General features: G+C 35.2%; 51 protein-coding genes. 16 read left to right on the forward strand and 35 right to left on the reverse strand.

Translation table 11 applies throughout. The features are described 5' to 3' along the window. The first annotated feature begins 475 nt into the window (after positions 1 to 475). A complete protein-coding gene (locus tag C1638_RS15810) occupies positions 476 to 3,343 on the forward strand; it encodes a M16 family metallopeptidase (protein WP_109623240.1) in 2,868 nt (955 codons plus the stop codon). Positions 3,344 to 3,575: 232 nt separating this feature from the next. On the opposite strand, the gene C1638_RS15815 is transcribed toward C1638_RS15810, so the two are convergent. Then, entirely contained in the window at positions 3,576 to 5,714 is a 2,139-nt protein-coding gene (locus C1638_RS15815) for a S46 family peptidase (RefSeq protein WP_109622551.1), read from the reverse strand. Positions 5,715 to 6,056: 342 nt separating this feature from the next. Between C1638_RS15815 and C1638_RS15820 the strand changes: the two genes are divergently transcribed. Further along, a complete protein-coding gene (locus C1638_RS15820) occupies positions 6,057 to 6,545 on the forward strand; it encodes a copper resistance protein NlpE (protein WP_228428185.1) in 489 nt (162 codons plus the stop codon). A 36-nt stretch (positions 6,546 to 6,581) separates the two neighbouring features. On the opposite strand, the gene C1638_RS15825 is transcribed toward C1638_RS15820, so the two are convergent. After that, entirely contained in the window at positions 6,582 to 7,229 is a 648-nt protein-coding gene (locus C1638_RS15825; RefSeq protein ID WP_109622556.1) for an MgtC/SapB family protein, read from the reverse strand. Positions 7,230 to 7,430: 201 nt separating this feature from the next. Between C1638_RS15825 and C1638_RS15830 the strand changes: the two genes are divergently transcribed. Together C1638_RS15830 and C1638_RS15835 are read left to right on the forward strand one after the other, a co-directional pair. Then, positions 7,431 to 7,829 (forward strand): immunity 22 family protein, encoded by a 399-nt coding sequence (locus C1638_RS15830; RefSeq protein ID WP_109622558.1) that lies wholly within the window; start codon positions 7,431 to 7,433, stop codon positions 7,827 to 7,829. A gap of 186 nt (positions 7,830 to 8,015) precedes the next feature. Continuing rightward, complete coding sequence (locus C1638_RS15835) at positions 8,016 to 8,612, forward strand: zinc-ribbon domain-containing protein (RefSeq protein WP_109622560.1); 597 nt, start codon at positions 8,016 to 8,018, stop codon at positions 8,610 to 8,612. Between the two features lie 151 nt (positions 8,613 to 8,763). Here the strand turns inward: C1638_RS15835 and polA are convergent, their stop codons facing one another. The 23 genes from polA to tssO form a co-directional block, all read right to left on the reverse strand. Continuing rightward, complete coding sequence (gene polA / locus C1638_RS15840; protein ID WP_109622561.1) at positions 8,764 to 11,598, reverse strand: DNA polymerase I; 2,835 nt, start codon at positions 11,596 to 11,598, stop codon at positions 8,764 to 8,766. Positions 11,599 to 11,736: 138 nt separating this feature from the next. Then, entirely contained in the window at positions 11,737 to 12,168 is a 432-nt protein-coding gene (locus C1638_RS15845; RefSeq protein WP_109622563.1) for a hypothetical protein, read from the reverse strand. 93 nt (positions 12,169 to 12,261) lie between these two features. Next, on the reverse strand, positions 12,262 to 12,675 hold the full coding sequence (gene tssD / locus C1638_RS15850) for a type VI secretion system tube protein TssD (RefSeq protein WP_109622565.1): 414 nt from the start codon (positions 12,673 to 12,675) through the stop codon (positions 12,262 to 12,264). A gap of 396 nt (positions 12,676 to 13,071) precedes the next feature. Beyond that, positions 13,072 to 13,662, reverse strand: coding sequence for a DUF8188 family protein (locus C1638_RS15855; RefSeq protein ID WP_109622567.1), 591 nt, complete (start codon positions 13,660 to 13,662; stop codon positions 13,072 to 13,074). Beyond that, entirely contained in the window at positions 13,663 to 14,253 is a 591-nt protein-coding gene (locus C1638_RS15860; RefSeq protein ID WP_109622569.1) for a DUF8188 family protein, read from the reverse strand. A gap of 3 nt (positions 14,254 to 14,256) precedes the next feature. Further along, entirely contained in the window at positions 14,257 to 15,351 is a 1,095-nt protein-coding gene (locus C1638_RS15865; RefSeq protein ID WP_109622571.1) for a PAAR-like protein, read from the reverse strand. 1 nt (position 15,352) lies between these two features. Continuing rightward, on the reverse strand, positions 15,353 to 16,399 hold the full coding sequence (locus C1638_RS15870; protein WP_109622573.1) for a LysM peptidoglycan-binding domain-containing protein: 1,047 nt from the start codon (positions 16,397 to 16,399) through the stop codon (positions 15,353 to 15,355). Between the two features lie 6 nt (positions 16,400 to 16,405). Next, positions 16,406 to 18,565 carry a type VI secretion system Vgr family protein gene (locus tag C1638_RS15875; protein WP_109622575.1) on the reverse strand — a complete coding sequence of 720 codons (2,160 nt, stop codon included), beginning with the start codon at positions 18,563 to 18,565 and terminating at the stop codon, positions 16,406 to 16,408. A 196-nt stretch (positions 18,566 to 18,761) separates the two neighbouring features. Next, complete coding sequence (gene tssD / locus C1638_RS15880) at positions 18,762 to 19,175, reverse strand: type VI secretion system tube protein TssD (protein WP_106917148.1); 414 nt, start codon at positions 19,173 to 19,175, stop codon at positions 18,762 to 18,764. Positions 19,176 to 19,528: 353 nt separating this feature from the next. Beyond that, a complete protein-coding gene (locus C1638_RS15885) occupies positions 19,529 to 20,395 on the reverse strand; it encodes a lytic transglycosylase domain-containing protein (RefSeq protein WP_109622577.1) in 867 nt (288 codons plus the stop codon). Positions 20,396 to 20,468: 73 nt separating this feature from the next. Next, complete coding sequence (locus C1638_RS15890; protein WP_109622578.1) at positions 20,469 to 22,964, reverse strand: ATP-dependent Clp protease ATP-binding subunit; 2,496 nt, start codon at positions 22,962 to 22,964, stop codon at positions 20,469 to 20,471. A 270-nt stretch (positions 22,965 to 23,234) separates the two neighbouring features. Then, positions 23,235 to 23,906, reverse strand: a complete 672-nt coding sequence (locus tag C1638_RS15895) for a hypothetical protein (protein WP_109622580.1) — start codon at positions 23,904 to 23,906, stop codon at positions 23,235 to 23,237. A 34-nt stretch (positions 23,907 to 23,940) separates the two neighbouring features. Continuing rightward, the gene (locus C1638_RS15900) at positions 23,941 to 24,513 is read right to left on the reverse strand and encodes a hypothetical protein (protein ID WP_123838387.1); all 573 of its coding nucleotides are present in this window, start codon (positions 24,511 to 24,513) and stop codon (positions 23,941 to 23,943) included. A gap of 85 nt (positions 24,514 to 24,598) precedes the next feature. Next, a complete protein-coding gene (locus tag C1638_RS15905; protein WP_123838388.1) occupies positions 24,599 to 24,931 on the reverse strand; it encodes a hypothetical protein in 333 nt (110 codons plus the stop codon). A 7-nt stretch (positions 24,932 to 24,938) separates the two neighbouring features. Further along, entirely contained in the window at positions 24,939 to 26,633 is a 1,695-nt protein-coding gene (locus C1638_RS15910) for a lipase family protein (protein WP_109622587.1), read from the reverse strand. 107 nt (positions 26,634 to 26,740) lie between these two features. After that, positions 26,741 to 27,424 carry a hypothetical protein gene (locus C1638_RS15915; RefSeq protein ID WP_123838389.1) on the reverse strand — a complete coding sequence of 228 codons (684 nt, stop codon included), beginning with the start codon at positions 27,422 to 27,424 and terminating at the stop codon, positions 26,741 to 26,743. 2 nt (positions 27,425 to 27,426) lie between these two features. Continuing rightward, positions 27,427 to 28,767, reverse strand: a complete 1,341-nt coding sequence (locus tag C1638_RS15920; protein ID WP_109622591.1) for a zinc metalloprotease — start codon at positions 28,765 to 28,767, stop codon at positions 27,427 to 27,429. Positions 28,768 to 28,770: 3 nt separating this feature from the next. After that, positions 28,771 to 30,702 carry a type VI secretion system Vgr family protein gene (locus C1638_RS15925; protein WP_109622593.1) on the reverse strand — a complete coding sequence of 644 codons (1,932 nt, stop codon included), beginning with the start codon at positions 30,700 to 30,702 and terminating at the stop codon, positions 28,771 to 28,773. A gap of 171 nt (positions 30,703 to 30,873) precedes the next feature. After that, positions 30,874 to 31,281 (reverse strand): type VI secretion system tube protein TssD, encoded by a 408-nt coding sequence (tssD, locus tag C1638_RS15930; protein WP_076356671.1) that lies wholly within the window; start codon positions 31,279 to 31,281, stop codon positions 30,874 to 30,876. Positions 31,282 to 31,661: 380 nt separating this feature from the next. Then, entirely contained in the window at positions 31,662 to 34,067 is a 2,406-nt protein-coding gene (tssR, locus tag C1638_RS15935) for a type VI secretion system protein TssR domain-containing protein (protein ID WP_109622595.1), read from the reverse strand. Positions 34,068 to 34,113: 46 nt separating this feature from the next. After that, a complete protein-coding gene (locus C1638_RS15940) occupies positions 34,114 to 35,025 on the reverse strand; it encodes a PKD domain-containing protein (RefSeq protein ID WP_109622597.1) in 912 nt (303 codons plus the stop codon). 51 nt (positions 35,026 to 35,076) lie between these two features. Next, positions 35,077 to 35,601 (reverse strand): type VI secretion system transmembrane protein TssO, encoded by a 525-nt coding sequence (locus tag C1638_RS15945; protein ID WP_109622599.1) that lies wholly within the window; start codon positions 35,599 to 35,601, stop codon positions 35,077 to 35,079. Positions 35,602 to 35,612: 11 nt separating this feature from the next. Next, positions 35,613 to 36,146, reverse strand: a complete 534-nt coding sequence (gene tssO, locus C1638_RS15950) for a type VI secretion system TssO (RefSeq protein ID WP_109622601.1) — start codon at positions 36,144 to 36,146, stop codon at positions 35,613 to 35,615. A 180-nt stretch (positions 36,147 to 36,326) separates the two neighbouring features. Between tssO and C1638_RS15955 the strand changes: the two genes are divergently transcribed. The 6 genes from C1638_RS15955 to C1638_RS15980 all read left to right on the forward strand — a co-directional run bounded on the left by C1638_RS15955 (position 36,327) and on the right by C1638_RS15980 (position 42,426). After that, positions 36,327 to 36,998: a response regulator transcription factor gene (locus tag C1638_RS15955; protein WP_106917161.1), complete on the forward strand. Its 672-nt coding sequence runs from the start codon at positions 36,327 to 36,329 to the stop codon at positions 36,996 to 36,998. Between the two features lie 280 nt (positions 36,999 to 37,278). Continuing rightward, positions 37,279 to 37,569: an HU family DNA-binding protein gene (locus C1638_RS15960; protein ID WP_002984212.1), complete on the forward strand. Its 291-nt coding sequence runs from the start codon at positions 37,279 to 37,281 to the stop codon at positions 37,567 to 37,569. Between the two features lie 367 nt (positions 37,570 to 37,936). Then, the gene (locus C1638_RS15965) at positions 37,937 to 39,496 is read left to right on the forward strand and encodes an Rne/Rng family ribonuclease (RefSeq protein WP_109622603.1); all 1,560 of its coding nucleotides are present in this window, start codon (positions 37,937 to 37,939) and stop codon (positions 39,494 to 39,496) included. A gap of 119 nt (positions 39,497 to 39,615) precedes the next feature. After that, on the forward strand, positions 39,616 to 41,007 hold the full coding sequence (locus C1638_RS15970) for a T9SS type A sorting domain-containing protein (protein WP_109622605.1): 1,392 nt from the start codon (positions 39,616 to 39,618) through the stop codon (positions 41,005 to 41,007). 71 nt (positions 41,008 to 41,078) lie between these two features. Continuing rightward, positions 41,079 to 41,549, forward strand: a complete 471-nt coding sequence (locus C1638_RS15975; protein ID WP_109622607.1) for an OsmC family protein — start codon at positions 41,079 to 41,081, stop codon at positions 41,547 to 41,549. A gap of 229 nt (positions 41,550 to 41,778) precedes the next feature. Next, positions 41,779 to 42,426: a response regulator transcription factor gene (locus C1638_RS15980; RefSeq protein ID WP_109623242.1), complete on the forward strand. Its 648-nt coding sequence runs from the start codon at positions 41,779 to 41,781 to the stop codon at positions 42,424 to 42,426. A gap of 278 nt (positions 42,427 to 42,704) precedes the next feature. Here the strand turns inward: C1638_RS15980 and C1638_RS15985 are convergent, their stop codons facing one another. The 6 genes from C1638_RS15985 to C1638_RS16010 form a co-directional block, all read right to left on the reverse strand. Then, on the reverse strand, positions 42,705 to 44,216 hold the full coding sequence (locus C1638_RS15985; RefSeq protein ID WP_109622610.1) for a carboxypeptidase-like regulatory domain-containing protein: 1,512 nt from the start codon (positions 44,214 to 44,216) through the stop codon (positions 42,705 to 42,707). 11 nt (positions 44,217 to 44,227) lie between these two features. Beyond that, the gene (locus C1638_RS15990; RefSeq protein ID WP_109622612.1) at positions 44,228 to 45,589 is read right to left on the reverse strand and encodes a CsgG/HfaB family protein; all 1,362 of its coding nucleotides are present in this window, start codon (positions 45,587 to 45,589) and stop codon (positions 44,228 to 44,230) included. Positions 45,590 to 45,616: 27 nt separating this feature from the next. Continuing rightward, the gene (locus C1638_RS15995; protein WP_109622614.1) at positions 45,617 to 46,027 is read right to left on the reverse strand and encodes a curli production assembly/transport component CsgF; all 411 of its coding nucleotides are present in this window, start codon (positions 46,025 to 46,027) and stop codon (positions 45,617 to 45,619) included. A gap of 11 nt (positions 46,028 to 46,038) precedes the next feature. After that, positions 46,039 to 46,770 (reverse strand): CsgE family curli-type amyloid fiber assembly protein, encoded by a 732-nt coding sequence (locus C1638_RS16000; protein ID WP_109622616.1) that lies wholly within the window; start codon positions 46,768 to 46,770, stop codon positions 46,039 to 46,041. A 10-nt stretch (positions 46,771 to 46,780) separates the two neighbouring features. Continuing rightward, entirely contained in the window at positions 46,781 to 47,179 is a 399-nt protein-coding gene (locus C1638_RS16005; RefSeq protein ID WP_109622618.1) for a hypothetical protein, read from the reverse strand. A 170-nt stretch (positions 47,180 to 47,349) separates the two neighbouring features. Next, complete coding sequence (locus tag C1638_RS16010) at positions 47,350 to 48,168, reverse strand: hypothetical protein (RefSeq protein WP_109622620.1); 819 nt, start codon at positions 48,166 to 48,168, stop codon at positions 47,350 to 47,352. A gap of 424 nt (positions 48,169 to 48,592) precedes the next feature. Between C1638_RS16010 and C1638_RS16015 the strand changes: the two genes are divergently transcribed. Genes C1638_RS16015 through C1638_RS16030 form a run of 4 tightly spaced genes read left to right on the forward strand, consistent with a single transcriptional unit; the run spans position 48,593 to position 51,842 of the window. After that, a complete protein-coding gene (locus C1638_RS16015; RefSeq protein WP_076356641.1) occupies positions 48,593 to 49,222 on the forward strand; it encodes an NUDIX hydrolase in 630 nt (209 codons plus the stop codon). Between the two features lie 27 nt (positions 49,223 to 49,249). Then, positions 49,250 to 50,056 carry a lysophospholipid acyltransferase family protein gene (locus C1638_RS16020; protein ID WP_109622622.1) on the forward strand — a complete coding sequence of 269 codons (807 nt, stop codon included), beginning with the start codon at positions 49,250 to 49,252 and terminating at the stop codon, positions 50,054 to 50,056. 4 nt (positions 50,057 to 50,060) lie between these two features. Then, complete coding sequence (locus C1638_RS16025) at positions 50,061 to 50,498, forward strand: hypothetical protein (RefSeq protein WP_076356639.1); 438 nt, start codon at positions 50,061 to 50,063, stop codon at positions 50,496 to 50,498. Between the two features lie 6 nt (positions 50,499 to 50,504). Further along, positions 50,505 to 51,842, forward strand: a complete 1,338-nt coding sequence (locus C1638_RS16030) for a UDP-N-acetylmuramate--L-alanine ligase (protein WP_109622624.1) — start codon at positions 50,505 to 50,507, stop codon at positions 51,840 to 51,842. A 131-nt stretch (positions 51,843 to 51,973) separates the two neighbouring features. Here the strand turns inward: C1638_RS16030 and C1638_RS16035 are convergent, their stop codons facing one another. Together C1638_RS16035 and C1638_RS16045 are read right to left on the reverse strand one after the other, a co-directional pair. Next, positions 51,974 to 53,050 carry an NAD(P)H-dependent flavin oxidoreductase gene (locus C1638_RS16035; protein ID WP_109622626.1) on the reverse strand — a complete coding sequence of 359 codons (1,077 nt, stop codon included), beginning with the start codon at positions 53,048 to 53,050 and terminating at the stop codon, positions 51,974 to 51,976. Positions 53,051 to 53,367: 317 nt separating this feature from the next. After that, a complete protein-coding gene (locus tag C1638_RS16045; protein ID WP_109622630.1) occupies positions 53,368 to 54,243 on the reverse strand; it encodes an aldo/keto reductase in 876 nt (291 codons plus the stop codon). 378 nt (positions 54,244 to 54,621) lie between these two features. Between C1638_RS16045 and C1638_RS16050 the strand changes: the two genes are divergently transcribed. After that, the gene (locus C1638_RS16050) at positions 54,622 to 55,056 is read left to right on the forward strand and encodes a GNAT family N-acetyltransferase (protein ID WP_109622632.1); all 435 of its coding nucleotides are present in this window, start codon (positions 54,622 to 54,624) and stop codon (positions 55,054 to 55,056) included. Then, entirely contained in the window at positions 55,057 to 55,524 is a 468-nt protein-coding gene (locus C1638_RS16055; RefSeq protein WP_109622634.1) for a GNAT family N-acetyltransferase, read from the forward strand. Here C1638_RS16055 and C1638_RS16060 read toward each other — a convergent pair. Together C1638_RS16060 and C1638_RS16065 are read right to left on the reverse strand one after the other, a co-directional pair. After that, positions 55,498 to 56,397: a LysR family transcriptional regulator gene (locus C1638_RS16060; RefSeq protein WP_109622636.1), complete on the reverse strand. Its 900-nt coding sequence runs from the start codon at positions 56,395 to 56,397 to the stop codon at positions 55,498 to 55,500. The genes C1638_RS16055 and C1638_RS16060 overlap by 27 nt on opposite strands. A gap of 234 nt (positions 56,398 to 56,631) precedes the next feature. Then, positions 56,632 to 57,567, reverse strand: coding sequence for an alpha/beta fold hydrolase (locus C1638_RS16065; RefSeq protein WP_109622638.1), 936 nt, complete (start codon positions 57,565 to 57,567; stop codon positions 56,632 to 56,634). Positions 57,568 to 57,671 lie beyond the last annotated feature (104 nt).

A 57,671-nucleotide genomic window follows, 5' to 3' on the forward strand; every position in this document is an offset into this window, starting at 1 on the left:
GTTCTTTCGTAGTCTATTATGTTTACGCCTATCTAAAGGCTTTCTGCGCTACTGAATGTACTCTCGTTTTCAGTGGGGCAAAGATAGAAACTTATACCACAACTCGCAAACTTATTTAACATAAAATTCATATCCAGTTCATATTTTACCTTAAGACACTGGAACGCAGAGAGAAAAATTTTAAACAAATGTTTGGGAGAACAGAACCGTGGAGGAAGAAATGGGGATGGGGAGGATAAATGGGGATGTTTGCAGTCATTATATAAAGGATCGGGAATGGAAGATATATCTATATAGTATATAAGGAGGGCGATTATTCCCTACTTCTAATCATAAATACAGTGTTCTTGGTTTGTGATTCAGGCTTTCAACTATAATAATAGATGTAATAGTGATAAAAAACGGGGAACATTTTTTTTGATTGCTTACATTTGTATCACATTCTTATTCTACAAGGAATGAAATGAGCTTATATATGATAGACAGAAGATACAAAGAAACGATTCATACGGATAACAATCAATACGAATATACTACAGTAACTCACGATGAAAATAAGGTAAGAATCTATGCATTAAAAAATGGTCTAAAGGTTTTCCTTGCCCAAAATTTCGATGCACCAAGGATACAGACTTTTATTCCGGTGCGAACAGGAAGTAATAATGATCCTGCAGATAATACCGGACTAGCTCATTATCTTGAACACATGATGTTCAAAGGCACCTCTAAATTAGGTACTCAAAACTGGGAGAAAGAGAAAGAACTTCTTGACCAAATCTCTATTCTATTTGAAGAACATAAAGCTGAGCAAGATTCTGAAAAGAAAAAGGAAATTTATAAAAAGATTGATGAAGTTTCTCAGGAAGCCAGCCAATATGCAATTGCTAATGAGTATGACAAGGCTATTTCATCACTTGGAGCCAGTGGAACTAATGCACACACGTGGTTTGATGAAACTGTTTATAAGAATAACATCCCCAATAATGAACTGGAAAAATGGCTTAAAGTAGAGAAAGACAGATTTTCTGAGATTGTACTTCGTCTTTTCCATACTGAATTGGAGTCTGTATATGAGGAATTCAACAGAGCGCAGGATAATGATACGAGACTTGTCAACTATGAACTCATGGCAGCTCTTTTCCCAACTCATCCTAATGGGCAGCAAACTACACTGGGTAATCCGGAGCATTTGAAAAATCCGTCCATGAAAGCTATCCATAAGTATTTTGATGAATATTATGTTCCTAATAATTATGCAATGGTTTTGGTTGGGGATCTTGATTTTGAGGAAACCATCCAATTAATTGATCAATCTTTCGGTACTCTTCCTTATAAAGAATTACCAACAAAAACACCCATTATTGAAGAACCGATTACCAAGATTATTAAAAAGACAGTAAAAAGCCCGACTACCCCAAGGGTTCAATTGGCCTGGAGAACTGACAGCTATGGAACCAGGGAAGCAATGCTTGCTGATATTTTTGCCAATATTTTGAGCAACAGAGGTGAGGCAGGATTATTGGATCTTCATATCAACCAGACACAAAAAATGCTTTGGGCACAGGCTTTCTCTGTGGGATTAAAACAATATGGCTATTTTTCCATTGTTGCCGTTCCTAAGGAAACTCAAACTCTGGAAGAAGCTACTGAAATGGTTTTAGAGGAGATTGAACTTGTAAAGAAAGGTGATTTCCCAGACTGGATGCTTCCGGCTATCATTAATGACTTTAAGCTTCAAAGAATGAAAGGTCTTGAAACATCGGAAGGTCTTGCCACTACTCTTTATGACACCTATATAAAAGGAAGAAGCTGGGAACAAGAGCTGAGTGAAATGGACGAGTATGCAAGCTTCACAAAAGAAGATATTGTCAATTTTGCCAATGATTTTTTCAAGGAAAATTATGTGGTTGTTAACAAGGAGAAAGGTGTTAACGAAAGATTAATCAGAGTTGAGAACCCAGGCATTACTCCTATCAAAATTAATCGCGATACGCAATCTGAGTTTTTAAAAGAAATATTATCTGAAAAAACGGAAGATATTCAACCTGAATTCATCAACTATCAAAAAGAGATTACCACTGATGAAATCAAGGATAAGAAATTAAGCTTTGTAAGAAATAAATATAATGATCTTGCTCAGGTACATTTTATTTTTCCTTTTGGAAGTGATAATGATAGAGAACTGGGAATTTCTACACAATTGCTTCAATATTTAGGAACCCATGATCTTTCTCCTGAGGATTTAAAAAAGGAATTTTTCAAAATCGGGGTAAGCAATAATTTTAAAACAACCAGTAACCAGTTACTCATCTCTCTGAGTGGATTGGAAGAAAATATAGAAAAAGGAATTTCGCTTTTACAGAACTGGATGTATAATGTACAGCCTAACCAGGAGATCTATCAACAATTTGTAGGAACTGTTTTGGAAAACCGTCAGGCCATGAAGAAAGATAAGAACCGTATTATGACTGCACTTATCAATTACACCAAATTGGGAAGTACTTCGCGATTTACGGATGTCATTTCCAAGGAAGAGCTTGAAAGCAGTAAAGCTGAAGTATTCACAGACCGAATGAAGCAGCTTTTCAAGTATCCTTACCAAGTTTTCTTTTATGGAAAGAACTTTGAAAGATTCAAAGGGTATATTGGTCAATATATTGAGACAGCAAGTCTTCAGATGCCGGAAGCCAGAAAATACCCGGAACCTGCTACAGGTGGTAATGTTTATTTTACAGACTATGACATGGTTCAGATGGAAATGAGTAAGATTGGAAAAGGAAATCTGGTTAACCCGTCTCATTTTGGAAAGATCAATGTTTTCAATGAGTATTTTGGAAGAGGATTATCTTCAATTGTTTTTCAGGAAATCCGCGAAAGTAAGAGCCTTGCTTATTCTGCCTATGTCTCCTACTCTGCCAATGCTGAGCTAAAGCATCCTGATTACATTACAACTTATATAGGAACGCAGCCGGATAAGCTCATGATTGCTGTGGATACCATGAATGAACTGATGAATGAACTTCCTGAAGTACCCATTCAGTTTGAAAATGCAAAGAATGCAGCGCTGAAACAAATTGCATCAACCAGAGTTATCAGAAATAATATCTTCTTCAATACTTTAAATCTAAAGAAACTGGGTATTTATCATGATTTCAGAAAAGATATTTATGAAGAAATCCAAAGTCTGACATTTGAAGATATCAAGCAGTTTTATGAAACAGAAATCAAACCTGTGCATTTCAATACAGCCATTATTGGTAAAAAGGAAAACCTGAATATGGAAGCTGTTGGAAAGATGGGGACATTTACTGAACTCAAGCTAGAAGATATTTTTGGACATTAGAAAACTACACTCAATAAAAACAAAAAGATCCCAGAATAACCCGGGATTTTTTATTGGTATTTAGCCAAAGAATTTTTCACAATCTCTTTGGCATTCTTTTCTACATTTTGATAGGAATAAGAATTAACCTATATATGAAATCTTAAATCTTCCTTTAAACTTAAAACGTTACAAAGCCTCCATAAAATAAAAAACCTATTTAATTTTTGATTAAATAGGTTTTTATAATTATTTATTTGATGACTTTCATTTCATCAACAAGCCATTTTGAATCGGCGAATTTTTCAATAACGAAAAGAATGTATTTTGTGTCTACCATAATGTTTCTGCTGAAACGAGGATCGTAGTTAATATCACTCATCGTTCCCTCCCATTGTCTGTCGAAGTTCAGTCCTACCAGATTTCCATTGGCATCAAGAGCCGGACTTCCTGAGTTTCCTCCCGTAGTATGGTTTGTTGCAGTAAACCCAACAGGAACGTCACCTGTTTTATCTTTATACATTCCGAAATCCTTTTTATTGTAAAGTTCAATCAGTTTCTTAGGAACATCAAATTCATAATCTCCAGGAATATATTTTTCCATTACTCCAGCCAGGTGAGTCTGATAACCGTAAGAAACAGCATCTCTTGGAGCCGATCCTTTTACTTTACCATACGTTACACGAAGGGTTGAGTTGGCATCCGGGAAGAATTTTCTGTCTTTATCAGTTTCCATCTGCTGAGCCATGAACTTCTTCTGCATAGCATCAATTTTTGCCTGAAGTGAAGAATATTGTGGATCAGCGGTCTTCATGTACGTTTCTTTCATGGAAACATACAATTGATAAATAGGATCTTTCTTTAATGTTTTTATCAGTTTATCCTGATTAGAAAATGCCTTATCAATATCTGTAGTTAATGTCCCTCCATTTACAGCAGTTCTTCCTGTAATGATGGAGTTTTTAGACATATCTTCTACTACAGGAATATTTGCATTTTCGTCCTTATATTTGTTGAAACCTGTTGGTAAAAACTGTGGTGCAGTTTTGTTGGTATATAAAGCCAATAATTTTGCGGTTACTCTTGCATCAAGTTCTGCACTGTAATCCTTATAGAAAGACGTTAGCTTTGTTTTTAACTTGGTAAGTTCTTTCTCATCCATTCTGCCAGCTTCTACAGAAGCTACAAAATCATAATAATCTCCTGCCAGCTTTAATGTTTCTGCATTTTTTACTACTTCTGTATAGTAAGCATTATTTAATGCATAAGGAGCCTGATCATTGTAAAGTCTGTTCAATTGATCCAAAGTAGTCTTGATCTCAGGATTTTTAGAAACTAAAGAACCTTCATACATTACCTTTTTCTCAACTGCATTGGATTTTTTCAACCCTTCTACTTCACCGATCCATTTTTTCCAGTAATTGGCAACAGACGCATACTTTGAAGCGTACTTAATACGTGTTTCGTTATCTACACGCATTTTTTCATCCAAAGTCTTTAAAGCTACATCACGTACAGCAATTCTTGCAGGATCAATATCTTTCATGATCTTTTCTACCGCTACTGCAGGAAGATATTCTGTAGTTTTTCCTGGGAAACCGAATACAAATGTAAAATCGTTTTCGTTTTTATCTTTGATTGAAACCGGTAAATAATGCTTTGGAACGTAAGGTACATTGTCCTTAGAATATTCTGCAGGCTTATTGTTTTTGTCTGCATAGATTCTGAACATAGAGAAGTCTCCTGTATGTCTAGGCCAAACCCAGTTATCTGTATCACTTCCGAATTTCCCTATACTCTGAGGCGGTGCCCCTACAAGACGGATATCCTTATATGTTTCGATGGTATAAGCGTAGTACTTGTTTCCATAGTACATAGGTTTTACCATGATGGATTGATAAGATTCAATTTTCTGAGAGTTTTTATAAACCTCAATATTGTTATTGATTCTTTTGGTAAGCTCAGGCTCTGTAAGGTTATCTGTTCCTTCCAATACCTGATCTGTAACTTCTTTTATATCTACAATAAAGTCTACTTTCACTCCCGGATTAGGAAGTTCACCATTGGTGTTTTTAGCCCAGAATCCGTTTGAAAGAAGATCGTTCTGAACGGTAGAATGCGCCTGAATCTGACCATAACCACAGTGGTGATTGGTCAACAACAATCCTTTAGGAGAAATAATTTCCGCGGTACATCCACCGTTAAACTGCACTACAGCATCCTTAATGCTTGGCTTCTGAGGATTGAAAATATCTTTAGCAGAGATTTTCATTCCCAGATCCTTCATTTCCTTTTCATTCAGCTCTGTAGGAATCCACATTCCTCCATATTGTTGTGCAAATGCCATTGCAGCCGGCAAAAGAAATACGGATAAAAGTATCTTTTTTGTCATAATCAAAATTTTGCCCGAATTTACGAAGAAAAATAGGAATAGCCCCCATAAAACCACCGTAAAAGTTGATATGAGTATTTTGTATGATATAGAATGTGCAATCAATTAATTAATCCAGAAGTAAGAGATTAGAAGTTTTGAATTAGATACTGCTCTTTCAGAGTAATAATCAATACCTATTTTTCACAATGCTAATTTTAATCTTTAAATCCTATCTACAAGGGATTAAATAGCTATTCCGTATCTATATTTACTTTATACTCCACTCATTTTTCTCCTCATTTCCTTGGCTCAGTTTTTGTTTACTGCTAGTCAGTTTAATTTTCAAATCAATTATTTATTATGATGAAAAACAAAATGTTTATTTTGGGAATTGGAGCAGCTTTGTTTCTTGCTTCTTGTTCTAAAAAGGAAACAGTTGAAACCTCAGGGACTTCCACAGATTCTGCAACAGCTGTTCAGACAGTCGCTACAGACAGTATAACAAAGGCAACTCCAACAGCTGCTGGTGACACTTCTGAAAATTCTCTTGACTGGAACGGAACCTATGAAGCAGTAGTTCCTTGTGCAGATTGTCCGGGAATCAAGACTTCATTAACGTTGAATGATGATAAAACATTTAGCATTACTGAGGAATACTTAGAAAGGAATTCGAAAAATCAGGATAAAGGATCTTTCACCTGGGATGCTACGGGAAGTGTTATTACTTTAAAAGGAAAAACAGCAAACTATAAATATAAGGTTGGCGAAAACATACTTATCCAGCTGGATATGGACGGTAAGGAAATTGACGGTCCTAACAAAGATCTGTATGTATTCAAGAAAAAATAAAAATAAAGGCTTAGGCCTTTATTTTTTTGCTTTATATTAAAATTGATAAGCTATTATTTTAGGGTCTTCTATCAGGCATTTGATAACTTCTTCATGATAGCTATTTTTTCCGGTAAGTCTCCAGGTAACGGTTAAATTCCCTTGTGTATACTGTTGCTTTATCATCAAATATTTTAAATGATGCTCTTTGAAAATAGTTTCACAGTGCTTGAGACCTATTGAATCTGTTACTCCAATTCTATATTCTCTTACTTTATTATAGTTATCAATGAAGCTTTGAAGATAAGTTAGTGCACTCAGAACCATCAAAACCAAGGCTGTTCCTAAAAGTGAGAAATAGACATATCCTGAACCTACAGCCATTCCTATTGAAGCAGTTGCCCAAATGGTAGTTGCTGTCGTAATTCCTTCAATTTTATTTTCTCCTTTAAATATTACTCCTGCTCCCAAAAAGCCTATCCCTGTGATAATATTGGCTGCTAATCGATCAGGATTAGCTACTCCTATTTTTATGGAAAGTATGGTAAACAGACAGGAACCAAAACATACTAAAATAAATGTACGAAGTCCCGCTGATTTGTTGCGGTATTCCCGTTCAGCACCAATCAGCAATCCCAGAATCACGGAAATAAAAATAAGAAGCAGCTCGTTTTGGACTACATAATGGTCCTGAAGAAATTCCATTTTTAAATATTTTAACCTAAGAATAAAATTACAATAAAAAAATTTACGGAACTATTTTTGATTCTCTGACTTTATACTGTTATGAAAAAATTGATTTCAAGAAAAAACTTTTGTAATATTACATTTCAAATAAAAAAAGCAGGTATTGAACTTGCTTTTTTAACAACAAATAAAGAATTCAGAAATTAACAAAAATAAATTATGGACAAAGAAACTTCTCACTTCTGGCTGGGATATTTTAAAAATGAAGAGGACTTTTATGACTTTGTAGAAGAGGATGAAAATTATTACTTGGAAGAGGAAAATGATGATCAGTACGTTTCAAAATTTGCAAAATCCCAAGGGATCAAGTGGTTTGATGATGATTTTATAGAATATGGATTTGAAGATGAAAGATTAGGACTTTACGAAAAGTTTTCAGAATATTCTTATGCAGATCAATGGCTTCCAATCCTTGAGGAAAAACTTAATAAAATGGGATTAGATACCCCTGTAAATACAATCGTTTTTGCCAGTAGGTTTGTTATTCCTAACCCTGTTTCTGTAGACGGGGAAGAAAACAAATTGTATTATGTAGGTGAAATTGAATTTGATGTTTAATGATCTATACTTAGAAATATAAATTTGAATACCTTGCTATAATAATCCTCTTAAAGCAAGGTATTTTACTTACTATTCTTAAATTCCATTACGTTATATTTCGATAATATTTAATGTCATAGTACGGTTAACCGTAAATAATTTTCGATTGTTCAAAATATTTTTGTACATCAAAAAATTATAATTATGTCATTAATTAAATGTCCACGATGTCAAAATCAAATCAATAATACTGATGTTTTTTGTCCACAATGTGGCTATTCTATCAAAGAAAAAGATAATTCCCCAAAACAACCACCCACTCCGATCTCTTCTAATCCACATAAAAAAAATAATAATGGGTGTGGAATCATTGTATTCTTATTCTTTTGCATTTTATTTATCGTATTTCTAGTAAAAAATTGCTCTGGAACGAAAGACAGTTCTAATTTTACAACTGAGGCAACTCAGCAATTATCCAAGGAAGATAGTATTAAAAATAAGCAAAAAATTGATAGTATAATTAAGCAGGAAAAAATTGAAGAAGAAAAGTTCTTAAAATCAAAAGCAGGAAAAATTCATAAAAAGCACCCTGAATGGTCAAGAAAAGATTGCATTAGCATTTCTAAAAATCAGATCTGGATTGGAATGGAATATGAAATGCTTGTGTATATGAGAGGGAAGCCTAATAATGTAAATACTTCAAATTATGGAGATGGCCCTCACTACCAAGCTTGCTGGCATAATTATGATGCATCTTGTTTTTATTTCGATCAAAGTCAAATTATCACCTCATACAACTAAGGTAAATATGCATTAGTAACTAACTTCTATTTTTCTAATCCAGTTTCGGTATACATGAGAAATATAAATCTATTATATTCAAAAAAAACTTCCGCTCGTTAGCGGAAGTTTTCGTTTATTGTTCAAAGATAAATTTGAAAGTATATTTTCATTAATGAGCTTCCAGCCAGTTATCTCCTACCCCAATCTCTACCAACAATGGAACCTGTGTTTTTAAGGCATTTTCCATTTCAGTTTTGATCAGTTTTGAAGCAGACTCAATTTCATCAATCGGGGATTCAAATACCAATTCGTCATGTACCTGAAGCAGCATTTTTGTTTTTAATTGCTGTTCATCCAGTTCTCTATCGATTTTAATCATTGCCAGTTTTACAACATCCGCAGCACTTCCCTGAACCGGAGCGTTTACCGCATTTCTTTCTGCGTGCCCTCTTACAACAAAATTGTTGGAGTTAATATCTTTTAAGTGACGTTTTCTTCCTAAAATTGTTTCTACATATCCTATCTGACGGGCTTTATTAACCTGTTCTGCCATGTATTCTTTCAATTTCGGATAGGTTTCAAAATAAGCTTCAATCATCTGCTTGGCTTCAGTACGAGACAATCCGGTTTGTTCTGCCAATGCAAAAGCACCCTGACCGTAGATAATACCAAAGTTTACTGTTTTAGCTTGGCTTCTCTGAGTTTTAGAAACCTCTTCCAAAGGAATTTTAAATAGTTTAGCTGCCGTAGAAGCGTGAATATCTTCACCATCCTGGAAAGCCTTGATCATATTATCTTCTCCTGAAATTTCAGCGATAAGGCGAAGCTCAATCTGTGAATAATCGGCAGAAATAATCTTCTTTCCATCTCCTGAAACAAAAGCTCCACGAATCTGCTGTCCTCTCAAGGTTCTGATCGGAATATTCTGCAAATTAGGATTCACACTAGCCAAACGGCCTGTAGCAGCTGTAGTCTGTGAGAAGTTGGTGTGCACCCTGTTATCTTGCTTATCAATCTGTGACGGTAAAGCATCTACATAGGTTGATTTTAGCTTTTGGTAGGTTCTGTATTCCAGGATATGCTTGATAATCTCATGTTTTGAGGCCAATTTTTGAAGTACATCTTCTGAGGTAGCGTGCTGTCCGGTCTTTGTTTTCTTTGCCTTTGGATCAAGCTGCATCTTTTCAAACAAAATTTCACCCAATTGTTTTGGCGAATTCATGTTGAATTCTTCTTCTGAAAGTTCAAAAATCGTAGTTTCTAATTGTTTCAGATCATTTTCAAGATCAATACTTTCCTGAGCCAGCCATTTTTCATCCAGAGAAATCCCAGTCAGTTCCATTTTGGCCAGTACTTCCATCAGAGGCATTTCTATGTTGTAGAAAAGTTCTTCCAGATTTTCTTTTTTCAATTGTGGAGCAAATAACTCGTACAATTGGAATGTTACGTCTGCATCTTCCGCAGCATAATCTGTCTGGGTTCTCAGATCAGCATCTCTAAAGTTCCCTTGTTTTTTACCTTTCTTTCCGATGATGGTTTCAATGGAAACAGGTTTGTAATTCAGGTATACTTCTGATAGATAATCCATACCGTGTCTTCCGTCCGGATTCAACAGGTAGTGGGCAATCATGGTATCGAACATGGCACCTTTAACAGTGATGTTGTACTGCTTTAATATTTTATAATCGAATTTTAAGTTGTGGGCAATTTTCAGCAGGTCTTCTTTTTCAAAAAATGGCCTGAAAATTTCCAAAGTCTGCAGAACTTCATTTCTGTCTTCAGATAGTGGAATATAATATGCCAGTCCTTTTTTGTAGGAAAAGCTCATTCCCACCAGTTCTGCTTCCAGCTCATTTAACGATGTTGTTTCTGTATCAAAACAAACAGATTTCTGTTTCAATAGGTTTTCTACCAGTTTTCTCTGAGCCTTTGGATTATCTATGAACTGATAAAGATGATCATTGTGTTCAATGGAGGACTTTGTGGTAGTAGCCTGATCTAGTTCTTCAAAGTTGGCAAAAAGATCAAGCTGCATTGCCTGTCCTTTTACCTCAGCGCTTGTTGGCGTCTGCTTTACTTCTACTTCAGTTTCTACCACAGTTTCTACAGGTGCAGAAGCAAAAGCTCGGTAAAGGTTTTCATATAATCTTCTGAATTCAATTTCTTCAAAAACTTCCTTTACTTTTTCAAAATCCGGAGTTTCAAGGTCGTATTGTTCCTGATGGAATTCTACGGGAACATCACAGATGATGGTTGCTAGTTTTTTGGACAAAATTCCGCGTTCAGCAGAGGCTTCTACTTTTTCTTTAAGCTTTCCTTTCAGCGTGTCGGTATTTGCCAGTAGATTTTCAATGCTTCCGAATTCTTTCAGGAATTTCATGGCGGTCTTTTCTCCTACGCCATCCAGCCCAGGGATATTATCTACGGCATCACCCATCATGGCTAAATAATCTATAACCTGCTTAGGATCTTCAATTTCATATTTTGCCTTGACTTCTTCTACACCGAGAATTTCAATATCTCCACCTTTTAAACCAGGTTTATAAATCTTGATTTTATCTGTTACCAGCTGTGCAAAGTCTTTATCCGGAGTTACCATAAAAGTAGTGTATCCTTCTTTTTCTGCTTTGCAGGCAATGGTACCTATTACGTCATCTGCTTCATATCCTTCTACGCCCAGAATAGGAATATGCATTCCTTCCAGAATCCTGTGAATGTATGGAACAGCAATTTTAATGGCTTCAGGAGTTTCACTTCTATTGGCTTTGTAATCTGCGAAGTCATCGGTTCTTACGCTTGCTCTTCCCACATCAAAAACCACAGCCAAGTGGCTCGGCTTTTCTCTTCTGATCAATTCGATCAATGAGTTGGTAAAACCAAAAATCGCGGAAGTATCCAGTCCTTTACTGGTTAATCTCGGATTCCTGATCAATGCGTAATATCCTCTGAAAATCATCGCATAGGCATCGATGAGAAACAGCCTTTTATCTTGTGTTGCGTCCATATTATCTATAATGAACAAATATAAGAAAATAGGAGTATAATTTGCTATTTGTAAGGAGCGTTTCGAGGAAGTAAATTTCTAAATACAGGATATAGGATTAAGGGTTCCAGCTCTAGCTTCTGGCCATTAGTAATAAAATTAACAGTCATGGTTTTCATAGTTTAGTTTTTCCATTCTGTCCTGATAGCTTTCCATTTCTTTTTTACTTATGGTCACTTTTTTCAATTCTACAGGAATCTGTTTTTTACCATCTGGGCTTATCCATGTTCCATTCATCATATCTCCGTTTTTCTTTAAAATCATTAACCCTGTAAAGCTCTCTTCTACCATTGCAAACTGCTGCTTCGCTCCTTCTGTAACATTAAGCTGCAACCAATTGCTTACTTTTTCATAGCGATACATCGCATTGTAGTAAGGGTCTCCGCCACAACCATTTTCTATGGCTTCTATAAATAATGTTACCGGCATTTTTCCGTTAACTGTTCCCTTATATAGGGTAGGATTATTTTGTGCATGTAAGGAAATTGAGGATATTGTTATCGCTAGAATAAGTAGAATTTGTTTAAGCATTTTTTAGTTTTTAATATATTTTTACTGCAAAATAAAACAGTATACCCAATGAATGAGTATACTGTCTTGATTTGTTTTTTTAAGTGTTGTGGCTTATTTACCAGATGATGGCCAAAGTCCAGCGTACTGAGAAGTACCGTAGTCAATTGTTTCAGCACTGATTACGAAGCTGATCAACATACTGTTGCTATCAACTGCATCGAAATCTACTTCGTGCTGAATTACATATCCATTTTCCCAGTTCAAAGTGATTAATGTTCCTTCTTCGTGAGATTTGTTGAAAGTAACTTCTCCTTTTGTAGGCTTATATTTTCCGTTTAGTAAGCTTTCAAGGATGTCAGATTTTTCAGTAGCTTCTACTGTAACCTTGATTAATGCGTTAGAAGGATCTGATGCTACACGTCCTGATACGTCTGTAGATCTAGAAACGCTATAGTTCATCTTTAATAATTTTTGTCCTTCTCCTCCGTTGAATTTTAAAATTCCTCTTGAATTTCTTTCTGCCATGATTGTAAATTTTAGTCGTTAATAATATTTGTTATTCAATAATTGTAGAACAAAGATAAAGCCGTTGTAAATGAAAAAAAAGCTTTTGAGAGGAAATCTGAAAAATTGTAGTAGTTCTACGATTTCGTGTCGTAATTCTACGACAATAGACTTAAACACGTGTATAATTCCTTATTAATAAATATTTTAGCCATAATTAAAAAATAGCAATAAAACATTAATTATTACACCATTAAGAGATATATCCCATCATAAAATTTACTTTATAATAGTAAAATAGATCATTTAAACCTCATCTATTTATTGACTTTAAGTTTCAAAATTTGGTGTTTGGTTTAAAGCAAATAGCAGTGTTTTATAGTTAAGTTAATTATGCAACTTATTGAAAGCTTTCATTTACTTCTTAAACATTGCTTTATATTCATCTTTAGGCATAAAGCGTGATAGATACTGTTGAATAAATATAGCATTGGTTTCAGGGCTCACATGAAATGTTTTAGCTTCAAGTTCTATACTTTCATTTAATCTTCCATTAAATTCTAATAAATCTTTCCCCCAAATAGGTACAGGATTATCCTTTGTTCCGTATGCCGGATTTTTTAATTGTTCCTGATTAACATACGCTGTAAATTTTGTTGTATTATTTATTTCATATAAGAAATCAATTCTAAGCCTGCCTTGCTGATTGTCTTCTAAATAATCAAAAACATATAAATTAAAATATTTTTGATTATTGGAATCATAAAAAGTAAACCATTTTAAAAAAGCTGAATTAGCTCCCCGTTGGAATCCAACAATATACTGCTTCTTCCCTTTTTTCAACCAGCTATTTACTGTAAAAGTCTCTTGCTTGCTATTCATAAGATATTTTTCAACTTCTATATTGGTTGCTCCATTACCTGTGAAAAAGAAATAATTTATGCATAATGCAAACAACGGAACTCCTATAACTAATCCTATTATATAACCAACTGATGATCTTCTCATTTATTTTTTAAACATAACTTTATATTCATCTTTAGGCATAAAGCGTGATAAATACTGTTGGATGAATATAGCATTGGTTTCAGGGCTTATATGGAATGTTTTAGCCTCTCGTTCAATATTTTTATGGACGTTTCCATTATACTCTAATAAATCTTTCCCCCAAGCAGGAACCGGATTATCTTTTGTTCCATACACCAGACTTTTTAATTGGTCTTGATTTATAAAGGCAGTAAATGTAGTATTGCTTTTAATATGTCTTAAATCACTTACCCTTTGGCTTCCTTGCTGATTGTTTTCCAAATAACTAAACATATATAAATTAAAATACTTCCCTGTACTTTTATCATAAAATGTAAACCAATGCAATGCAGCTGAATTAGCTCCTCTTTGTAAACCAACCACATACTGCTCATATCCATCATCAATCCATTTATCTACTGTGAAGGTCTCGATTTTACTATTCTGGAGATAAACATTAACTTCAATGTCAGTTGCATTGTTTCCTTTAAAAAAGAAATGATTAACTCCGTAAGCAAAAAGAGGAATTCCTATTATTAATCCTAAAATGTACCCAAATTTCGCGCCTTTCATATATTATTTTTTTGTAGCAATAACTCCTATGTTATTTTCACTATCTTTTATATCAAATTTATCTATTTGTTCCGCAGTATCAAGTTCATAACTTCTTTCCCAAGCATTGGCTCCCTGATCTATGGCAAAGCCTACAATAGCTCCTCCAAAACCTAACCCTGCTGATTTAGCAAAGTCTTTCCAAATAGCTCCAGGAGCATTGGCTGCCATTCCCCACATATTGGCTGCTGAATCTATAGATTCTTGGGAAGCCCCGTTTAAAATTCTTGAGAACATGACGTTTTTCCAAACCCAAGCTTCCAGTTTAGACATTCCATGTTGATAGCCTCCTTTAGTAGCTCCTTCTGCAATTCCTCCTCCATACTGTATTCCTGAATTTTTTACATCATCTCCTAGGTTAGGCTGCTGATTAGATTCCCCGCTTTCAAATTTCATGTAAAAGCCTATTGTCATAACCACGCCAGGTACAGATCCTCCTCCTGTAAGACCCCCTACAACACCACCTAAAAATTGACTTCCAAACTGTATCAGAATTTCTTTGGTATTATTTGAGCTTATCAGTTTTCCTGCTTCCAAAGCTACAATATCACTTACAATCAGTTGAACTTTTCCTCCTTGTTTACAGGTCATAAAAGAACTATTCAATAAGGCTTTTTGTTTTTGAAAAAGTACTTGGCTATGGCCATCCTCCCAATCTGGAGACTCTTTTAATGCTTTACAATCTGTATGTTCTTTATAAATGCCTATTCCCACACTTACAACTGCTGCCCCGACAGCAATTGCAACTGCTGCTTCTGAAGCAACTGCTGCTGCCAGTAAAAACGGTGCAGCGGCTCCTCCTGTTGCAACAGTTAAGGCTATAGCTCCCACAATAGCAATACCAACACAAAGCATTGCCAGCCCACCCCATTTCTTTGCAGCCATTTTACACTTAAAAGATTCTTCTAAACTCTTGTCTACAACAGTTAGATAATATTGGTTTTTCCCTTTGTGTACAATATTGGGTCCAGATCTTGAGTACCCAATTTTATTAGGTCCCGGTATCTGCATATTACTGCAAATAACATTGGTTCCCTGTATGATATATGAATCTGCCATTTTATTCTATTTTTCGTACAGTATAATGTATTCTTAATTCCAGATTATTTTTGATCTGCTCCATTATGGTAACGTCCATTTCTTCAAGATAATTCTCTTTTTCATTGTATGAACTTCTTTCTCTATAGCTGGTTTCATAGGATGAAAACTGATACCCAATCATGGGTTTATATCTTAAATCATATAATTCTTTTGCTCTCTGAGTATCTTTACTTAAAGTTTCACTTACTTTTCGTACCGTTAGCAGGTCTCCATTTTGATCCAACACATCCTGTCGGATTGAAATGTCTGTCTTTTGTCCTTCAAACAGCTGTGATCTAAATACAGTTTGATATGAATCCAATTTATCAGGACTGTTGGCTAAAAATTTATTGAAGTAAATATCGAAAAACATTTTTCCTTTATAATCATCGATAAGATTTTCTTCATTTAAAATCTGATCATCAATAAGATTAATAAAATTCTTTACTTCTTTTTTTGCCTGACTATCCAACGTCACACTATTCTGTTCAAACTCTGCTCTTTTCTTTTCCCAGCCTTTAATAATCTCCGAATGATTAACAATTCTAAGAATGCTTCCATCGGTTTCGTTTACCTGTAAGATAACATCGTTGCATTTTATTACATCCAGCTGAGCGATTATATTGGCTGCCTCGGCATAAGTGCTTGGATTAACTTCTAAAATATTATCCAATAGTTTTACTTTTACGAAAAGTTTTTCTTCAAGTATTTTTAATTCAACGAGGTAATCTCTTTTGGTAGTAGCATTTGAAACCGGAACTTTATTAATATAAGTAAATACGTTCTGTTCACATCTATATTTTAACTGTCTTTCTGTAAATTTTTCTGAAACTTTTTCTTTACTTTCTTCAACTTTACTTTCCAAAAAAACAAATTCTAAATGCGCTGGAAGAACATCAATAATTTTCTGGGTAATTCCACAATGTTGATTATGAAAATCTTTAAGTTCGTTGATTGTAATTTTATATTTCTCAGCAATAGAATCTAATGTATCTTTCTTCTGAATTTTATGTTTTATCAATTCCATTCTACACTAGTTTATGTCTACAGGTTTTCCTTCAATTACAGTACTTCCGTTGAAGACCGCTTTTGCATTGCCGCTTCCGTTTATTGATGATGAATTTTTCCCTTTTATTTCAATAACATCACTTTCGATGATAATTTTATTACTTGTAATTTCAATATAACTAGTGTCTGAGACCTTTATTTTAACAGATTTTTTTCCAGATAAATCAATTACGCCATCGCTTCCCATTGTAAGAACACTTTGGTTTTCCCCTACAGTATGAGTGCTTTTGGATTTTACATTCACTGTACTATTATTTCCAATTTTCACGGTACTGTCATTCCCTATTTCCTCAGCGCTGTCATTACTCACCTCTGTCTTAATATTTCCTGTACCACTCAAGGTAACATGGTTTCCATTTCGGTCTTTAATTTCAATCCCGCATCCGTCGTGAAACTGGATAATATTTCCACTCTTACTGCTTAGACTCATTACATTATTTCCGGTACCGCCTCCGCCGCCAATACCACCATGGAACATTCCTCCCATCACAAACGGACGGTCAGGATGTTGATGTACGAAATTGATGATAACCTGGTCACCTACTTCAGGAATAGACATGAAGCCGCGGTTTTTACTTACTTTGTCACTACTTCCTGCATCGGGAGACATTACTCGGATGAATTCTGTGATATCCTGTCCGCTTTGCCAGTCAAACTGTACCTGAACTCTTCCTTGGTTTTGAGGATCTGTATTGGAAATTACTTTTGCAAATTGTGCTTCCGCTCTTGGCGTTTCGAATTCCGGACGTGGAATAAATCCTGTATCTGCTGCAATAGCTTCAAATTTTCCGTCATAATACCCTCTGGCATCTACTTCATGAGTGACTTCCATAATCATCAGTTTGGTAAAGTAGGAGGTTTCATTACTGTCTGACTTACGCATTTCAATATCTGCGGTACATCCAGGATATAGGAAAGGTACAGTGGTTGTTCCTGAGGTGATAAAAACCCCCGAAGCCTTACTTCCTGCAGTTCCTTTTTGGGATGCATCAATATCCATAAAAGAAGAAGCTTTTATTGGAGCCACTCTTAAAGAAGGAGTTGTAAAGGTTCTTTCTGATATTTCGTAAGCACGTCTTGCAATGTCTGAGGTATGGTTGATCTTAGAACTTCCCGCAGTCAGTTTTTCATGTTTGCTGCTGTTGTAACCATAGAAAGTTGGGCTTACATGTTGGGCTTTCATAGTGATCGCAATATCATTTACACTGCTTCCGTAGGTTAATTTCACAGGCTTTTCCTGAGGTGGAAGTTTTCCAAAATGAAGAACCTCTCCATCATAGTAAAACTGCTCACCATAGGCTTCAGCCATTCTTGCAAGGTAGTTATAGTGGGTTTCTTCATATTGGGAGCTGTAGGAAACGTTTCCATGCTGGGCATCCACTCTAAAGTCAAATTTATTTTGTCCCAGTCCTTCCCTTATCACATGATCTGCAATACTGTTCAGGCTGACCGGCTGGTTTCCTCCAAAACTTTGGATATGGGGCGCGGCATCCAAAAGCACAGTAGGACTGTACCCTTTAAGGACAATATTTCCAAGGCTTCCTTTTTCCTGACTGAATCCTACTTCTGTAACCACCCCTACAAAGTTACGTTCAGCACCTTTGTCAATATCTTTATATTTGAAGACAACCGTAATTCTTTTCCCCAGAAAATTCTGTGCCTCATCTAAATTATGGTTTTCTGCACTTCCCAAAGTATCATGCGCCAATGTCAGGCTAAATTCATGATGCTTGGCTGCGCTCTGTACCAATTTAAAATGTTTGAAATGCTTGATGATTTTCCCTTCGACAACCACATCTAATTTTACAACACGGTTGATACCGGCGATAAAACTTTCCGCAATAGCTTCAATATTATGTATTTTTGATGTTGGCTGCTTGGCCCACACTTTATTTTCAATGATATCAGGGTTATTGGGAACCATAGTTTGGTTCATAAACATATTAGCACCTTGTACAGCACTCATACCCTGCTGTCCTACTTTTGCTGCTTTTTTAACTTTCTCGCCCGCCTTATTCATTTTTTCTTCTGCTTTTTTGGCAACATTCTCATTGGCTGTATTTTTCAACTGCTCTTTGCCATTCTTTAGGCTTTCTACTTTAATTGTTTTGTCATCCTGAAACATAGCGTTTTGTGTTTAAGTTAAATATTAAATAAACTGCTGATAGTACAGCATATACAGAATCAAAAAATATAAGGTAATCTCATGGTCTTTCTCTAAGACAGCATTTTCTTTATTCCCTATATGAAAAAACAGAACAGCATACTCTTGCGAGTGCTGTCCTGTACCAATTTTATTTTTACTAAGATGATGAATAGGCTTATTTACCTGATGAAGGCCACAGTCCAGCGTACTGAGAAGTACCGTAGTCAATTGTTTCAGCACTGATTACGAAGCTGATCAACATACTGTTGCTATCAACTGCATCGAAATCTACTTCATGCTGAATTACATAACCGTTCTGCCAGTTCAAAGTGATTAGTGTTCCTTCTTCGTGAGACTTGTTAAATACAATTTCTCCTACTGTAGGCTTATATTTTCCGTTTAGTAAGCTTTCAAGGATATCAGATTTTTCAGTAGCTTCTACTGTAACCTTGATTAATGCGTTAGAAGGATCTGATGCTACACGTCCTGATACGTCTGTAGATCTAGCTACGCTGTAGTTCATCTTTAATAATTTCTGTCCTTCTCCGTTGTTGAATTTTAAGATTCCTCTCGAATTTCTTTCTGCCATGATTTGTAAATTTTAATCGTTAGTAATATTTTGTGATTCGGTGATTGTGTAGCAAATATATAGGGTCTTTCTTGGTAAAAAAAACTTTTAAACATAAATCTGAAAAATTGTAGTAGTTCTACTACTTTTTGTAGTAATTCTACGACATTAGATTTAATAACTCCATTAAAACACCTTAAAATAAAGGATTTACAAATAGCACAAACCCCTTAAAACAATAGACATTTTCCACACCAGTGAGAAATATTATGATCTTTTAATAGAATTTAGCATGCTTTAACAAATCCAAAATAAGCATAAAAAAAGCCGTCACTAAAAGTGCGGCAATCTTTATTTTTCATGTCTAAATAGACTTACTGCTGAAAACTATTTCCCTCTTTTATAGATCTGGTAAGAATTTTATTTTTTCTTAGAAGAAAATCAGGCATCAAATCTACGGGAAGATAAAAGGAACTTTCTCCTTTTTTCTGTAATTCTTCTGTAATTCCCGGATTCCAGGCAAGAATTTCATTCACTTCCACATCAAGTTCATCAGCAATTACCTTTAAACTAAATCCAGCATTGATTTCTGTTTCGGAAAGTGCTGCACTTGTCACCTTTCTGTTTCCCTCTTCAAAGAAAATTTTATTGATACGCGAAGAGTTGTAATTACTTAAAACACTCTGAAGTTCTCCTGTTGCATAACAGGCATTCAGATATTTTTTTACGTGATTAATTGTTTCTCCGGGAAGATATTGGGAAAATTCGTGATATTGAGTGGAACCTGCTGCCTGCATAGCTTTTGCAATATTTCCTTCACCACAATTGTAAGCTGCAACTACGGTTACCCAGTTGTTATATTTTTTGTAAAGGTTAGCCAAGGAAATAACAGCTGTTTTTGTACTTTTATAAACGTCTGTCCGATTCTGTTCTGAAAGGCCATACTGATTGGCATGGGCTGTCATAAGCTGCCAGATACCTACTGCTCCCGCTCCTGAGGTAATATTTCTGTTAAAGTGTGATTCAATCAGGGCAAGGTTTCTTAAATGCTTGGGAAGTCCTTTCTGCATGAGCAGTTGCTCAATAAACTCAACAAGATCCTTATTGGAATTAATAATTCCCTGATATTTTCTCACACTACTTTCCGAAGTATCTGAAGCAGCTAGAAACTGTCCGTTTACTAAAACAACAGTTCCTAAAAGCATGACACTTGTAAAGATATTTTTGACAATAGTTTTCATCTTAAATGTATTAATAGCAAAAAAGTAAAAAGGCTAAGAGCAAATGTGCTAGTCAGCCTTTTCATTTTATAATTTAGTCTACTTTCCAGCTTAGCTTTTCTTCTTCATTATTCCAATCTACATAAATGGTCTGTCCGGATTTCACTTCTTCTCTTACAATCATTTTAGAAATAGGTCTTGCCAATTGTGCACGAATCACTCCGGAGATTTGTCTGGCTCCATATTTACTGCTAAATCCGCCCAATGCAAGGTTTCTTACGGCATCATCAGTGATCTTTAAGGCAATTCCTAATCTTGTTAATGAAGTATGAAGTGATTTCAGCTGGATATTGAAAATTCTTTCTGCAATAGATTCTGTGATGGGTGCAAAAGGAATAATCTCTGTGATTCTGGCTAGAAATTCAGGTCTGAATTTTCCTGAATTAGACATGATCTGCATCAGCGAGGATGATTCCGGAATTTTTCCTTCTTCAAACTGTTTTACGATTTCCTCGCTTCCGATATTGGAAGTGAATAAAATCAAAGCATTGCTGAAATCTCCCTCTTTTCCAAGTTTATCATGTACTTTTCCTTCGTCCATAATTTGAAGAAATACATCAAAAACGGAATGGTGAGCTTTTTCAATTTCATCAAATAAAACAACCGTATAAGGCTGTTGTCTGATCTTATTAACCAGCATACCTCCTTCTTCATAACCTACATATCCCGGAGGCGCTCCGTATAATAATGCCGCTGAATGTTCTTCTTTAAATTCCGACATATCGAAACGAACCATTGCCTTTTCATCGTTGAATAATAATTCTGCCATTGATTTTGCAAGTTCTGTCTTTCCTGTTCCGGTAGGTCCTAAAAGGAAGAATGAGCCAATTGGCTGGCCTGGTTTATTTAATCCGCTTCGGTTTTCAACAATGGCATCAGAAAGGATTTTCAATGCATGATCCTGTCCTACTACTCTATTTAATAGTAGAGATTCCATATTCAGGAGTTTTTCTTTTTCCTGAGCCTGAATCTTTCCAATTGGAATATTGGTTTTAGCAGCCATTACAGCAGCCAGCTCCAGACGGTCTACTTTTTCTCTTTTTTGGGCAGCATGTTGTAACAGTTCAGTATAGGTATCTTCAATAATCTTCTGAATCTGATCTACAGGCATTGAGTTATCAATTGCAGGCTGCTCACTTAGTGATCCCCATAAAATAGGGCTTATTTTGTCTCTCAATAAATTGTATGTCCAGATCAGTTCGTCTGCTTTATCTTTATTATCGAGAAATTCTTCTTGTAAAATAGCATCGTAACTTTCTTTCCAACTTCCAAGTTCTTTCTCGGAAAGTTCATCCAGCATTTTGATGGCGGCCATTGTTCTGTCCAGCAAGTCAATTGCTGCATCTGGTAATTTTTTACCTTTTGCATATCTTTTTGCTAAACGTACACATTCCGGAATGGATGTTTTTTCCACTTCGATACCGTGGTGCTTTTTGTACCCATCAAGAAGCACGTCAATCATTTTCACACAGGTCTGTTCATCCGGCTCATTAACGGTTAATACCTCAAAACGACGGTTAAATGCCTGTTCCGGCTCAATAATCTTTCTGTATTCCTCCTGAGTAGTGGCTCCAATTACGGTGATTTCCCCTCTTGCCAATTCCGGCTTTAATAAATTGGCTACGTTTCCAATGCTTCCCTTTGGATCTAAAAGTGTATGAATTTCATCAATGAAAAGAATTGCTTTTTCAATTTTCTTGCATTCGTTGATTACTTTTTTCAGACGATCTTCTATTTCTCCTTTATAAGAAGTTCCTGCCAGTAGTGCTCCGGTGTCCAGTTCTAAAAGGGTACCATTTTTAAGCATTTCCGGAACATTTCCTTTTGTGATTTCAATGGCAAAGCCTTCAACCAATGCTGTTTTTCCAACGCCCGGCTCTCCAATGATGATTACGTTTGGTTTGCTTCTACGGCAAAGGATTTCAACCAGCATTCTGAGTTCTTTATCTCTACCGATAATATTTTCCAGACTTCCATTTCTTGCCTGTGCTGTTCTGTCTACACAATAGCTTTTAATGGATGGAAATGATGAATCTGTAAAGTCTGATCCATTTGAAAATAATGATGCAAAATCACCGTTTTCTGAAACTGCAAACGGGGTATCTTTTCTGTACAGATTAAAAATATCATGTTCTCTTAAAGGAAGAGACTTTAGTTGTTGCAATGAAAATACAACCTGAGGTTTTACAATGGCTGTAAGAATACAGATAGGCGTAACCTCATCCAATCCTAGTTTTAATCGGATATCATCTGCTTCTTCTATAAGAGTATCTACCGCATCATCCTGAGCTACTTCGTCGGGAAGATGATTTGTTTTAGGGTATTCTTCAATACGAACATCGGCCCATTCGTAGAAATAGCCGGGATCTTTATCTATGTTCTTTAAAAACTCATTAAGACCAATATCTTTATGCATTAAGGCCTGCAAAATATGCGGACCTCCGTAGGTGGCATTATAATTTTCCTTCGCTATCGACTGAGCAATATGAAATAGCTGTTTTACTGTTTCGTTGGTTACTAGTACTCCCATTTATAATTTTTCTTATATTAATATATTTGCGTTCTGTTTATGATCTTATTCAGGTTATTTGATGTTTTGGAACCTCTACTTTTTCATCATTGGTGATCTATGAATCAAAAGGTGTTCTCTTTGTTTTGCTAAAATTAAATATTTTATTCTAAATGTTATAAAGATAGTTAATTCTTCAATTAGAGAAGTAATAACCGTATTTTTTTATCTAAATCATCTGTTTCCAGACAAAAATAAAATCCTAATTAATACCGCTAAGGCATTATATTCTTATATATTTAAAAAGTATATTAAGACCAAACTCAGCCATTGAAGCCCAATGTAGATATAAAATATCATGGCTGAAGGTTCTGCCAGTTCATGTAGTTTTTCAATCAGGGTGGTTTTTATAATGCCATAGAAGTTGGTATTTTCATCGCCTAGATTCAGCTCATCAAACTTTACTTTTTTCAAGGCATAGCCAAGGATCCGCTTAAGTATTTTGTTTTCTGAACCATTTTTGAATTCGTTCAAAAGTTTAACCTTAGCCAGGGCATAATCTGCACTTGTACGGACTACTATTGGCTGATTTGTTTTAAATTTATCAAGAATTTTATCTATGACCGGAATTAAAATTGTCTTTGAATGATCTTGTAACAGTCTACTGATAATCCTCGACATTGCATATTTTGTAGCAAAAATGGCAGTACAAAATGGTGCGATAATCATTAATACATAGAAAAGACCTGCTGATACCGGTTTAGCCATTACTGTTGCTACCAAAAACGCAAGGGCACCGCTATGTCCTAAAGATGAGCCCAAACTGTTAGCCAAAAGATAAATTCCTAATGTAAAGGTGATGACCGTAGAGAGAATTCCTATTGCATAGATTTTTAATATGCTAAAGATAAATACAGCAGATAATTTTGAGAAATATTTTAAATGAGTCGTTATATTATTCATTGGCAATCATGGTTGTCTAGTTCAGTTAACTTGGTTATTTTTTTTCGTTTTCTTTATATAAAGCCAGGCATTTCTCCTCATAATCAAAACAGAGGGCATCGCCAAATGTTTCCAGATAAGTAACTGGAAAAGTCATTTTTGTTTTAATGGTTGGCATTTTTTGTAGTTTTCCGTGGGATACTCTATAAAAGTTTCCAATATACTCATTGGTGATAAGGTTTACCCTTGACTCTCCTTTTGCTTCGTCTCCATAATCGAAACTTAAGATATCATCAATTCTTCTCATTTGCACCAACCGCATTTTCTTTGCCTTGGTATCGTATTCAAAAACACATCTAAAACCTGACCTGTCGAAATCATTCCAAAATTCAAATCCTTTTTTTGTAGGTTCCAATGTATTTCCGAAATTCAATTTCTGAATGACACCGCTTTGTATCTTTTTAAATTTTTGGGTAGATAAGAAGCAAATAAGGGTACGGCTATCACTATCAATACGAATAGTATCTTTTATGGAGTCTCCGTCAAGATCCTTGATGATTTCCCGGGTTGTTTGCCCAAAGGCTAAAACTGATAGCCCCATTAAGAGCAAAAGACTTACTTTCTTCATTACTTTACTGTTATTTAATACCTTTTACATTCATGATTTACTATGAATATGCTTTCATTTTAATCTTTCTCAAAGTCATGAGACCTTATTGGGCAAAAGGATCATCTATTAAACCACTAATTCCTACATACCAGTAAAAAATATAGTATAAGATATACAACAAAACCAGTGCGATGATGATGATTAAGATTTTTAAAAAGGTATTTTTAGCAATTTTACTATAGAGAAAATGGCTCCCTGTTATCACTAAGGAAACAGGAATTGAAAATATAATTCCAAATCTCAATATAATATTTGAAACAGACTTTAAGTTAAATTGTACTTCTGGAATATCAATAAACAAGAAAAGAACTATTACAATATTAACGAATAAAAAAAGAATTAAAAATTCAATAAAAAATGATTTTAATAATCTCATTGTTGTACTATTTTTTTTTGTAACCTGGGTTTTTACCAGAGCTGAACGCATTCTTTAACCCCTCCTCTACCTGTGGCCAGAACTGAGTATGGCTTAAACTGTGTGAAGCCATAGCCAAATATGGAACCGTCCCCGGTCTTTTCATCATATCTGAAATTTCCCGCTCATCTTTTTCTGTCACCAAATCGGCATTGTATTGTTTCACAAGATCAATATAAACCTCCAGATTTTTTCTTAATATTTTAATCTGGGCATCTATTTGACCTGTAAAGTACATTTCTGCTCCATGTAGGGCATAAGTTACATATTTTACTTTATTCGGTTTTACAAACTGGCTTAGCAACCTCATCAATACTTCCTGAAGATTATTATTTTGAACCGCTTTTGAAGTACTTGATATAAACCTCTTGGATACCAATTTTTTATTTCTGGTATGATAAGGATCGCTGGTTGTAATATTGACATCTAAGATGGGAAGTCCTTTTGTTTGATGTACCGGTGTCCAGGAGGTAACTTCAATACTATCTGTAATACCAGCTTCAGCGGCAAAAACCTTAGCTAAAAAGTTGAGTATATAACTATCGGTAACGCCTGTTTTTATACTGAAAAGATTGTTAATAGCGCCGATTCCTGATGCAAGGTCCAGATCTGCAAAAAATTCCGGTCTTCCATAGCCTCCGGTACGGTTTCGGCTATTTCTATTAAAAGTAGCATGGCTTGTAAAGGTCCAGTGTTGGAAGATCTTCAATACATTGATAAACTGATCCATTTCCTTTGTCAGGTTGGGTTTACTTGGCTTTATATTTTCAAGGTAATTGATGAACTCTACGGTAAGTTGGTTTATACCTGCTAATCCTGTGGCTGTTTCTCTCCAAAGTTGTGGTCCCTCGGTATCATCATTGATCCATACATTCAATAAATGTTTAAACGCAGAGGTATCTACCGATTTTAGGGTATCCAATCCTGTCTGGAAGCTTTTCATTTGAAAGTTTCTCAGAAAAATTTCCAGATTTACTAAGCTGAAATCTGCAATAAGCTGCTGGGTAAGGTCATATTCATTATGTACATTAATGATCTTACATTCTTTATGCAGTTTACTATGATTAAGCTGGTGTTTTTTCTTGAAAAAAGGAGTAGATAAATAGGTAATGCTCTTTACTTTCCAAGGCTTAGGATATTTTGCATCCGTTGCTATAAGCTCTGTAAACTGATTGATAACATTTCCACCATGAGAATGTCCAATTAAATGGATATGAACTTCCTGATTTTTCCAGAATTTATATACTCTCAAAAACAAATTCAACAGCCTTTCTGCAGCAAGATTTCTTTCTTTCGTATCGTTATCTCCTGACCAGCTGAAAAAGTCTCCTTCAATATGGAGATCTAAAAACTGTGGTTTTATATCTTTTATCTTGTTCCAGAAATTATTCTGGCTGCTTCTCCAATAATTCGTATTGGCCTGATGTTTCAGACCTGCCGTATTCACAGGGTCTGTAGTTCCGGCTACAAACATTACCACATCAATGATTCTTTTTTCAGACTTGGGTGGACTTTTAGGACCGCCATATTTTATACCATTTGCTTCTCCGGTTTCGGTTACAGACTCTCCGGCGCTGGTAATGATGTTTTCCTTGGAATACATGCTGTGTCCCTCCTGAGATATTTTGGTATATGTTCCTTTTACGATTCTCGTCCTACTCATAGCTGAATGATATTTTGATTGTTCGTAACTGCTGTTTTATCTTTACATCCTATGATAAAAAAGAATACTCCTAAAATAATGTTTTTATCTGTACAATAAGTTCAAATCTAACGTGCAAGCGGATTCAATGTATATTCTGTTACACTTAGCTCAGCGCCTGTATTGCCATTAAGAATTGCTTTTTTAAATAAATAAGATTCTCCGTCACCAGCCATTTTTCCGGTATTCCAGTTGAGTTCCCAGACATAGGCATTGTATTTTTTGGATTGGGATCTTGAGATTTCTCCATTTTTAGTAAAATCTACCTTTTTATCTTTACCATATTTCAAAACCTTATTCAGATCAAATGCATAATTTTCATCTTTATCTTCGGTCTTTACAATAGCTCCATTCTGGTAATACTCCCATTTTCCGATCTCTAAATTGTTCCCGAAATAATGTTTAACAGACTGTAATGTACCTGTATTGTCAAAGGTATAGATATCTCTGATTCTATTATGGGTAATAACTTCTTCCACATAGTTTTGTACAAGACTTTTTGTATAGGTTTCTTCTACATAGCCATCCTTAATAATGTGATACTGCTTCACATAAGTATCCTTATCCTTGGCATATCCTTCATAGGAGGGGTCTTTCTTTATATTAGCTTCATACTTTGCAATATCAAATTTTGTCATTTGTAAATTGGTGTTTACTGATGGAGTTATATTTTGGTTGGAAACAGATTTCTCTTTATTGCTTTCACTACAATTAAAGAATGACAGCAAAATCCATATAAAAATTATTTTCATAATTAAATCATTTTTTTTAATATATCCCATTGCCATTTATACGTTTGCTTTGCTATAATTGCTGTAGACTGAGAATAGTAATCCATAATATTATCTGTATGGAACTTTTCGAATGTCAAAGGTCCATCATTATCAAATGTATGGTATAATCCAATAGCATGAAGCAGCTCATGCGTAGCGGTTGTTTTTACGGATTCAAAAGGAACTCCTGCCGTTGTAGCTGTGTCTTGTAAATTAAGGACAAACACTGTTTTTGAGGGAATATCTTGAGCCTGTCCCAAAAGATAGCCGCCGCTCGCCAAATGTATCACCTCGGAGATAAAGTAAACTCTGTAGAAATCATCATATCTGTTCCCTACCACACTTCCGTCTGAAAACTTAGCACCTCTTAATTTAGTATCAAGATATTGATGGATTCCGCTATTACTTCTCAGCTTTGGAATAAAGTTAGCATCACTGGAAAGGTTGATATTAATGCTCTTGACATCAACATTGATGTAAGCCTGTTTCATATAGTTCTTCAATCTTTCTGCCTCACCGGTTGTACTTCCTGTTCCGGATGATGAAATCACTTTAATAAACAATACCTTACCCTGTTTTTGATGCGCTGAATCATTGGCCAGGATCTTTATTTTACCACAAACGGTATCATCTGCCCAAACTTCAATAATCTGATCTCTACTGAATGATTTCAAACAAGTGATTTCAAGAAAATTATCCAGTGTATATTTTCCTTTTTTTATAGTGATCTGATCTTTATTAAATTTAAAGTAATCATTTTTATCATCTTTTCCTTTAAGATGTACAATGGTAAGTTTTTTAGGTTCTTCCTCAATTTCGATTTTTAATGATAACTTTTGGGTATCTCCTTTATAAATTGTCATATAAGGAACAGGATACAAATAGGGCTGCTTATTCACCTTGGGTTTCCAGAAGATGGTCATATTACTAAACTTATTTAAAAGTTTGCTATATTCTGCAGCTTCTTTCACAAAGGCTCCACCATAGTATATCTGTTGTAATGCATTGGTGGAAGAATTTCTATATTTTCCCACAATATTTCTATACCATGTATCTCCTTTTGTTCCTGTATCTCCTGCTCTTAGCCAATCAAAGCCAAATTCCCCACTCCAATTGGCGTGAGGTCTAAACATAACGATACATTTTGCCTTAATTTCTCCTGCAGGAGGATTTTTAGGGTCTCCATAGCTTACCCCGTCTTTCTCGCCAGTTTCTGTGATGGCTGCTCCTGCATTGGTGATAATATTTGCATTAGAGTACATGCTATGGCCTTCATGAGAAATCTTGGTATAGGTACCCTTTACAATTCTCGTTCTGCTCATTGCTTAATGTGATTTGGATTTTTCTCCGCTATTATTTTGTACTTCTTCCTGTGCGTGTTTATGAACAAACTTACTGGATTGTATATTCATATCTTTTTCGCTGACTTCGTTTCGCTCTTTCTTTGTTTCGCTGTGGACATCTCCATCAATCATCTCTGTCAGTTTTCCGGTAATAAACATACTTGCGTCTCCAACTACGGAAGTCATTTTCATTGCGCCTACACTTTCCGTATTGTTCATTCCGATGCTGTTGGATTTATTCATTCCCACTGTTGTCGTCATATTTTCACCTACATTGATGTTCATATTCTTACAGTTCAGGGTCATTGTTTCCGGTGCTGTGATATTGATATTACTACCTGTAGTATCCAAATGAATTTCATTACCGCTTTTATCGGTGATGATGATGCTTTCATCTTCTGTAAAAACAACTCTGTGTCCGCTTCTGGTCTGAATAGATTTTACACGGTTGTCTGCACCACCGCCTAATCCAATTCCACCATGAAACATTCCTCCCATTACAAATGGTCTGTCAGGATGGCTATGAACAAAATTAACCATTACCTGATCTCCTACTTCAGGAATGGCTACATATCCTCGGTTTTGAGTAATCTGGTCGGTTCCTCCTGCATCCGGAGTCATTACACGTACAAAGTGGGTAACATCATTCATCTGCCAGTCGAATCTTACCTGAACTCTACCTTGCCCTTCTGGATCTGCATTGGCAATTACCGTTGCAATTTGTGGTTGTGCAATAGGGAGTGTAAATTCTGGTTTTGGTAAGAATCCCGTATCTGCTGCAATGGACTCAAAGCTGCCTTTATAATGTCCGATGGTATCAATTTCATGAACAACGTCAGTCACCATAATCTTAGTAAAATAAGTGGTTTCATTGCTGTCTGGCTTTCTCATATGAATATCCACTACACATCCGGGATGCAAAAACGGAACAGTTGTAGAACCGGAAACTGAAAATACGCTTACAGCTTCACTTCCTGAAGTACTTTTTTGTGAGTTTTCTACATCCAAATGAGTGGACGCCTTAATAGGTGCCACCTGAAGTGCGGGAGTTTTGTATATTTTTTCGTTATGGCTGTAAGCAGTCTTGGCAAGATCTCCCAAATGATTAACCGGAGTTTCTCCTGAGGTTAGCTTTTCATTTTTACTGCTGTTATAACCATAGTATTGTGGTTTAGTATGAACGGCCTTTAATTCTACCCTGATGTCATCGGCATTACTTCCATAGGTAAGTTTTATAGGCTTATTCTGAGGCGGAAGTTTTCCAAAGTGTAATACTTCTCCATCATAATAGAATTGTTCGCCATAAGCCTCTGCCATTCTTGCAAGATAGTTATAGTGTGTTTCGTTGTACTGGCTGCTGTAGATAATCTGAGAATAATCGTTGGTGTCTACCCTGATATCAAAACGTCCTTTGTCTATTCCCTGCTTAATGACCTCTTCAGCAATAATTCCCATATTAACAGGTTGTGATCCTCCAAAGCTTTGAATATGGGGTGCCCCATCCAATAAGATTGTTGGACTGTAGCCGGAAAGAACAATATTTCCTAAACTCATCTTCTCCTGACTGAATCCTACACTGGTAATGATTCCCACAAAATTTCTTTCAGGACTTTGTTCAATATCTTTATAGGAAATAACCACTGTGAGACGTTTCCCTAAGAATTTATTAGCTTCTTCAAGGGTATGGCTCTGTCTGTCTCCCAATGCATCATGGGCAAGGGTAAGACTGAACTCGTGGTGATTACCTGCTTTTTGCTTAAGTGTGAAATGTTTATAATACTTAATAATTTTCCCCTCCACAACCAGTGAAAGTTTTACCAGCCTATTGATTCCTGCCTGGTGGTTTTCAGAAACTCCGTCTGCATTTTGTGATGGACGGAATGAAGAACCTCTTGTCTGTGATTCGGTTTTCATATGCTTTGTGTTTGGTTTAGTTTAAAGATAGCATTTTTTTATGAAATAGTCACCATATCAATATGATATGAAAATAAAACAACCAATATAAAGTTCATCCTAGGCAAAAAAAGACCGCCTTTAATAGGGACAGTCTTTTTTTTCGTATGAATGTTGATAATGTGTATAATTTTAGCTAGTTGGCCAAAGTCCTGCATACTCAGAAGTACCATAACCAATTGTTTCTGCACTGATTACAAAGCTGATCAACATACTATTGCTGTCAATTGCATCAAAATCAACCTGGTGTTGGATTACATATCCGTTTTGCCAGTTCAAAGTGATCAATGTACCTTCTTCGTGAGACTTGTTGAAAACAATTTCTCCTACTGTAGGTTTATATTTTCCGTTCAATAAACTTTCCAGAATATCAGATTTTTCAGTAGCTTCTACTGTAACCTTGATTAATGCATTGGAAGGGTCTGATGCTACACGTCCAGATACATCTGTAGATCTAGCTACGCTGTAGTTCATCTTTAATAATTTCTGACCTTCTCCGTTGTTAAATTTTAAGATTCCTCTCGAATTTCTTTCTGCCATGATTTGTAAATTTTAATCGTTAGTAATATCTTGTGATTCAGTGATTATGTAGCAAATATAGAGGGACTTTGACTCTTAAAAAAACTTTTCAGTATAAATCTGAAAAATTGTAGTAGTTCTACTACTTTTTGTAGTAATTCTACGACATTGGATTTACAAACACCATGATAACTACCATCATTAAAGCGATTTAAACATTTTTATATTTTAAAGACAAAACATCTTTTTTACACCCAAAAGAGAAATAAACAGCTTTCAGATTCTATTTTCAGATCAAAATAATTAATGTAATAATCGATTGTTCAAATAACATTGAGCTCATCGCATAAAAAAAGCAGAAGTACAATTACTCCTGCTTTTTATATTATAAGAACTAACAATTAATGTTTAGTATATTCCGGTGCTTCTGTTGGAAGTCTTGACGGTGTAAAATACTCGTTAAGCCAATAGAATGTCTGTCCGTTTTGCTGGATTTTCACAGCTGGATTATTTCTATGATTAAGCATTCTTTCTGCTAGGTCCTTGTAGTGACGGAAATACGTTCTTACTGTTTCATTAGGAACAATTTTTGATTTTTTCCATCCTTTAAGTTTATACTTAGCCATCAATTCTTCTTCAGAAAGATCAAATCCTGTACTCATTCCAATCGCATAGGACATTGGTAATTCATAAAGGTCTCCTTTATCCAGGAATTTGATGGTAGGGTTGTACTTCTTTAATAGTTTTACATATTCTCTGATTGCTGCTGCCTGATTGAAATCTGCTTTTTCAGCACCTGTATTTTTGTATACTTCTGTGTAGAAAGCTTTCAGATTGTCATACTCACCTTCAGAAATAAGAATTCCTTTTTCTATTCCCGGTGTATATTCTTTCAATTCTTTCGGAATATATCCTTTTACCAAGAACGGATTTCCATAGTTGATCAGCTGTGCTGCAATTCCTGCGGAAACCGGATTGGTAAGCCCTGGATACAGATATTTATATTTCAAGTCAACATCAGTTTTACCTGCTCCTACAGAAGAGTGGAAATACTCATTAAGTGATTTATCAATACTCTGATTGTCTACTGTAACCTGTGCAATAAGACTATCTACAGATTTTTTCAGGAATCCGGGTGTAGCAACATCTCCTTTTTTAGGGAAGATAACAAATCCCTGAGACATACTCTGTTTAGGATAAGCCAATGAGAAAAATCCTGCATCTCCTTCTACTAAGCTGAAATTATTCTTGGTAAGAACATCTGACTGATTGATGATCTTTTGTTTTTTAAGCTCAGCGATATTTTTAGCAGTAGCAGTAACTACATTTTCTGCCATTAATACAAAATCATTGTAGGTATCGGAAGATCTCGCACTTGTCTGGAACATGATCAGTCTTGCCTGTGCCTGTGTAAGGGAACCGATCACGCTGTACATATTTCCACTTTGGTTAGCAGACGTTCCTACAGTAACTACAATATTGGTTTCATCCGGAACATTGGAAAGAAGATTTCCGGCTGCAGAAAGCGCCTCTCCTACCGGCTGGTAGCCACTATTACTGGCACAGTTCATCTCATTGGTCTTTTGATCAATAAATGTTGTGATTTTACTGTAGTCAGTACTTAGGTTAGATACTGAAAGGTTGTTTCCACAAGTGTTATTTTTATATAAAACCACTCCATATTTAACATTATTGAAATAAGATGGCTTTTCAAATCTAAGCTGTAGATCTTGTAGCAATGATTTTACAATAGGAGCATAAGGCGCATTTCCTGCACTTACATCCAATGCAAAAACAATATTGATATTTTTATCTCTATCTGTGATCTCTCTATAACGGTCAAAATAGATAGGCTCTCCTAGAACGTTGAACACGTAATTTTTACTGTAATCAAGGATATTGGTAAAATACTTCGTTTTGGAATTAGGAGTAGGAGCTTCATTTAAAGGTAAAGTCACAGGGAAAATATTTTCCAGTGGTTTTCTTTTATTGACATCAGTAAGCAGAATTGCTGTTTTATTTTCAGCATCAGATGCTGATCCCCCAGGGTATCCTTCATGTATTCCCAATTCAGATTCGTTAATTCCTGTTGTATTCTTCAGTTTTACAGCAGAACGTTCTCCCCATGTAGAAATCACGTTGGAACTTACCCATCCGTAAAGGCTTTTACCAATACTGTCTATATCAACAGAAGGCTTTTTACCTACCAGGAATCTCTTATTATTTTCTGCCTGCTTGTAAACATACACCATTTGTCCGTTAGGAATTTTAACGTTGGCTGTTTCAATAAGGCTTGGTGAGTTGAACACCATAATAGAGTCGTTTTTGTAATACCTTTCAGCACTTTTAATCACTTCGCTGTTGTTAGGTACTACTGCTACTCTTACAGGGTAACCTGTTTTTTCGCTTTTTAGAGAATGGTTCCATAGAAGAAGATCAGATTCGGGAATCCAACCGTATGTTTTTACGGATTTTGACGAAACTTTCTTCATTAAGGCATCCGGAACATATTCTGCAACCTTTACCATTCCGTCTCTATGTTTTAAAACCATTAAAGGCTCCAGAAATTTAACTTCCTTGTATGATTTTTCATCATCTTTATCCAAATAAGCAGTGTTTCTTGATCTGTCTGAAACAACGATCCATGGAACTGACTTTTTAGGATAGCCATTGACTACCGGTGAATTATCTACCTGACCATACTGTGATGGTTCCGGTGTTTTCTTTGACGGAAGCTTTACCTGGCAACTCGTCAATAATACTGATAATCCTATGTAATATGCTGCTAGAGGAAATTTATTTTTCATCCTATTTTATCTTTTATGATTGGCGCATCCAGAAGACTGGACGGTATTATTTGCTTTGGTTTATATCTACTTTTGTTACACAGTTTTGTGTATCATCAAAATTCACTTTTACAGTTTGGATCACCATGTTTTTATCAAACTGAAGACCTGCACAATACATGTAAAAGTTGTTTACTTTGTTGTCATTTACCTTTACCACTGTATTTTCATTGTTACACAGATAAGTTTTCAACAGGTAATTGTAATGCATGTTGAAACTGTTTCCGTTGGCAATCTGCTGTAGGTGGTATTTAAAGTCATTATCAATTTTCGCATAAGAATCTTCTACAGATATTTCCTCTTCTTCAAGAGGGTTATAAATAGGTTTAATCTTGATACGGTGGTAAATAGGCTCCTGGCTTTCTTCTGTGTACAAAGTAACCACATAATCTCCCGCTTTTTTATAGGAATAAATAGCTAGTTTCTCTTTAGAATCTGTATTACCCGTTTCTCCAAACTTCCATGCAAACTGTGTAGCATCAGAAACAGCACGGAACTGTACATTTTCATTCAGCATAGCTTCTACCGGTGCCTCAATGATTGTTTTTGATTTTACGCTGTCTTTGGATTGCTTCACGCTTCTTGCCGATACCATTACCGGGAAAGATTTAGTGTACTTGTTGTCAACGATCAAACTTACCTGGTAATACCCCGGTTTATTATAAAAGTGGATTCCACTATTTTTATCAGAAGTTGTACCGTCTCCAAAATTCCATCTCTTGGATTTTGCAAACTGGGTTTTATCTTCAAATAAAAGTGTATCCCCTACCGACAATGCAGATGGATAAACTACCCCAACAATATCATCAGCAGAGTGGATTACCTTTTTCTGCAGCCAAAGTGCAACAAGGGCTGCAATGAGCAATGTTGCAATAACACCGATAATAATGTTCTTTTTGTTCTTTTGAAAATAATTCATAGTTAATAATTGTGATATGTTTTATTTATAGTTCCTATATTCATTACTGAATTACTGCGTACGTGCCTTTAGAGCACTTTTACGCTGATAAATCTTATCCTGCTTATCTTTGAAGCCAATTCTGCATTCTTCCACCTGCTTTTCAAATCTCTTGATATCATCTGAAGTAGTTGAAATTATTTTTTTGTCTTCAAAATACATTTTATAGAATTTAGCAATCTGTGGATAGGCGTCTTTTCGGGTGTCAACAATATCATAGCTTTTAAAGTAATTGTTAAGATCATTAACCCCTACAAAGATATTGTTTTCCACAAAAGGCTGTGGCGCTTCATCTGTAAGCTTGGTAATCATGGTATAAGTACTGTCCATGATTGGCAGAACAACTTTCTGATGTTGATCAAATTCTGCTTTTTGTTCAAGATTGTGAATACCTCTTACGTCTTCATCAGAAAATGGAGATTCAAATCCTTTTAAAAAGATAACTCCCAAAAATAACATGGCAGTTACAAGCATCAGTATTAAATAAAAAAACTGATAATGCCTTTCTTTCTTAGATAATGTAATGTGTCCTTGCATATCCTTTATTTTTATTTTCTTTTACCTCCTGTAAAATTTCTTGTATAGTCTTTTCTAAGCTCATTATTAGCCCTTCCTACTTTCCCCATACACTCTTCCAGATCTCTTAAAACAGTTTTCTTTTTATATTCTACTCCTATAATCTTAGTTTTCAAATTGATCATAGGTTCAATCTGTTTCATTAAAACAGCATAGTGTTTGAAGTTCCCCGTACTGTCTTTCCCCATAATATTTTTAGCATCTCTCACGTTATCCATGATATTGGTTCTGAGAAATACGTCATTCTGCACCTTGTTCATATCAAGCTGAGTCATACGGTCATAAATATTATCTACATGAGTTTTCAGTAAGTCACTGCGGCGCATCAGTTCCATATAATTTTCTGCTTCCCTGCTGATCCCTTCTCGTTGTATATCGTAGCTTTTAAAAAAGAGGTACAGACAACCAAAGGATACCACAGACAATACAGCAAAAGAAAGAATAAACTTCCAAATGCCCGTTCTGACGTCAGATTTGTTCAATTTTTTTTCCCTGTTCGAAGACATATATTTGCGATTTGTTTGGCCTGTGAAAATATAAAAAAAAAATTTTATGCACAATACGTATTTTCCCCACGCTGTTTTCGTGAAATCCCTGATTAAACTAATATTAATTTCCACTTTAATAAGTTTTTCATAAATTAGGCCTCTGAATTTTAAATATCATTCGCCAAATCGATATTAAGAATGAGTAAAATATTATCTAATACCGTGCGTTTCTCAATAGCAGACAGTGATTTTTATTTTAAAAAAATAATGATCAAAACCCTTATGGAGAATCCTTTCTACATGCTTCTGAATGACTGTAACAATGGTCACGAGCTTGTGAACAGAATCTACAGAAGACAGGAAGATGTTTTCGTTATTGAGCTATTTATGCCAGTATTGAGTGGAATTGAAGCCATTAAGTACATTAGAAAAAATAACGCAGAAACTCCTATTGTCACCTATTCGGGGACTTATCAGGAAGACATGGCTGAAATTCTTTCGAAAATTCCCAATATATACTATTGCCAGAAGAAAAGTAATACCATTAAGGATATAATTAAGGGAAGTATAGCTTCTGACGAGTTCGATTACGCAGCCTATTCCAAGGAATGGGAGCAACAACCGTTAGCTGTACAGGAATACATGGACAGGCAGAAAAAGGGGCAAGAAGAACTATCATCATCGGAAATACAGCTGATGAGATTTTGCTATGAAGGGTTCAGTAATAAAGAAATTGCAGAAAAACTGAATCTGAGTACAAGAACCATTGATACCTACATCAATCGGCTTACAGAAAAGCTGGGATTGAAAACAAAACTTCACCTTATTCGATTCTGTGTAGAAAATGGATATTATAATTCTAGTATGTAAAAAGATTTTAAATTTTATTTTTGAATTTTTCATTGGTAAGAAGTACGGAATACCCTTGTAGTAAGTGGTTTGCTAACTTTTTTTCAGGATTATTCCTTTAAATTTTAACATTGATATACATTCATATTATTTTATTATTAAATTATCTCCAATTCACGTTAACATAGTGTATACATTGAAAACTGAACGATCTGGAGAAAAATATTTTGCCACTAATTTGCTAGTATTCAATTTTTTTAACTAAATTTGCACACCTAAAATTTAAAATTAAAATAAGGAAATGACAAAGGCAGAATTGGTAAACACCATCTCAAATAAGTTGGGAACAGAAAAGAATGAGACACAGAAAGTTGTAGAAGCTTTTATGCAGGAGATCAGAACTTCTATGTATAATGGGGATAACGTTTATCTGAGAGGTTTTGGTTCTTTTATCATTAAAACAAGAGCTGCTAAAACAGGAAGAAATATTTCTAAGAACACTGCAATTGAGATTCCTGCTCATAACATTCCTGCTTTCAAACCTTCAAAATCATTTGTAGAGAAAGTAAAAACGAAAGTTGCAGTAAAATAAGAACATTAACTGAATATTAACTAGTTACTAAAAAATTAAAATTATGCCAAGCGGAAAGAAAAGAAAAAGACACAAGGTTGCAACACACAAAAGAAAGAAAAGAAGAAGAGCAAACAGACATAAGAAAAAATAATCTCTTCTTATCGAGATTCAAAATATAATAATATAGTTGGTGATTTTAAGTTTTTAAAGTTCACCGACTATATTTTTGTTTGCAACTATAAGATTCCGCGGAAAATGGACGGTTTCAAATATTATTTTAATAAAAATATAATGGTTTTCATTCAAAATCCTTATATTTAATAGATGAATTAATCATGAACACCCCCAATTCCCTAAAATCTTAACAATTTTATCTTATAACAAAATGAAGAAAGAACTAATAGTTTCGCATGAAGATGATCTTACAAAGATTGCACTGCTGGAAGACGGAAGACTATGTGAACTTCATGAGCAAGAGGACAAAAGCGATTTTATAGTTGGAGATCTGTTTATAGGAAAAGTAAAAAAGCTGGCACCCAACCTGAATGCAGCATTCGTAAATATTGGATATGACAAGGATGCATTTCTACATTATCAGGATCTAGGACCACAGTATCTTACCTACAGAAAGTTTTTAAGAGATACTATTTCTAAAAAACAAAGCACTTCAAGCTTAAAGAATTTCGAGATACAACCCGAAATAGACAAAAACGGAACGGTAGAAAAAGTAATAGCAAAGGATGATATCGTCCTGCTACAAATCACTAAGGAGCCTATTTCTACAAAAGGACCCAGAATTTCTACCCAAATTTCACTTACAGGCCGTTTTTTGGTTTTAATTCCATTCGACAATAAGGTTTCCATTTCCAAGAAAATCAGAAGTTCTGAGGAAAAGGAAAGATTGAGAACTCTTATAGACAGTATCAAACCTGAAGGTTTTGGAGTTATCATTAGAACTGTAGCCGAAGGAAAAAAGGTTGCTGACCTACATAATGATATGAATCAGCTGATTCAAAAATGGGAAAGCACTTTTAAAAATATCCAGAGAAATAAAGTTCCGTCCAAAGTTTTAAGCGAAGAAGACAAAGCTTCAGCTATTTTAAGGGACAATTTTAATCAGGATTTTGTGAATATCATTTGCGATGATGAGCAGATGGTACATGAAATGACCAATTACGTTGAAGTAATTGCTCCTGAAAAGAAAAATATTGTCCAGTTTTATGATTCCCATATTCCACTCCTGGAATATTACAATGTTGAAAAACAGCTTAAACAGAGCTTCGGAAAGCACGTAAACATTCCAAGTTCTAAAGGCGCTTATCTTGTTATTGAACACACAGAAGCACTTCATGTTGTTGATGTCAACTCCGGAAATAACATTACCACCGGAACTGCTGTTAATAAAGAACACGCCTTAAAGGTGAATAAAATGGCAGCCACTGAGATTGCCAGACAGCTTCGCCTCCGTGATATGGGAGGCATCATTGTGATTGACTTCATCGACATGATCAATTCCGATCACAGAAGAGATCTTTATGAACATCTAAAAGAGGAAATGAAGCGTGACAAAGCACGTCACAAAATTCTTCCTCCAAGTAAATTCGGTCTGATCCAGATTACCAGACAAAGAAACCGTCCGGAAAAACAGATCGAAACCAAAGAAGAAAACCCGAACAAAGATGGAGAAATTGTAGCTCCAATTGTTATCGTGGAAAGAATGGGTGAAACCTTAAGAAATATTTTGCAGAAAGAAAAAGGAAAAATTTATCTGCATGTACACCCATTTGTAGAAGCCTATTTGACAAAAGGCATCAAAAGTATCCAAATGAAATGGTTTATCAAATACAAAAAATGGGTAACCATCGTTCCAAGAGATTCTTTCAAATATCTGGAATACAAAATCTACAATGCTAAAAAAGAAGAATTAATAGAATTCTCTAATTAAGACAAAATTCAAACCTCTAGTTTTACTGGAGGTTTTTTTATTATATTTGCAAAAAAGTGCTGAGAAAAATTAAAATTATCCACAGCTTTTTTTAAAACACATTTTAAAAACTCAAACAAGTGAAAAAAATTTTATTACTGGCTATTCTGGTGATCCAGAATATTTCTGCTCAGATTATTTCTAAAGATCCAACTTTTGCTACCAATGGGATAGCTACAATGCCCGGAAACCTTACCTGGTCAATGGCTCAAAATTCTAACAATCAAATTTATTTTACACATAATGAGAATATTGGCAATGGAATCAATGTCACTGAATCTTATGTATCAAAACTTACAGCCAACGGAACTTTAGATCAAACTTTCGGAAACAACGGAAAAGTTCAATTACCTAATAATAGTTACCTGAATGAAGCTAAAATACAATCAGATGGAAAATTAGTTGTTTTCGGTTTTACGAATACAGAAGCTGCTGCAATATCAAGAATACTTTCTAATGGGCAATTAGACAACTCTTTTGGGACAAATGGTACTGTGGTTATACCTTCTCTTGTTACTGATCAAAACTACGCTTCCTATGGAATTATTTTACAGAATGACAAAATACTGGTTCATGCTATCAAATATGCAGAAAACAATCAGAGTCAGCATATAATTCTCAGACTTACTACCAATGGAAGTTTGGATAATACTTTCGGAAACAATGGTTATGTAACCACACAAGGAAGTCCTGCAGGCAGAACATTTGTACGCATGGACAATCAATCTAATATTATCTGTTTCAGTAGTAACAGCGGTTTTATTCAAAAATTTAATTCAAATGGGCAACCAATAACAACTTTTGGAAACAATGGCATAGTATCATTATTAGATGCTAACGGATATGGATACGGCAGTACTAGCGCTGTATTTGTAGATAGTAATAATAAAATACTATTCTCCCTGAGCTCAGAGGATAAACTTTTAAGAATAAACCCAGATGGAAACCTTGATAATACATTTAACTATAATGTAAATACAAATTCCGGATTAAATGGAGGTGCATGGATTCAAAGTATTGCCGAAAAAGAAGGATCTTACTATCTCGGAGGAGCAGGCAATTCAACTAATTTAATTTCAAAACTCACTCAAAATGGTTCAGTAGATCCTATTTTTAACGATTATTTACAAACAGATTCTGATGTGGAGGAAATCTTTATTAATAATGACAATATCATTATAAGAGGAAACGGACACATTGTAAAGTATCTGTTTACAAACGCTACTTTATCAACAACTGATATTACAAAGATTAATAATGATATTTCTTTTGAAAACCCAATTAAGCAAACCTTAGTTTATCAATCAAAAGAAAAAGTAAGCAAAATTGAAATCTATGCTCTTGACGGAAAGATTTTAAAAACTCTAAAAGACAATACCATTTCTATTTCTGACTTACCTAAAGGCGTTTATATGGCTAAAGTCACCTTTGAAAAAGGAAATAGCACAACCAAAAAACTTATCAAGAACTAATAAACTTGATATTTGATTTTTTTTTTTAAGTATTTGCTAATTTTAGCAGATACTTTTTTATTTTAATTAATATGAACAAAGAACACTATTACAAAACTACCATTCAGTGGACAGGAAATAAAGGAACCGGAACCAGCAGCTACAAAGATTACGAAAGAAGTCATATTATTTCTGTGGAGCATAAAATTAGCATTGAAGGATCGTCTGACCCATCATTCCGAGGAGATCAGACAAAGTATAATCCTGAAGAAATGTTTCTTTCTTCACTTTCCTCATGTCATATGCTTTGGTACCTCCATTTCTGCTCTGAAGCAGGTATTATTGTCACAGATTATATAGATGAAGCTACCGGAATCATGGCAGAAACATCTAATGGAAGCGGCCACTTTACAGAAGTTACTTTACACCCAAAAGTTACGGTATCGGAAAGATCAATGATAGAAAAAGCAGAACAGTTGCATCATAAAGCTAATGAATTTTGTTTTATCGCCAACTCAGTTAATTTTCCGGTAAAACATATCCCTATCGTGTTAGTTAAATAATTTAATTAACAAAAACAACAGCATCTAAACACCGATCAAATAAGCAATATTAATACAATAACTCTAAATTACCACATTACAAATCAACAAAAAGAGAATTATATTAATGAATAATCAACAAAAATAACACTTTACTATCAATATATGTATTAAAAAATGAAAATATATGTCGATTTTGTTTAAAATATGAAGTTTTTTTTATATTTTTATATAAACAAAACTAACCATGATGAAACCAAGACTAACCATTTTTGACGAGCCAATGTTGTATACTGAAGGCCTGTCGAAATTGCTGACCCAAAGCAAAATTTTCAACGCAATAGATATCTGTAATTCATTAGAAATTCTTTCAAAGCATTTAAAAGATGAACCTCCTGAAATTCTTGTGATGAGTTCAAACATGCTAATGCTTACAGAACTTTACAAATCTGTAGAAAATATAACCTCCGAAAATCATAACATTAAAATAATTATCATTGGAAATTGCTATGATGTAATTGATATTCGTAAACTTTTCAACAAAGGCATAAAAAGTTATCTTGATAAAAACTGCAAATATGATGAGTTTTTAAAGTCCATTAATGCCTTACTTCTCAACGAAATTTACATCTGTGATCATGCCAAAGAAAGAATGATCAGCTTTATCAGCAATGAACATGAAAAAAGAAGTATTCACATAAGAGATCCCCTCACCCGTCGTGAGATGGAAATTCTTAAACTTATCTGTGACGGCTTCAGCAGTAAAGATATCTCTGAAAAACTATTTATAAGCATCAATACGGTAGAAACACATCGAAAAAAAATTCTTTTGAAACTCAACGTAAAAAACACTGTAGGAGTCGTGAAATATGCTATTGAGAACCATATTATCGACTAATTGAAAACCACCAAATAATTAACCTAAAAATTCCAGATCTCGCGGTCTGGAATTTTTTTGCCTATTTCCCAAATTCCATTAATAAAAAGTCAGGCAAAACTGATTATTAATTCTTACAGATATGATAGATAATAAAGAATAAGATCTCGGATGGTAATAAGAAATATACCTTTAAAACTTTAATCATGAATTATATTTTACATCCCGAAATCTTATCCTTTTTACCTTATATTTCGCAGTACAAACCACGAATTAATGTCTTGTTTTAGCCAATGTCATTACTCATAATCCGGCATCTCACCATTACTGAAAAGTGCAGAACGTGTAAGATCTGTCATACTACTGCTCAGGTTGACTACCATTACATTTCTTTGTGAAATATTATCGTTGGAAGTATTCATAAAGATCACCTGTGCATTATTTGGCGAGAATCTTGGATCAAGATCATTTGTTCCCATTACTTTTTCGCTTTCCGCAGAAATATCATAAAGGGCATCCGTGCTTAGATTATAGATGAAAATATGAGAATCCAGCTGGCGGTAATTTCCACTTGCATCCTGATATCCTGATATATCTTTGGTAAACAGGAGAAGCTGTCCGTCTACAGAGAAATTAAGCCCTCCACTGGCTCCCAATGACCCGGACAATACTGTTTTAAGAACATTTCCTGTGGTATCTATAACGTACACCTTAGTATTATAGCCATTGTAATCATTGGTTTTCAGAGCAATTTTACTTCCATCATAACTCCAGTCACATTCGGAGATCAAACTTCCGTCAGGCGTGGTATATACCAATGTAAGGCCACTACCGTCTTTATTGATCCTATACAGTTTATTAAAGTTTGAATAAATAATTTCTTTACCGTTGGTACTCCAAGCAAAATCCATCTCAAAATTATTGAATCCGGCGACCGGAACGGTTGTTACTTTAAAAGGATTGGAACCGTCAGGATTGGCTGTGTAAATATGCGTGCTTCCTCCTTCTGTTCGAAGAAATGCTATAAGACCGGCATTGTTATTTTTCCTTGGTCTCCAGCTGTTGTAGGATGAATCTGTAAACTGAAAATGATTGCCTGCATCATCGCTGGAAATGATCACAAAATTACCATTTTGTTTTTGTACATAATGATACCTGTTTGCAGGAACCGTATTGGTGGTAAATTTACCGATCAAGCTTAAAACTGGCTGGTGAATGTCGTCCGAAACAGACACCTGCCAGAAGTAACTTACACCAAACTTCAAATTTGAAAGCGTATAATGATTAGCTTTCAAATCATTAACCTGAATCACATTAGTGTCAAGATTATTTTTAATTGTCAAACTGTACTTTAAAACATCTGCTGTATCGGGATCTGTTGCGCTCCAAGTCAGCTCAACGCTTAACGGTTGATTTACTGCATTATCTATCGGACTTAGCAGTTGCGGTGTTGTGGGCGGAGAATTCAGAGATTCATCATCATCCATCTCAAATACCACGGTCACCGTCTGATTTTGATTCTGCATATTAACAGACTGAAAGCTTGTGATATATCCTGAAAGTTCTGCTTTTACGGAGTAATTCCCTACCGGCATAGCTGCGATTTCAAAAGAACCGTCGGTACCACTGAAAACCGTCTGTGTGGTAGGGTTTGTAAAGATTTTTACATTGGCAAGTGGCGTATTACTGCCTCTTTTCACTACTTTTCCTTTTAATATTCCTGTTTGAGCCTGTTCTACAAGGTCTTCACTACATGAAAACAGACAAAAGGCAAGGATGAATATGCTGAGTATTTTTATTAAAGTTTTCATAATTGGTGTTTTTATTTGTTTCCTAAGTAAAAATTGATTCCCAGAGCAAAGCGTAAGGCCTGATCTTTTCTTTTTCCGTTCACAAGACCTTCCCAATCATCCTTGAAGCCAAGGTCATATTGTGCGGAAGCTCTCAGAGAAACATTAGGACTAAACATATATTCAAGTCCTCCTCCAAACTGTCCTTTGTACTGAGGTTTGTATTGAGAATATAAGGCTCCTGCCCCACCATAAATGTATGGACTGAATTTATACTTAGGAAAAAGCAGGTATTCCAGATTTACTTCTGGACCGAAGTAGTTTCTTTTTACAATATTTTCATTTTCCAATGTAAAATAATTGCCACTAATTTCTATATTGAAATTGGGATTAAGAAAGTATTTAACCCCGGCTTTTCCTCCTATATTCATCTTAGGATTTACATAGTCATCTTTTACTTTCTGTGCTTCTACATTGGCAAATACGGATACTTTCTGTCTGTAATTATCCGGGAATCTATTTCCAATGACTCTTCCATCATTATGCTCTTGTTCTTTCTTATATTCATTAATCAGAGCTTGATAACTTCTGTCTTCAATGGCTTTTCCCCATATCTTATCCTGAATCCCTTCTATAATAAGAGATTTCACGGCTTTTTCAATAGCTTCAGTTACGGCAAGCTGAACGGGTTCATTTTGGGTAAATCCCACTTCACCCTCTAAGAGTCTTTCCGTATCTACATATCGGAAAACGCTACCGTTTACGCTGGTTGAAAGAATGGTTTTGGAAGTATAAACAGTTTTAAGGATTTCTCCATTGAGTGTGGAGACAGCACGGAGGTAAATAGTAATTCTATCCTGACGGTATTGTGTGGAAGCACCGATTCCGAAGTATCTGGCCCCTAGGCCTCCTGTCAAAATATTACTATCATAGGAAATAACTCCACCTTCCAGAAGAATTCCGGCATATAGAAGTGGTGGAAGTGCCTGGCTGCTTTTATCTGCATCCTTTATGTATTCCTGACGTGTGGATCTGATGATCTGTCTTTCATTGAGTAGATTTGCGATATTTTCCCTTTCAATAGGGATAAACCATCGGCTGTCTTCTAGTGCCTTTATGAGTATGGTAGTAGTTCCTTGTGGCACTGCGGTACTCCAGTTGTTTCCGTTTTCTGACGGCTTATACTGGCCTGTCTGATCTCTGAATTTGTAGACTCCTATTACTACTTTTTCTTTTGGTAAAGGAAGATTCTTTAATTCTTCTGTAGAAGAAGTCACCTCTCCCATCGTTGGCTTTTCGGGATCTGAAGGTAAGCCAAAGATAGAACTACAAGCCTGCATAATACATAGCAGAAAACTACAGAAAAAAATTCTGGTGTAAATGTAAGTTCTCATGGTAAGTTTGGTTTTTAAGTTTATTTTTTATTTTGGAATTACGATCTCGGACTGATCGCCTGTACTGGTATCCAAAATATTGATCAAAAGTCCCTGATTCGTGTTGGTAATCTGTAAATAAAGTGATCCGAAGAGGTAGTTACCTGGTTTTATACTTCCTTCTCCGAACTGATCTTCAAACAGTTTTCTTGAAAGTTCACTTAGAATCTGCCTGTTGAGACTTTGAGTAAAACTGTCAAGAGAATTTACACGATCAAGTAATTTACTATAATCGGTTTTTTCATCAAATGGGTTTTGTGCGTTTGCAGAGCTTAATAGCCACTGGTAATTAAAAGTATCTCCTCCGAATGCAGGATTTACGGGTTTATAAACGAGCTGTTGAGATTTTCCGTAGAAAATACCCGCAATAAAGATTAAAATAATGATTAATGTTTTCATGGCGGACGTTTTTAGTAGATAAATTCATTTTTAATAAGGTTTTTCTTTGCGTTAAATTCTTTGATATATTTTAAACTGAATGTCAGTTGTTCCTTTAGATAATCTTCTCCCGGATTGCTCATGAAACTGTAGATAACTTTATCATCAATCTGGATATTGATTTGACCGCTTGTTCCACGGAGGGGAAGTTCAGAAATGGTAACGGCGCTGCTGCTTTTTTCCGGAAGCTGGCTGTACTGCATGTAAAACATATCATAAAAGTCTTTTCCAACCTTGGTTTTGGTTTCATCAATGGTAAGACCTTTCAACTCATAAACCACATCATCTTCTATCTTGGCTATTTTCTTTTTAAAAAGATCACTGTTGAGTTCCAGACTATCCTTAGCCACTAACGTTCGGGTTTCTTCATCTCTGATATACAGAAAAGCTTTCAGAGCATCTTTAGAATCAAGGTTTACACTAAACTCAGATAAAACCTTTACCTCATTGGGATTTACAGAAAATTTACCACTTTGCTGATTGTTGGAAAGATTTCCTCCGTTTCCTTTTTTTATGGATATCAAAAGGTAGTTCAGTTCTTTGTAGACAGCAGTATTATTCATTACAACCGCTTTGAGCTTAATCTGATTTTCCAGAACACTGCTCTGGATTTTAGCGGTTACTTTTTTATCCTCCTGTCCATAAGCCAATACAGACAGGACGATAAAAAAAGTGCTCAGACTCAGGGAATATAAAAGTTTCATCACTTGTGTTTTAATAATTTCTCATGAAAACTGTTTTATTGTCTCCCTTTACATTGATCTGAATTCCATCAGAAATACTGTTGCTTCCCGTAATATCAATAATATTATTACTTCCTTGAGCAGTAATGGCAGTTTGGGTTTCTTTATCTGTAAATGAATTGATAAAAAAAAGAGCATTGTAGTCTCCCAACTGTTTTACAGTAATATTAGTTCTTGCATTAAGAGAAAGCTCGGCATTATTATTATTCCCCACCTGAATGATATCGGAATAATAGGAGCTCTGATCAATAGTCTGTCTGGTTATAAGATTGAAGACTGTATTACTATTCACCTTATCCCAGTCGATTTCCTGAGCATGCAATGGCAATAACGCAATTAGAGCTAGAATGCTCCATCTTAAGTTAAACATGGCATTTTATTTTAATTAAAGGTACATTAATAGAGAATTGAAAAAAACACGCCCAGTAGGTACTGATGTAAAATCACTGTTTCCGGTGATATTTTTGGCAGTAAGCCAAAAAAGGAGAAACCACCCTGTAGTTCCTCCTTATTTTTAAAGATTTACAGTATAAAAAGGGCCTAATTGGATTGATTCACAATCATTGAGTTTCCATTACCTACCTGAGTTCCTAGATGGAAGTGAGAATCACCAGTTTGAGTGATCCAGCTAAAGTTACCATTACCCATCTGTAAGTCAATAGCTGTATTGGAATCTCCTAATTGAAATTGGTATAATTGGTTAGCGTTACCAACCTGTACTCCTACGGCAGTGTTATCATCTCCAACCTGAACAACAGCGGCAACGTTATTGCTACCAAATTGAGTATGGTTTGCAACGTTATCATTACCATCCTGATACTGAACAAGGAAGTTGTTAGATCCCACCTGAAGTCCGTCTGCTTCATTTCTTCTTCCTAATTGAACTTGGAAAGCAGAGTTACCAGTTCCTAATTGGATTGCAGAAGCATCATTTCTTCTTCCGTCCTGATACTGAACTACGGAGTTACCTAAACCTATCTGTATTGAAGATGCATTATTTCTTCTTCCGATCTGAGTTTGATCTGTAGAGTTAAGAACCCCAAGCTGCCAAGTTGAAGCAGAGTTTCTGTTTCCCAGTTGGTTTACATTATTTGAGTTGGCAATACCAATCTGATCCACGTCTATTGAGTTTCTGTTTCCGGTACTTACTGCAGTATTCATATTTAAGATACCTACCTGATCAATATCTGCAGTATTACGATTCCCTGTTTGTGTTAAGGAATTAATGTTCAAAAGACCTGTTTGGTCTACAGTAGCTGTATTCAAGTTTCCAGTTTGAGTAGTTACGTCAATATTAAATTGAGCGAAGCTGAAACTCATGGCGATTAGTGTAAACACACCTGCAAGTAAATTTTTCATTTTATTAAAAATTAATTGGTTAATAGTATGACAAAGGTATACTCTGCTCCAATGTGAAAAACCACCATCAAAGTGTAAATTCTAAAAATCACCATATACAGTTTCTAAAGTCACCATTTATGGTTTTGGGGAAGTCATGGATTTCAGTTACGTAAAAACACGGTGTTGATTACCCGAATGGGAAGTCAGCAATGGATCATCAATTCTCTCCAATCCTCAATTTTTTATTATATACTGATTCAACATTCACTTTGCGAAACAAAAATTCACTGTTGATATTTATACGATCTGTTATTATTGACAACAAAGTTTCATTCAACATGAGATTCATCTCAATGCTCTAATCTTCCAATCCTACCCATTACATTGGTTAATTAATGTTAAGGCCCCTATTTCTTCAAGAATATATTGTTAAATTTGAGCTATGGAAAATTTTGGAAAAGATTTATTAAGGAAAATAAAAAGTGTAGAGCTTCCTGGTGAACACGCCCACGGAGTATTCTCACCTCCCTCTCGTCCCGTTTTCACCTATGATGAAGTGCTGGCAAAAAATCCCAAGTTTGCTGCAGTCAACATTGTATTATATTTAAGGGACAACGAATGGTATTTTCCACTGATCCAAAGAACGATTAATGAACACGACAGACATAGCGGGCAGATCTCATTACCTGGCGGAAAGCGCGAGGAAATGGACAGGGACTTTGCTGAAACAGCTGTTCGGGAAACCTCTGAAGAAATCGGGATAGACAAACATTATGTCCGGATTATCAGGGAAATGTCTCCCATCTATGTTCCACCAAGCAATTTCTACGTATATCCTTATATTTCATACACTAAAAAAAATCCTGAATTTATTCTACAACAGAGTGAAGCCGTAGAATCTATCGAGTTCCCTATCACATCCTTTTTAAATCTGTCGGATACCCCTGAAATTATGGCACTTCCAAGTGCGGGAGGACATGAAGTTCCAGTAATTAACTTCAATGGATATATTATCTGGGGTGCTACAGCAATGATATTAAGTGAATTCAGCCAGTTGCTGAAAAAAATGTAACTTTGCACAACCGTGTTTAATTGAGAGATGGCGAAGAAAAATATTTTCACCGATGCATTCGGAACACCTTATTTTTTGAAAAGGTTTATTATTTTTATTTTAGGAGTTGTATCATACAGAAGATTCAACGGCTTTAATAAGTTAAAAATAACCGGTACAGAACACCTTGTGGATCTTCCGGACTCTAACGTACTGTTTGTATGTAACCATCAAACTTATTTTGCAGATGTAGCAGCCATGTATCATGCTTTCTGTGCTGTGAATAACGGATATCTGAATACAATCAAAAATCCAATCTACCTGTTGAATCCAAAGATCGATTTTTACTACGTAGCTGCTGAGGAAACCATGAATAAAGGTATTCTTCCTAAAATCTTCAAAATAGCCGGTGCCGTTACGGTAAAAAGGACTTGGAGAGCTGAGGGAAAAAATGTCAACAGAATGGTAGACATGAGCGAGGTAGATAATATCATGAAAGCACTGGACAATGGCTGGGTAGCCACTTTCCCACAGGGAACAACCTCTGCCTTTGCACAAGGACGAAGAGGTACCGCCAAATTGGTAAAAAACCAGCGCCCTATTGTTATTCCGATTAAGATTAACGGTTTCAGAAGAGCATTTGATAAAAAAGGACTCCGCGTAAAGGTAACCGGTGTAAAACCTACGATGGAATTCAAGGCCCCTCTGGATATTGATTACGATAATGAAAAAGCACCAGAAATTCTATTGAAGATCATGACTGCCATTGAGCAGACTGAAGACTTCAATCTACTACACAATTATGATGAAGAACTTAAAGCTAAAAAATTAGAACAAAAGGACTCAAATAATTAAAATTATGAACAGAATAATTGGAATTTTATTCGCCATCATAGTACTCGTTTCATGTAATAGCCAAAAGGTATATTCGGATTTTGACATCAGTTATTCGAAGAGTGGAGGTTATGCTCCTGTATATGAAAACTTGCTTATCAAAGGGAATAACGTTCATTATTCTTTTGAAGGCCAGGGAAAAAAACATAAAGAAGACTTTAAAATCTCTAATGAGGATTTGAAGAAACTGGATCAGGTTCTTTCCCAAAATAATTTCAGAAGAATACAGGAAGACCGTAAAAAACTTTACGATAATGTTTCAACTTCTATTAATGTGAAGAAAGGTCCGAATGAAGGCAGTAAAACAGATGCCAGCATGATTATTCCAAACTATCAGACAAACTGGAACAACATTCTTGAGGCTTTCCAGCAGATCATTAATACTAATGTTAAAAAACAGTAATTACAATTGAAAACCCACTTCATTGCCATTGGCGGGAGCGCCATGCACAATCTTGCCATTGCATTAAAAGATAAAGGATATCAGGTTACAGGTTCAGATGATGCTATTTTTGAACCCTCAAGATCCAGACTGGAAAAAAAGGAAATACTTCCCCAGGAAATGGGCTGGTTCCCCGAAAAGATCACGTCAGATATTGATGCTGTCATCCTTGGAATGCATGCTCATCAGGACAATCCTGAGTTGGCAAGAGCAAAGGAACTGGGATTAAAGATATATTCCTATCCTGAATTCCTATACGAGCAGTCAAAGAATAAAACCAGAGTTGTTATTGCAGGTTCACATGGTAAAACTACCATTACCTCAATGATTCTTCACGTATTAAACTTCCACCAGAAAGATGTAGATTTTATGGTAGGAGCGCAATTGGAAGGTTTTGACTGTATGGTAAAACTAACACAGGATAATGATTTCATGGTACTGGAAGGGGATGAATACCTTTCCTCTCCTATTGACCTGCGCTCTAAGTTTTTGCTGTATCAACCGAATATTGCTTTAATGAGCGGTATAGCATGGGATCATATCAATGTTTTCAAAACGTTTGATGATTATATTGAACAGTTCAGAAAATTTGTAGCCAGCATTACTGCAGGAGGAGTTTTAGTATATAATGAAGAAGATCCTGAAGTGGTAAAGGTGGTGGAAAATGCTGAAAATTACTTCAGAAAAATTCCTTATAAAACACCTGAATATGAGATCAACAATGGAAAAGTATACTTAAAAACTGAAATGGGAGATGTTCCTCTTTCTGTTTTTGGAGCGCACAACCTGTTGAATCTTGAAGGAGCAAGACATATCTGCCGTCAACTGGGAATTATGGATGAGGATTTCTATGAAGCAATCATGAGCTTTAAAGGAGCTTCCAAGCGTCTTGAAAAGGTTGAAAGAGAAGATAAAGGAACACTTTATAAAGACTTTGCCCATGCACCAAGTAAGGTAAAGGCTGCTGTAAAAGCATTCAAGGAACAGTTTAAGAATGAAAAGAAGTACGGTTTCCTTGAACTTCATACGTATTCAAGCTTAAATCCTATCTTTTTAGAGCAATATGACCATGCAATGGATGGTTTAGAGGAAGCTATCGTATTCTATTCTGAAGATGCTTTAAAAATCAAAAGAATGGAACCAATTTCTCCGGAATTCATTAAGGAAAAATTCAAGAATGAAAATTTAAGAGTTTTCACTAATGCTGAGGATCTACATGCCTATTGGAATACATTAGATAAAACGAATGGGGTTTATCTGATGATGAGCTCAGGAAACTTTGGAGGACTGGATCTTACGAAATAAATTAACTTGAAAATTTGATAATGAGAGCTTTCATGTCAAATTTCTACATACAAACAAAATTCCTTTCAGTAGCTGAAAGGAATTTTTATTTTCTTTAATACTTACAAAATAGGTTTGAAGTATGCTCAACATCATACTGATTTTATCTCGTTCTCCTCAGATAGATCTATGAGGTTTCTCAGAATCTCCTCTGTGGATAATTCACTGTAATCATGAATAGACTGCCCCGCCCAAAGCCCTACAAAATCTATATTTTGCTGATCTTTAGCCGCCTTACGTAACCCATTTGTCAATTTATTCTGATAAGGATAGGGTAAAATATATTCTGTATCTTCAACAACCTCAATGTACTTATTTCTAACCCCTCTGGCATATCGTCCTGAAAAGCTTTTCGTTAAAATAATTTCATCTTCTTTAACCTTTCTAAGTCTCTCTTTTTCAAAAGGCTGTAAAGAACTTTCCTTGGATGCCAGCAAAAGATTTCCCACCTGAAAACCCTTTGCTCCAAGGTCTTTTACCGCACACAAAGTTTTTGCATTATAAATTCCGCCAGCATAGATTAATGGAACATTGACATGATCATAAACCTGCGACAATAAAGACAGGCCTCCAATCTGCAAAACATGGTCAGGATCAAAGGTACCTCGGTGTCCACCAGCTTCTGTTCCTTGTACACAAATGATATCAATTCCTGATTTTTCTAAAATTAAAGCCTCTTTTACTGAAGTGCATGTACCAATAAGCACCACTCTATTTTCTTTTAGCTTTTGAATACTTTCATCATCAAGATTTCCAAAAGTAAAACTCAGAATCTTACAACCCTCTTCAATTATTGACTCTACCTGCTCATGATAACTTCTTATCCTGATGTTTTCAAGATCGGGAAGATTAACTTCAATATTATTTACCTTAGCCAATTGCTCAAGAAATTGCTTAGTTTTCGCAAATTGATCTTTTAAAGTATCGGTTATCTCGGGAATCTGATGTACAAAAATATTGACAGCAAACGGTTTATCCGTAAGAGTTTTTGTTTCCCTGATCAGCTTAATAGATTCATCTGCTGAGAGATCACCCAAAGCCAGTGATCCTAAACAGTTTGCATTTGATGCAGCAGCCGTCATTTGTGGAGTACTCACACCAAACATCGGAGCCTGAATTAAAGGATATTGTATTCCTAATTTTTTACTGATTGTATCCGGCCAAAACATAAGAATAATTTTAATTAAAAAGGTACAAAAAATATGAATCGTTCAGTATCAATAGGATATGATATTACTCACTCCGATATCACTTATTTTATCCAAGCTTGATATTTAAAAAATCCGCGTTATTTGTTTTTATTTTCTCATAATCAAAAGGGCTCATCTGAAAAATGAAGTTAAAATCATGATCAATTAATAATTCAGCAGCTAAAAGTCTTTCACAAAAACCATCATATTGAGAATACGAAAAAATATAGTCACTGTTTAAAGTGACCATATTTTTATCTTCATCGAATCTTTTAGTATAAATCCACATTAAGCTGCTAGATATCTGCTACAGCATTCAGCATCTTCTGCTCCCATTCAGGATCTTTAGGATCAAAGAACAATCTCTTTCCTGTATCTAAAGAACGAACAACATTCATTTCATCTTCTGTCAGTTCAAAATCAAATACATTAAAGTTTTCTTCAATTCTGGATGGAGTCACAGACTTTGGGATTACCACAAAACCTTCCTGCAGATGCCATCTTAAAATCACCTGAGCTACGGTTTTATTATACTTTTCAGCAATGGCTTTTAGTTCTGTATTGCTTAAAAGATTAGCATTTCCGTTTCCAAGCGGGCTCCACGGTTGAGTAATAATATTATTTTCTCTGTCGTATACTTGTAATTCTTTTTGCTGGAATACCGGATGCAGTTCAATCTGATTGATTACCGGTAAAACTGTTGAATTAGCTTTTAATTCCTCTAACTTCTCAACGGTGAAATTACACACCCCAATTGCCTTAATTTTCCCCTCTTTGTACAACTCTTCTAAAGCTTTCCATGTTCCCAGGAAATCTCCGTAAGGCCAATGAATAAGATACATATCAAGATAATCCATCTGCAATCTGTTCAATGTTCTCTGGAATGCACTCTTTGCTTTTTCATAACCATGATCCTGAACCCAAACCTTAGAAGTGATGAATAATTCATCTCTATCTACACCGCTATTTTTCACGGCAGTTCCTACAGCCGTTTCATTCTGATAAATGGCAGCAGTATCAATCATTCTGTATCCGGTTTGGATAGCTTTAATGACTGCATTCTCACATTCTTTCAGGTCTTCCATCTGCCAAACTCCAAAGCCTAAAGCAGGAATGTCAACTCCATTATTTAAAGTTACTACAGGTTGTCCTGTATAGGTTTTCTTTTGCATAAATCTTTATTTTAATTATTAATATAAAGTGATTACACAAATTTGCTACAAAAAATCGGAACTACGACTTACCAATTTTACTGTTTTTTGTTAAAAAATGTTATTTAATAAGCTTTTAAATGCTGTTGAAAAACGCAAAGGCGCAAGGATTTTATTTCTGATAAAATTGAATTCTGCTACTTCCTATTGAAATAATTAAAAAGCCCAAGTCTCGCTTAAAATCTTCGATTTTCTTGTGTCTTAAAAGCAGTATGTTATTTTAAATTCTTTGCGCTTTCGCGTTTTAAACAATTTACACTCAAATCAACCGATATAAAACATGTTTCTAACATCCCACTAATAATCTCTATTTTCCTATTTTTGTATAAATTTCAAATCATGTCACACCCAATCAGACTCGCTAATGCAGAAGATTATCCAAGAATTATGGAAATTTGGGAATCTGCTGTAAAGGCAACACACGATTTTCTTGCTGAAGAAGACTTTAATTATTTCAAGGAAGCTATTCCAAGAGATTACCTGCCAAATCTGGAGGTTTATTTGATTACTGAAAATGATGACGCCAAGGGTTTTGCCTCTGTGGCTGACGGAAACCTGGAGATGCTTTTCATTCACAACGATACTCGCGGAAAAGGCTATGGAAAAGAACTTTATCAGTTTATGAAAGAGAAGACCGGTCTTACCAAAGTAGATGTTAATGAACAAAACCCTCAGGCCATTGGGTTTTATGAAAAAATGGGATTCAAAAAGATAGGAAGGTCTGAGAAAGATGGTTCAGGAAAAGACTATCCACTTATTCATATGAGTCTGTAAATGGAACAATTTACATTTAATAAAATCGCCAAGGATTCGGAAATTCCTTATAAATTACTATTGTTAGCTGACGAAACCACCGAAGCCATTAATCAATATATTTTCAGCTCCGATATCTATCTTTTACATGACGGAACTGAAAATATTGCCGTCATGGCATTGCATAAAAATAATGATGCTGAGCTGGAACTTAAAAACATTGCCGTTATTGAAAGCTATAGAAGTAAAGGAATTGGAAGCATTTTAATCAATAAGGCTAAGGAAATTGCCCATGAAAACAAGTATAAACTCCTTACGGTGGGAACTTCAGATACTGGCTTCCAACAGATCAGGTTTTATGAAAAAAATGGCTTTGTAAAGACCGGAATACGCAAAGATTTTTTCATAGAAAACTATCCCACACCTATTTATGAAAACGGATTACAGATGCGGGATATGGTTTTACTTACCCATTACCTTTCGGAATAGCTCTTTAATATGATCTATTTCTGATTGATAATTTGTTTTTTTCCTACAACCGAAATACAGAGTATTTTCCAGTTTTTTCTTACCCTCCCAAATCAGTTTCACATTTCCGCTTTCTATTTCATTCTTGCATAAAAAATCAGGAACAACAGCCAGTCCGGCTCCTCCTTTCAGACAACGGATGATAGAATTTAAATTCGGGACGATATAATTCGGGCGGAAATTAGGTTTATGACCAAAATTTAGGGTCCAAAACTGGAAAAGATGCTCCATATCTCCGGTGGTTCCATACCATTTTTCATTCTTCAGCCATTCTTCGATCTGCTCTGCATCCCTTGTTTTTAAAACTTTATTGAAACTATTGGTATCAACATCCTTTCCACCTACCAGAATGATTTGTTCGGAAGAAAATGCCTCGTGTTCTATATTCGGTGACGATCCTTTTTTTGGAGTGATGATAAGATCAAGAATTCCTTTATCCAGTTGATCCAGCATCTCAGGATATTCTCCAAAACTGATAATCAGGTTAAAAGGTAAAGTAGAAACATACTGTTCCAAAGTCGTCTGAAAAGTTTCAAAACACATCCCCACACTAATGGTTGGCGTATGTTTTTCTGTAGACTTCTGAAAATTTTTCTCTACATCTTCCAGTTTGGTAATAGGTTCAGCAACTGCATTGAACAATACTTTTCCTCTTTCTGTGGGAATCATCTTCCGGCCAGTTCTATCAAACAGTTTATATCCTACATACGCTTCCAGAGAACTTAAATGCAGGCTTACTCCGGGCTGTGAAATAAACAATGAATCTGCAGCTCCTGTCAATGTTCCAGTTTTATATATGGCTTTAAAAGTACGATACCATTCTAAATTGACCATTATCTAAATTATTAATATTCTGATACAAAATTACAAAATAATTATAATACTGATCGATAACTTAATGAGAGAAGAGAGCTTAAAGCTGGAAGAGAAGAGCTAATATACCTTATACAACAATCATCACCTGACTTTATTGATTTTTTAAATTATTTAATCAAAATAACAACTATAAATAATCCGTATAATAGTAATTTACTGCTTCTTTCTCCCAACTTCTGCCTCTTAATTATATTATTTTAGCATCTGAATGATTGAATTCTGGAACTTTTCCGACTCATCTTTATGAATCTGATGTCCTGAATTTTCAAATAAAACCAAGTCTTTCTTAGGTGCCTTTACTTTTTGGAAATATTCAGTAGTAATTCTGGTAGAGGTTTGAACATCATTTTTACCTACAAAGAAATAAATAGGACAATCTACTTTCTTTAAAGTTTTTGGCAAGTCGATATTCATCACTTCGTTCCATGCAGGTGACCATGTTTTTGACCATTGAAGAAAGCCTTTCTTGAAATCATCAGTTTTTACATATTGCTTCCCATCTTTATAAAAAAGCCATTTTCTTAAATAGAACAGGTCTTCATCTACCTTGAACGGGATTTGTACACTTGCTAATTCTTTAGTGGCAACAGGATCTTCTTTAAAATGATCTTTTAAAATCTGAAGCAATTCTTTCTCGCTCTCTAGTTGACTCACAACAGGATTTACTGCAAAATAAGCATGCAATAGATTAGGATGATTTCTTACGATATAAAAACCTAAAGCATTTCCCCAAGAACTACCCAATAGATATATTTTTTCCTGTTTTAATTCTTTTCTCAGGAAATTGATAACCTGATAGGTATCTTTTCCCATAAGCTCCACTGAAGGCTGAACGGGAGATGGATTTAATTCCAATGTTTTTCCGGCGTCTCTCTGATCCCACTGAACAATGGTAAATTTATTTTTTAAAATATTGGTAAAAGAATCTGCATTTTTCCTCATTGAGCTTCCGGGTCCTCCTGATAAAAAGAGCAGTATAGGCTTGGTAGAATCATCTGTTTTAATGTCTATAGCTTGCTTTATTCCACCAATTTCCGGAGTAAGTAAAGTATCTATTTTTCCTTTGTGTAATTGTGCTATACAAAATACTGATAATAGTAAAAAAATAAAAAGGCTTGTCTTTTTCATGATTTCTAAGATTTTAATTTGATACAAATATCCATCAGATAATTTTCAGAGAAGTCCGAATAAAAATATTCGAACTGATTCCTATAAAAAAATGAGTTCGACTT

It is taken from the genome of Chryseobacterium oncorhynchi (genome assembly GCF_002899895.1).
GTDB lineage: Bacteria > Bacteroidota > Bacteroidia > Flavobacteriales > Weeksellaceae > Chryseobacterium > Chryseobacterium oncorhynchi.

Bases quoted from the DNA above. Each gene is read 5' to 3' on its own strand.
- C1638_RS15810 (WP_109623240.1), top strand. From the start codon at position 476: ATGATAGACAGAAGATACAAAGAAACGATTCATACGGATAACAATCAA.
- C1638_RS15815 (WP_109622551.1), bottom strand. From the start codon at position 5,714: ATGACAAAAAAGATACTTTTATCCGTATTTCTTTTGCCGGCTGCAATG.
- C1638_RS15820 (WP_228428185.1), top strand. From the start codon at position 6,057: ATGATGAAAAACAAAATGTTTATTTTGGGAATTGGAGCAGCTTTGTTT.
- C1638_RS15825 (WP_109622556.1), bottom strand. From the start codon at position 7,229: ATGGAATTTCTTCAGGACCATTATGTAGTCCAAAACGAGCTGCTTCTT.
- C1638_RS15830 (WP_109622558.1), top strand. From the start codon at position 7,431: ATGGACAAAGAAACTTCTCACTTCTGGCTGGGATATTTTAAAAATGAA.
- C1638_RS15835 (WP_109622560.1), top strand. From the start codon at position 8,016: ATGTCATTAATTAAATGTCCACGATGTCAAAATCAAATCAATAATACT.
- polA (WP_109622561.1), bottom strand. From the start codon at position 11,598: ATGGACGCAACACAAGATAAAAGGCTGTTTCTCATCGATGCCTATGCG.
- C1638_RS15845 (WP_109622563.1), bottom strand. From the start codon at position 12,168: ATGCTTAAACAAATTCTACTTATTCTAGCGATAACAATATCCTCAATT.
- tssD (WP_109622565.1), bottom strand. From the start codon at position 12,675: ATGGCAGAAAGAAATTCAAGAGGAATTTTAAAATTCAACGGAGGAGAA.
- C1638_RS15855 (WP_109622567.1), bottom strand. From the start codon at position 13,662: ATGAGAAGATCATCAGTTGGTTATATAATAGGATTAGTTATAGGAGTT.
- C1638_RS15860 (WP_109622569.1), bottom strand. From the start codon at position 14,253: ATGAAAGGCGCGAAATTTGGGTACATTTTAGGATTAATAATAGGAATT.
- C1638_RS15865 (WP_109622571.1), bottom strand. From the start codon at position 15,351: ATGGCAGATTCATATATCATACAGGGAACCAATGTTATTTGCAGTAAT.
- C1638_RS15870 (WP_109622573.1), bottom strand. From the start codon at position 16,399: ATGGAATTGATAAAACATAAAATTCAGAAGAAAGATACATTAGATTCT.
- C1638_RS15875 (WP_109622575.1), bottom strand. From the start codon at position 18,565: ATGTTTCAGGATGACAAAACAATTAAAGTAGAAAGCCTAAAGAATGGC.
- tssD (WP_106917148.1), bottom strand. From the start codon at position 19,175: ATGGCAGAAAGAAATTCGAGAGGAATCTTAAAATTCAACAACGGAGAA.
- C1638_RS15885 (WP_109622577.1), bottom strand. From the start codon at position 20,395: ATGAAAACTATTGTCAAAAATATCTTTACAAGTGTCATGCTTTTAGGA.
- C1638_RS15890 (WP_109622578.1), bottom strand. From the start codon at position 22,964: ATGGGAGTACTAGTAACCAACGAAACAGTAAAACAGCTATTTCATATT.
- C1638_RS15895 (WP_109622580.1), bottom strand. From the start codon at position 23,906: ATGAATAATATAACGACTCATTTAAAATATTTCTCAAAATTATCTGCT.
- C1638_RS15900 (WP_123838387.1), bottom strand. From the start codon at position 24,513: ATGAAGAAAGTAAGTCTTTTGCTCTTAATGGGGCTATCAGTTTTAGCC.
- C1638_RS15905 (WP_123838388.1), bottom strand. From the start codon at position 24,931: ATGAGATTATTAAAATCATTTTTTATTGAATTTTTAATTCTTTTTTTA.
- C1638_RS15910 (WP_109622587.1), bottom strand. From the start codon at position 26,633: ATGAGTAGGACGAGAATCGTAAAAGGAACATATACCAAAATATCTCAG.
- C1638_RS15915 (WP_123838389.1), bottom strand. From the start codon at position 27,424: ATGAAAATAATTTTTATATGGATTTTGCTGTCATTCTTTAATTGTAGT.
- C1638_RS15920 (WP_109622591.1), bottom strand. From the start codon at position 28,767: ATGAGCAGAACGAGAATTGTAAAGGGTACCTATACCAAGATTTCTCAT.
- C1638_RS15925 (WP_109622593.1), bottom strand. From the start codon at position 30,702: ATGAAAACCGAATCACAGACAAGAGGTTCTTCATTCCGTCCATCACAA.
- tssD (WP_076356671.1), bottom strand. From the start codon at position 31,281: ATGGCAGAAAGAAATTCGAGAGGAATCTTAAAATTTAACAACGGAGAA.
- tssR (WP_109622595.1), bottom strand. From the start codon at position 34,067: ATGAAAAATAAATTTCCTCTAGCAGCATATTACATAGGATTATCAGTA.
- C1638_RS15940 (WP_109622597.1), bottom strand. From the start codon at position 35,025: ATGAATTATTTTCAAAAGAACAAAAAGAACATTATTATCGGTGTTATT.
- C1638_RS15945 (WP_109622599.1), bottom strand. From the start codon at position 35,601: ATGCAAGGACACATTACATTATCTAAGAAAGAAAGGCATTATCAGTTT.
- tssO (WP_109622601.1), bottom strand. From the start codon at position 36,146: ATGTCTTCGAACAGGGAAAAAAAATTGAACAAATCTGACGTCAGAACG.
- C1638_RS15955 (WP_106917161.1), top strand. From the start codon at position 36,327: ATGAGTAAAATATTATCTAATACCGTGCGTTTCTCAATAGCAGACAGT.
- C1638_RS15960 (WP_002984212.1), top strand. From the start codon at position 37,279: ATGACAAAGGCAGAATTGGTAAACACCATCTCAAATAAGTTGGGAACA.
- C1638_RS15965 (WP_109622603.1), top strand. From the start codon at position 37,937: ATGAAGAAAGAACTAATAGTTTCGCATGAAGATGATCTTACAAAGATT.
- C1638_RS15975 (WP_109622607.1), top strand. From the start codon at position 41,079: ATGAACAAAGAACACTATTACAAAACTACCATTCAGTGGACAGGAAAT.
- C1638_RS15980 (WP_109623242.1), top strand. From the start codon at position 41,779: ATGAAACCAAGACTAACCATTTTTGACGAGCCAATGTTGTATACTGAA.
- C1638_RS15985 (WP_109622610.1), bottom strand. From the start codon at position 44,216: ATGAAAACTTTAATAAAAATACTCAGCATATTCATCCTTGCCTTTTGT.
- C1638_RS15990 (WP_109622612.1), bottom strand. From the start codon at position 45,589: ATGAGAACTTACATTTACACCAGAATTTTTTTCTGTAGTTTTCTGCTA.
- C1638_RS15995 (WP_109622614.1), bottom strand. From the start codon at position 46,027: ATGAAAACATTAATCATTATTTTAATCTTTATTGCGGGTATTTTCTAC.
- C1638_RS16000 (WP_109622616.1), bottom strand. From the start codon at position 46,770: ATGAAACTTTTATATTCCCTGAGTCTGAGCACTTTTTTTATCGTCCTG.
- C1638_RS16005 (WP_109622618.1), bottom strand. From the start codon at position 47,179: ATGTTTAACTTAAGATGGAGCATTCTAGCTCTAATTGCGTTATTGCCA.
- C1638_RS16010 (WP_109622620.1), bottom strand. From the start codon at position 48,168: ATGAAAAATTTACTTGCAGGTGTGTTTACACTAATCGCCATGAGTTTC.
- C1638_RS16015 (WP_076356641.1), top strand. From the start codon at position 48,593: ATGGAAAATTTTGGAAAAGATTTATTAAGGAAAATAAAAAGTGTAGAG.
- C1638_RS16020 (WP_109622622.1), top strand. From the start codon at position 49,250: ATGGCGAAGAAAAATATTTTCACCGATGCATTCGGAACACCTTATTTT.
- C1638_RS16025 (WP_076356639.1), top strand. From the start codon at position 50,061: ATGAACAGAATAATTGGAATTTTATTCGCCATCATAGTACTCGTTTCA.
- C1638_RS16035 (WP_109622626.1), bottom strand. From the start codon at position 53,050: ATGTTTTGGCCGGATACAATCAGTAAAAAATTAGGAATACAATATCCT.
- C1638_RS16045 (WP_109622630.1), bottom strand. From the start codon at position 54,243: ATGCAAAAGAAAACCTATACAGGACAACCTGTAGTAACTTTAAATAAT.
- C1638_RS16050 (WP_109622632.1), top strand. From the start codon at position 54,622: ATGTCACACCCAATCAGACTCGCTAATGCAGAAGATTATCCAAGAATT.
- C1638_RS16055 (WP_109622634.1), top strand. From the start codon at position 55,057: ATGGAACAATTTACATTTAATAAAATCGCCAAGGATTCGGAAATTCCT.
- C1638_RS16060 (WP_109622636.1), bottom strand. From the start codon at position 56,397: ATGGTCAATTTAGAATGGTATCGTACTTTTAAAGCCATATATAAAACT.
- C1638_RS16065 (WP_109622638.1), bottom strand. From the start codon at position 57,567: ATGAAAAAGACAAGCCTTTTTATTTTTTTACTATTATCAGTATTTTGT.